The sequence below is a fragment of the Bradyrhizobium sp. RDM12 genome (assembly GCF_051917485.1).
GTDB lineage: Bacteria > Pseudomonadota > Alphaproteobacteria > Rhizobiales > Xanthobacteraceae > Bradyrhizobium.
The window spans coordinates 3,584,299-3,641,424 of the sequence record NZ_CM133064.1; the positions used below are offsets into that span (position 1 = coordinate 3,584,299).

Genomic DNA, 57,126 nt, shown 5'->3' on the forward strand with positions numbered 1-57,126 from the left:
TCATCGATATCATCGGCCGGCCGTTCACGCCGCTGTCGTTTGCCGGTGTCGCGCGGCGTTCAGCCTATCGCGGCGCTATGTATGCCGGAGCGGTCGGAGCAGCAGCGTATGCTGCGCCCTATGCGTATGCCTACGCTCGGCCGGTCTGCGGCTATTATCCGTATCCCCCTGTTATTGAGACGAGCAGGGGAAAGGGGAAGGCAAAGGTTTTTCTTGCGCGCCGGACAGCCCATAGTTGTCCGGTGCCGGGGGAATGGTGAGGCGGCGAACGGGACGGATGGAGAAGAAGAAATGTATAGATCCTTGATTCTGGCGACAATACTTTACGCGGCAATGGTCCCAACGGCTGATGCCCAGGTGGATCTCAGCACGTACGCCGACGCAAACGGCTTCATAAACGTCCAAAAGCTGACTTGCGCTCAACTTGCGGGGACGTGGCAAGGCGACGCCGACATGCTGACCACCTGGTACAGCGGTTGGTACAATGGGCTTGCTCGGAAACACTATCTCGACTTCAAAAAGGGAAAAGAAGCGGAGCACGAGGTGATCGTCTATTGCAAAGCCAATCCCGATCAACTGATCATTGAGGCGATCGCGGTCGTGTTCAAGGACATGCGGGCTCGCCTTGGGATTGAAATGAAGCCGTAAATGGATTTCTCCAGCTTGGTGCAGTCTGATGCACCACGCAGGATCAGGATTTCCCCTCTCGGGGGCTTCCCTGGCTAACGGTTGCTTATCATGCGGACCATAGCCGTCATCGATGACAACGCGAGCATGCTACAAGGTCTCAATCGACTCTTGTTAGCCCATGGCTTCCGTGTCCTGACGTTTGCATCCGCGGAGTCGTTTTTGGGCGCCTATCCGGACTGCGAAGCGGATTGTTTGCTCCTGGACATTCACCTTGGCGGTATCTCAGGCATAGACCTGCAGCGGCAATTAATCTCGTCAGGCAGAGAATTGCCGGTCATTATAATGACGGCGATCGATAGTGAAGTCATCCGGCAAGAAGCCTTCGACGCGGGCTGCGTTGCGTATTTGAAGAAGCCGTTTCTGTCAAAACTGCTCATCGATGCCATCGGCAGGATTCCTGATGAACGCAGCCCAATTTCTTGAAGATTGCGGGGACTTGTCGTGGAAGTTGATGTTCATAATTGCTTTCCCACGCCCTGACCAAATCGCATAGAATTGGGGTTCTGGGTCACATTGTGACATCCCGCGTCAATGGCTGCCCTCTCGCATGAAAACTCGAATACTTTTCGGTTCGATCATTCTGCTCCTCGCGATGACCGGTGCGGCTTTTTCCCAGCCAAAGCGGGTGCTGATCGTTCATTCCGTTGGCCGCGATTTTTCGCCCTGGGATGATTACGGCAGACAGATACGCGAAGAGTTGAGGGTCCAGTCGAAAGATCCGGTCGACATCTTTGAGGTGTCGCTGTCGACGGCCCGCTTCCCCGACGGAAATGAAGACGCTCTTGTCAGCTATTTGAACGCAGTGTTTTCGGAGCGCAAGCTCGACCTGATCATGACGATCGGCGGTCCCGCGGCACGCTTTTTTCAGCAGAACCGGCAGCGGATTTTTCCTTCGGTCCCAACCTTGTACGCTGCCCTCGCGCAGCAGATGTCTGCTAACGCACCAGCGACCGATGCAATGGTTTCGGTTGATGTCGATGTGCTAAGCACTCTCCACCAGATCTTGAACCTGGTTCCGGAGACGAACGAGGTCTTCGTCGTGATGGGAAATTCTCCCATCGAGAAGCTATGGTTGGAGGAAATGCGCAAGCTATTCCAGCCGTTGGCAGGCCGGGTCGAAATCACTTATTCCAACGAACTGTCGCTGGAGCAGATCCTCAGGCAAGTCGCTATCTTGCCACCCCGGACTTTTATCGTCTACGGGCAGATGTTGGTGGATGCGGCCGGCGTCGTGCACGAAGGCAAGCGAGCCATAGATCGGATTCACGCAGTTGCCAATGCGCCGATCTTTTCGGAACAAGACGCGTTCTTCGGCCGGGGTATCGTCGGCGGCCGGATGACGAACATATCCGACGTCAGCCGCCAGACCGCCGCAGTTGCCGTCCGCATTCTAGGAGGCGAGTCGCCGGGCAGCATCAAGGCGCCTCCAATTCCTGCTGCATCTCCTAGATTCGACTGGAGGGAGCTGAGGCGCTGGAGCATCAGCGAAAGCCAATTGCCGCCGGGCAGCGAAGTGTTCTTTCGCGTGCCCGGCCTCTGGGAGCAGTATCGACCGCAACTGACGGCGATTATGGCAGCCATCTTGCTGCAAGCGGGCATCATTGCATTGCTGCTCGTCGAGCGACGGCGACGCCTTGTCGCTCAGGCGGAGGCGACAAGTCGCCGGCATGAGGTCGTCCGTCTGAACAGGATCACGACCGCCAGCGTTCTCTCGTCCTCCATTGCCCATGAACTCTATCAACCTCTCGGTGCGATCTTGAGCAACACCGAAGCCGCGCAGATGCTGCTCAAGGCTGATCCACTAGATCTGGCTCAGCTTGGAGAAATCCTTTCCGATATTGTCCGTGACGAGCAACGGGCGAGCGAAATCATCAAGGGACTGCGGAATTTGCTCAATAACAGAACGGGAGCGGATCTGCAGCCTTTCGACTTGAACGCCACCGTCCGCGACGTTGTCAGGATCGTATCTCCTGAAGTCACAAGGCGGGGAGCGGTTTTGCGCACCATTCTTGCAACGGAGCCATTATGGGTGCGCTGCGATCCCATTCATCTGCAGCAGGTCATCATCAACCTCGTGATGAATGGCGTTGACGCGATGGAGGAGACCGCCAACCCACACGACCTGACGATACGTACCAATCTGGCAGGTACTGACAACATCGAGGCCCGAATATCCGATTCGGGCCCGGGTGTTTCCGAGGATCAGCTGACCAAGATCTTTGATGCGTTCGTTACGACGAAACCGCAAGGGACCGGGCTGGGGCTCCCCATCGCGCGAACCATTATCGAAAGCTATGGCGGTGAACTCTGGGCTGAGAACCGGACGCGCGGAGCCGTGTTTTCCTTTAGGCTGCCGCGGGCCAAAGAGGGTATGGGCTAGACATCCAGACATGATCGATCAGGCGCGCTGGAGAGGTCCATACCGTCCTGCAGGGTGATCGCACGCCCGCCGGGTTTTCGCCTTGAGATCGCTGCCATTGGGGCGGCTTGAGGCGTTACGATTTTGCCGCCGTCTGCCATGCGAGCAGCCGTTGCTCCAACGCCGACATGGCGAGCGTGGTGACATATCCGGTGGCGCCGAGCAGGATCACGCCGGCGAAGAGGTCGGCCGATCGGAACGCGCGGCCCGACAGCAACACCCAGTGGCCGAGCCCATCGAGACCGGCGAGGATTTCGCATACGACCGACAGGATCAGCGCGACCGTGAGGCTCAGCCGCATGCCTGCCAGGATGTCTGGAAGCGCGGAAGGCAGCGCGATCTTGCCAATGACCGAGCTGCGCGACATCTGCAGCGCACTCGCAACCTCATAGAGGCGAGGCTCGACCGCTGCGAAACCGTGGATCGTCGCAAGCATGATCGGCCAGATGGCGCCGAAGGCGATCACGAACAGCGCCATGCCCTGCGTGAGACCCAACAGCGCGATCGCGACCGGAATGATTGCCGAGACAGGCAGGGGACGCAGGAATTCCAGCGAAGGTGCCACGTAAGTGCGCATCGTCGTCAGGGACGATCCGATCAGCGCCCCGAGAGCGACGCCGGTGATCGAGGCCGCGAGCCAGCCATAGGCCATGTGTTCGACCGTGCCGACAAGCTTGCTCCCGAGGTCGCCGTTTGCAAAGCCGCGCACCAGGGCAGTCCACGCCCGGTCCGGCCCGGGCAGGAACACGGGGGTGACCAGTTTCAGGTCCGCGATGAGCTGCCAGAGCGCGACGAAGCCGGCAGCGACGGCAATGCTCGCGATGCGCCAAAGGATTGCGTCGCGGTTCATCACGATGCCCCGGCAAGCGCGGCGCGCCCGAACAGGCGCTGCTGGGCTGCAACGAGCGCGATGTTGAGCCCATAACCGATCCCGCCCATCCAGACGAGATAAGCGAGCATCAGATCTGGCCGCAGCGCCTGTTGCGCCAGCATGATGCCGGCACCAAGTCCGATCGGATTGATCGCGATCTCGACCGTGACGGCGACGATCACGGCGATGCCGGTGGCAAGGCGGAGCGCGACGAAGATCCGCGGCAACGCCGCGGGGACGATGATCTTGATGATCCGCTGCGATCGCGTCAGCCGCAGCGCGCGCGAGACCTCCATCAAGCGCGGCTCGATGCTGCGAACCGCGCTGCGCGTCAAGATCAGCATCGGCCAGACGCAGGCGAACGCCACGATCACGATCTCCATGCGGTAACCGAAGCCAAGCGCGATCAGCGCAATCGGCAGCAGCGCGATCGAGGGGATCGGGCGGATCGCCTCGACGGTCACGTCCATCAGCCGGTCGAGCCATCGTGCGACGCCGAAGGCGATGCCGAGGCTGAGTCCGATGGCGCCCCCGACTGCAAGCCCCGTGAAGGTTGCGAACAGCGTATCGCGCGTCGCGATCGGGATCGAAAGATCGGCAAGCCCGCCGGCCAGCGCGACGATAATCGCACTCGGCGGAGCGAGGCTGTCGCTCTGCAGATGGGTGAGGCGCGCCCATACTTCTAACGCCACCAGGGCAGCCAGCGGCAAGAGCAGGGGCTTGGCGCGTACGAAGGTCAATGTTCGCTCGCCTTGATGAAGTCGAACAATTGCCGGCGCAGCCGCAGAAACTCGGGATGCTCGCGGGTGGCAAGCTGGTGGCGCGGGCGGGGGAGGTTGACCTCGAGTTCGATCCCGATCCGGCCCGGATGCGGCAGCAGGCCGACGACGCGGTCGCCGAGATAGATTGCCTCGTCCAGATCATGGGTCACGAAGATCACGGTGGCGTTGCTCGCTTGCGTCAGGGAGAGCACCTCGTCCTGCAGGCTTTGCCGCGTCATTGCATCCAATGCGCCGAACGGCTCGTCCATCAGCAGCGCCGTCGGCTCCTGCGCGAGGCAACGGGCGATCTGCAGCCGCTGCTGCATGCCGCCTGACATCTCCGACGGATACTTGGCGCCCTGGCCGGGCAGGCCGACCTTGGCCAGCAGGGCATCGATGCGGGCGGTGCGCTCGCGGGGCGGCACGCGGCTGGCTTCCAGCGCCAGCAAGACGTTGCCGGCAGCCCTGCGCCACGGCAGCAGCGCCTTGCCGTAATCCTGGAACACGATCGCGATCTCGCGGCGCGGCTCCTCATCGGCTTGCCCTCGAACGTCACGGCGCCCTCGCTCGGACGATACAGGCCTGCGGCAAGGCGCAGCGCCGTCGTCTTGCCGCAGCCGGAGGCACCGACGATGCAGAGGAATTCGCCCGGCCGCACCTCGAGGTCGAGCTTCTCGATGATGGTCTTGCCGCCGAGCCGTAGCGTTGCGCCTTCGAACGTGATCAACGCTTTCTCAGGCCGTGATGCTCGCGCAGCGTCGAGCCTTGCAGCGATGCTCATGAATGTTTCTCGGTGCCCGGTGGATACACGAAGTTGATGGTCGAGCGCAGATGCGCCTCCAGCATCGCCTGCGCGCCAGCAGCATCGCGCGCGAGCACGCGGTCGGCGAGCGTCTGGTGACTGCGGATGAAATCCTCCCCGCTTGCGATCGCGCGCACCATCACCCGGCGGTAGCGATAGGCCTGGTCGTAGAGGTCGGAATGGGCGGCGAGCATCCGCCGCGAGCCGCAGGCCGCGAGCAGCGAGGTGTGGAAGCCTTTGTGCAGCCGGTCGAAATCTGCGGCGCCCTCGCGGAATTCGTTGCCGGTCCGCTCGATATGGCGGCGCATCTGGTGCAGGGCGCTCAGGATGCCGGCCTCCCAGGCGTCGTCGCCCTGCATGATGGCAAGCCGCACGGCCGCGACCTCGACCGCGGTGCGCATGCAGGTGATGTCGGCGAGATCGTCGCGGCTGACCTCGGCGACGCGAAATCCACGCTGGCCGACGCCGATGATCAATCCGCGCGAAGTGAGCCGCGACAGGCCTTCGCGCAGCGGCGTGGCGCCGATCTCGTAGCGTTGCGCGAGCCCGACGATGCCAAGACGCGACCCCGGCGCGAGATGCCCCGCGAGGATGTCCTGCTCGATGAGGCAGGCTGCGCGCTCGCTCAAGGTGCCGCCTTCAGCCGCAAGACGTTCGAGAGGGCGTTCGGGGTCCGGCATCGCAGCAGCCCTCAGTTCAGCACCAGTTTGGCGACGTCGAGCTTCGATTGGAGCATCTTTTGCGAAGACATGATCTCGATCCACCAGGCGAGATTGTCCGGCTTGAGGTTGGGTTCGGAGTGGTTGGGCGGCGTCGCCTTGACGAGATCGAGCGGCTGCTTGGTGAATCTGGCAATCGACGCGGAGGCCTTCTCGCGGTCGCTGTTGACCATTGCGGCGGCTTCGGCGATCGCTTCACGGAACTGCTTGACGGTGGCGGCATTCTTCTCCGCCCATTCGCGCGATGCCGCATAGAAGATGATCGGGTCGGTTCGGGCGAGATCGAGCGCGTAGCGGGCGCCGACCGAGCCGAGCCCGGCATTGAGCATGCGGGTGACGAACGGCTCGGCCGTGAGCACCGCGTCGACGCCGCCGGATTTGATGATGTCGGCCATGGTCGGAAAGGTGACCTCGACGAAGTTCACGCTCTTCGGATCGAAGCCTTTCTCCACCAGCCATTTCACAAACAGCACGTGCAAGAAGGCATTGAGGCCGGGGGCACCGACCTTCTTGCCGGCGAAATCCTTCGGCTCCCCAATGGTGATGCCGTTGCGGACGAAGGCGGTGATGGCCGCGTTCGAAGTCGGGCTCATCACCGATGCGCCGGCGATTGCGACGAGGTCGAGGCCGCCGTCGGCGGCCTGCAGGAATACGGTGGCGGTGGGGCCGCCGACCTGGATCGAGTTCGACAGGATGGCCGCCGGAATGTTCGAGTTGATTGCGATCGGCGTCATCTCGACGTTCAGCCCGTGCTTTTTGAAGATGCCCTCGTCAACCGCGACCATGGCGGATGCGCAGTCGGAAGTCGCCGTGCAGCCGATCTGGATCTTGGCCTGCGCCACAGCCGTCTCGGTGAACGCGCCGGAGGCACCGAGCGAGGTGCCCAAGCCAAGCGCGGCACCCATTAAAATCCGGCTCACTTGGCTCCGCCGCATCGCGCTCTCCCGGAGTTCAAATCTTTTAGCTTGTTTATCGATATCTTCTTTGATCATATATTTTTACGAATAACAAGAGGTGTCCCAAGGTGAAGCTCGCCACATTCCGATCAGCCGGCCTGGACAAGGTCGGTCTCGTCCACGCCGGCGACGGCCAGTTGTTCGATCTCGCCGCGGCCGCCCTGAGGGAGGGGCAGCGCGAGAATGCGTTCGCCTCGATGCTGGCGCTGATCGATGCGGGTCCGGGCGCGCTCGATCGCGCCACGATGCTGTTCGAGAAGCACGGCACCGATCCGGCGCTGTCGGCAGCAGTCGGGGCCGTCGATATTCTCGCTCCGGTGCCGGAGCCGCGACAGATGCGTGACGGCATGTCGTTTCCCCTGCACATCCTCCAGGCGCCACGCGGCCAGCGCATTCTTGCGGCTCGCGCCAGCGGCGACATTGCCGAGCTCGCCCGCATCGATGCCGAGCCGCTCGGCGAATTGCCCGAGGTCTATCGCAGGCAGCCGATCTTCTACATCACCAATCGCTTCAGCGTCCGTGGCACCAACACCACGGTAAAGTGGCCGCGCTACAGCAGGGTGATGGACTACGAACTCGAATTCGGAATCATCACCAAGAACAAGGGCGCGAATATCCCGGCGGGCAAGGCGAAGGATCACATTTTCGGCTATACCATCTTCAACGATTTCTCCGCGCGCGACGCCCAGCGCATCGAGATGGAGGGACGGCTCGGTCCGGCCAAGGGCAAGAGCTTCGATGGCGGCAACGTGATCGGACCGTGGATCGTGACGCCGGACGAGATCGGGGATCCCTATCGGCTCAAGATGGAAGCCCGCGTCAACGGCGAGACCCGCTCCACGGGCATGAGCGATGGCATGCTGTTCTCGTTCGAGGAGATCATCGCCCACGTCACGCAGGACGAGACGCTGATGCCCGGCGAGTTCATTGGCTCCGGCACCGTCGGCAATGGCTGCGGGCTCGAGCTCGGCTGGTACCTCGACCATGGCGACACGATCGAGCTCGAGGTCGAGAAGATCGGCATCCTGAACAACAGGGTGGAGCGGCAGGACATCTAACGCTGCTCAAACACGAGGAAACCCCATGGCGCGCAAACTGATCGACATCTCCGTTCCCCTGCAAAACGACGTTCCGGCCGATCCGCCCGGCAATCACCCGACCATCCAGTATATCGATCACCAGCAAGGCCTGCCCCGCATGCTGCAGTTCTTCGATGGGCTGAAGGCACATGACCTGCCGGACGGGCAGGGCTGGGCGGTCGAGCTGGTCAATCTCTCGACCCACAATGGCACGCATCTCGATGCGCCCTGGCACTTTCACCCGACGATGAACCGTGGCGAGCGAGCCTGGACTATCGACGAGGTCCCTTTGGACTGGTGTTTGCAGCCCGGCGTGAAGCTCGACTTCCGACACCTGCCGGACGGCTATGTCGCAACCGCGAAGGACGTCGAAGCCGAACTCGAGCGCATCGGACATCAGTTGAAGCCGCTTGAGATTGTCGTCGTCAACACCAGCGCCGGCGCAAAATTCGGCCGGCAGGACTACGTCACCTCCGGCTGCGGCATCGGCTACGAGGCCACCATGTATCTGCTCGAGCGCGGCGTGCGGCTGACGGGCACCGACGGCTGGAGCTGGGACGCACCCTTTGTGCATACCGCGAAGAAATATGCGGAGACCAAGAATGCCGCTCTCATCTGGGAAGGCCACAAGGCCGGTCGCCATATCGGCTATTGCCATCTCGAGAAGCTGCACAATCTGGAGCTGCTGCCGTCGACCGGCTTCATGGTCTCGTGCTTTCCGGTGAAGATCGAACGGGCCTCGGCGGGCTGGACGCGCGCAGTCGCGATTGTCGAGGGATAATCGTCCGGGCAAGGGCGAGAAGGGCAGTTGTCGTCGAGCGCGCAGCAGGGTTCCGGGTCGCGCCCCAGGTCTTTGCTTGCGCTAGGCGGCCATGCGCCTGCCGGATGCAAATCAGCCCCAGGATCCAAGATCGCGGTGGCTGATGCGTCGGCCCGCTCTGAGCGAGTGCGCTATCAGCTGTTATCAAGTCCACCGCCAATGTGCTGCCGGCTTCGACTCACACAGGGCGCGGAACATCGCCGACACCGTCAAGGTCAGGCGCGTGGCCGTATCCCATGCGTTTCATCTGCTCATGTACCTGCGCCATTTCGGCGTCGCTGAGGCGCGGCGGCTCGCCGATGGCCAACGCATGGACATACATCTTCGCCAGCGTCTCCACCTCCACGGCAAGCCAAAGCGCCTTTTCAAAGGTCTGGGCCGTCACGATCAAGCCATGGTGACCGAGCAGACAGGCATTGCGATCTTCGAGGGCCTTGAGGGCGTAGTCCGATAGCGCCTGCGTCCCGAAACAAGCATAGGGCGCACAGCGGACATCGTTGCCCCCAGCAACTGCGACCATATAGTGGAAGCAGGGAATGCCACGCTCGTGCACGGCGAGAATCGTGCTGAAGGTCGAATGCGTATGGAGCACGACGTTCGCGTCTCCGCGTGCTCGCAGAATATCGCGATGGAAGCGCCATTCGGATGAAGGCCGATGGTTGCCCTGGTAATTCGCGGCAAAATCCATCGCGACAATGTCCGCTGGCTGCATCTGATCATAGGGCAGACTGGTCGGCGTGATCAGCATGCCGTTTGGAATCCGGTGCGAAAGATTGCCGGATGTACCTTGATTAAGTCCGTTTCGATTCATCTCCCTGCAGGTATCGACAATGCCTTGGCGGAGATAGGCATGATTGTTGTCTGTCATGTGGCGCGCTCCGAGAAAGCAATCCAGGACTGGTAGGCGGCGGAGAGGTCGCTTGATTCGACCCCATCCCTGCTGAGCGGTGTAACGGCTTCAAGCGCCACGCTCGAAACCGGCTGCGTGCGCGAGAATCGCCGCCACAGCAGCGCGGCGCCAAGGGCCGTTCCGTCCCGCGATCGACTCACCCAAACGCTCTGCGAGGATCGCAGGGTTGCAAGGCAGCGGGCAAAGGGCAGATTTGCGGCAAAGCCACCATCGATGACTATGCGTTCGGAGCTCTCAAGCGCATCAAGGCAGCGGTTTGCGCTGAATGCCGCGTAGAGCACCGCCAATGCCTGCCGTTCGGCAGGCGTTTCGGGGGCGGTCCGATGATCCGGCCGCGGCGAGCGGCGCCCGGAAACAATCCATCATCGCCGACGAATGAGGGGAGCGCCAGGGTGCCCTTGGACAGCAGGACTGGCAATGCGGCAAGGACCGCTGGGTCAGAAGCGCAAGTTTCTCCGCGGATCAGGTCGTATTCGCGGCCGGTCGCGATCAATGTCGAGGGTACATTCTCGCCATCGACATCGATATTGAGGACCATCGCACGTGCGCAATCGAGTTTGTTCGGCGAGAGGCCGCGCTGAAAGCCGATCATCCAGGTGCCGGTCGATAGAATCGAGGCATCGGCCATGCCGGCGGCTTTGTAGCGAAACAGGTTGGCGTTGGAATCATGTACGCCACAGAGGACTTCGGTCGATTGCGCCAGGCCGGTGCGTTTGGCCACCGATTCCGAAACCGTCCCCAGCACCGCCCCGGCTGGTACGCGTTCGGGCAGCAGATGGCTCCAGCCACGCTTGCGCATAAGGGAAGAAGGCTGATGGTGGACGAGGTCCCAGACATGGCTCTGAGCCGCGAGCTGCGAGATTTCACTGGCCGCACGTCCGCCAAGCCGCAAGGCAAAAAACTGTGCGGTGGTCAGATAGGCTTTTGCGCGGGCGAATTCGACGGGATGTGCGCTTTCCTGCCACAGCAGCTGCTTTCCCAGCCGCATCGCACCTCCGATCCCGCAAAACACCTCATCGTAGCCGGGCGCGATCCGGGCATAGGCTTCATCGATTGCCGGCGGAGAGACGGCATCATAGTCCATCATCGGCAGCACTGGCATGTCACCGTCGACCAGAACCGCGCCGCATCCATGCGCCGTCACGATCAGGGCGGCAATGGGATGGCGTTGAGATACGACGGCAAGGGTATCGAGAAACCACTCCTCTAACCCGCCAAGATCATAGGCGAGATACGAGCCCCGAGTCATCGGCACGTTCGGAATCGCATGTGTTTCGAGCGGCCACCCATCCTCGCTCGCCACCAGCAGTTTGAGATTGGTCTTGCCAATGTCGAGAACAGCGATAGATGGCGAGACGATCGAGCGCATCATCGCTGGTTACCGCGGCGCCTTGCCGGCGAAATGAGGAACCGCCGCGACGGCAATCAAGATTCCACCCCAGATCGCCAGCGTGAGGAATTGGCTGAGGTTCAGAAGATTGAATGCCGAGGAGATCACCTGAAGGATGATCAGCGCAAGCAACAGCCCGCCGACTTTTCCGAAGCCGCCAAACGGATCGATGCCGCCGAGGACGGCGGCCAGAATGGTGACCAGCAGATAGCTCTCGCCGTATGCCGCGTTGGCCGAATTGAAACGGGCCAACATGACCACCGCTGCCACGCCCGCGAGCAGACTGGAAAGCACATAGAGCTTGAGGATGACGGCGCGGGCATTGACGCCGGAGTAGCGGGTCGCCTTCTCGTTCGATCCGATCATGTAAACCTTTGCCCCGAACGGTGTCGCGTTCAGCACGAGCGCGACGGGCAAGGCGCAGAAGGCCAGTACGATCAGAGCAAAGGGGACCCCGAAAACCGTTCCGTTGCCGATAAATACAATGGGCTCCGGAAATCCGGAGATGACGTTACCGCGCGACAGGCCGATCGCGATGCCCTTGCACAGCGTCATCGTTCCGAGCGTGGCCAGAATCGGCGAAACGCCGAGATAGGCGATGACAAAGCCGTTGAGGAGGCCCACCAATGCGGCCACCGCAAATCCTGCAGCAATCGCCAGCACCTGAATGCCGACCCAGGCAAGGCCCTGGGTCCCGGGGATGTAGTGCGTCAGCAGGAAGGCGATGGTCAGCCCGGACAGGTTGGCGGTCGCGATGATGGACAGGTTGAGTCCGCCGGATAGCAAGGCCAGCATCATCGCAAGCGAAAGGATGCCGAGTTCTGGCATCTGGAAAGCCATGGATTGCAGCGTGTTGACCGAGAAGAACCGGTCGCCGATCGTGATCGCGAACACGATCCAGAGCGCGAGCAACAGCAGGATGAGGGTGGCGACCGTGCCGCTGCCGGCGAGGCCGACCATACGGCGGCGGAGTGAGAGAGCAGGCGCATCGCTCATCGGCGCGCACTCCCTGTTCGCCGCTCTCGCTGCGACCAGGCAGTCGCCGAGACCGAAATGAGAATAACCAGGCCGACGAAGAACGGCGACCAGTAGGACGAAACGCCCAGCAAAACGATGCCATTCTGGAGCACCGCGAGCAGTGTCAGGCCCAAAAACGTACCGAGGACGGTGCCGACGCCGCCCATCAGGCTGGCGCCGCCGAGCACCACGGCGGCGACCACATCGAGTTCCTTGCCCACCAGCACTGTCGGGGCAACGGACTGCGCGAGTTGTGCCTGGATCAGGGAGGCGATTCCGGCCATGACGCCCATGTAGCAGTAGACCAGTATGTTAAGGCCGAAAATGTGGAAGCCGAGCCGCTGCGCGGCATCGGCATTGCCTCCCATGGCATAGATTTGCCGGCCAATATTGGTTCGGTTAAGCAGGATCCAGGTGACGAGAAACGCCAGCGCAAGCGCGAGGATCTGCAGGTTGACACCGTACGAGCTATCCTTGCCCCATTCGAATTCGAACCAGAATATTCCGGTCGCAAACCAGTCGGGCAGCGAATAGATGTATTTGCCGCCGGTGAAGAAGATCAGAAGCCCATAGAAAATGTTCAGCGTTGCGACCGAAACGATGATCGATGGTATTCGAAGTTTCTGGATGAAGACCGCGTTGAGGGCACCGAGCGCACCGCCAATCCCAATCGCGATGGCGAAGACGCTGATCCAGTTCGCGCCATAAGCGTTGGCAAGCGAGAGTGTGACATATTGCGCCACCGACGCGGTCGCGGTGAATGAAATGTCGATTCCGCCGGCGATCAGCACGACCAGTAGTCCGAGCGCCAGGATGCCGACGAATGCGTAGGAGGTCAGCAGGTCAAACAAGTTCTGCATGGTCAGGAACTGGGCATTCGCGAAGCCCAAAGCGGCGCAGAGCCCGAGGATTACCATCAGCAGCCAGAACTCATGGCTGCGACGAAACCTGCCGAATGATGCAATGTGCGAGTTAGGCATTGACGGCCTGCCGAAGCGCATCTTCGGAAGTGGCTGCGGCAGTCACTTCAGTTGCCAAACGACCTTCCCGCATCACCAGAACGCGATGACTATGATAGAGGACCTCGGGGATTTCGTCCGATATCATCAGCACCGCGACGCCGTCGCGGGCCAACCGCCGGATGATCTCATAAATTCCGTCCTTGGCGCTGATATCGACGCCCACCGTGGGACTATCGAGGATAAGCACCCGCGGGTTGGTCGCCATCCATTTGGCGAGCACGACCCGCTGCTGGTTGCCTCCGGAGAGCGTCTTCACCGCGTTGGCCGGGTTGGAGACCTTGATCCCGAGTTCAGCGACCCACCGAGCGACATGGGTCTGTCGCGCGCGTGCGGCAATCAGGCCGAACGCGCCAGCCAGACGTTCCAGCACCGTGAGCGTGACGTTTGCAATGACGGACTGATTCAGGATGAGACCAAGCGTAAGCCTATCCTCGGATACATAGGCGATCCCTCGATCGATCGCCTCTGCATTTGTGCGGAGCGCGATCGGATGCCCGTCGAGCATGATGGTGCCGCGATCGGGCGGCTTCATGCCGAACAGCGATAGCGCGAGTTCGGTTCGACCGGAGCCGAGCAGACCGGTGAGACCCACCACTTCCCCTGCGCGCAACTGCAGGCTTATATCCTCATACTCGCCGTCGCGGCCCAGGCCCTTGACTTCCAGGACGACCGGACCGGCGGCAAGCTCAGGCGCCTGGACCTGATACTCGAAGGACTTACCGGTCATCAGGTGGCTGAGTTTCCGCCCGTCGATTGTGTCTGCAGCAAAAGTACCGACTTTGGCGCCATCCCGCAGTACCGTTACGCGTTCGGCGATCTCAAGTACCTCGTCAAGACGGTGGCTGACGAAAACGACACAGATGCCGGCACGCTTCAGCTCGCTCACGAGTTCGATCAGGGCGTTCACCTCGTGCCGGGTCAACGATGCCGTCGGCTCATCCATGATCAGGAGTTTGGCGTCCGCAGCCAAGGCCCGGCAGATAGCGACCAGCTGGCGTCCGGCAATGCTGAGCTCCGAGACTTTTGCGTCCGGGTCGAACTCAACGCCGATCTTGGCCATCGTGGCCTTCGCGGTGGCGCGCATTGAGACCCAGTCGACCGAATGGAGGCCGCCAAGATGGTGCGCCATCGCGATATTCTCGGCGACGGTAAGGTTGGGGAATAGCGAAAGATCCTGATAGATGACCTGAATGCCGCAATGCGTGGAGTAGACCGGATTCAGTTTGGGATACTCCTTGCCGCAAATTGCGATGCGGCCGCCAGGCTCCGCTGCCTCGACGCCCGAAATGATCTTGATCAGGGTGGACTTGCCCGAGCCGTTTTCACCGACCAGGCAATGCACCTCGCCGACTTCCAGAGTCAGATCGACATCGCGGAGCGCGTGCACGCCGCCGAAGCGCTTCGATATGCCGGACATCTCCAGGAAAGTCGCCAAAGGTTCGCCTGCAATGGACTTCGATCGTGCGATCATCCGGGGGACCGCATTCCCGACCGGAAAGGCCGGGAATGCGGCGCGATGAGGCGGCTAAGCGGGTGTAGACCTAGAGCCCTCCGGCGATCAGCCCGTCGATGGTCTCCTTGTTGATCCGCATGATCTTGTCGACCTTGATCTGCTTTCCGGGGACGTCGACGGCAGCCTTGCCGAGGCCGGGTACATCGACGCCATCCGTGATTGGCTTGCCGTCGAGCACGAGTTTGGCAACTGCGACCATGGCATAACCGGCATCGGTGGGATTCCACAGGAAGCCTTCGCGGATCGTATCATCGGCGATCAGCGATTTCGCCTGGCTCGGCAGCACGGTGCCGACCACGGCGATCTTCTTGGCAAGGCGCTGCTGACGCACCGCATTGCCGGCCCCGATCGGTCCGTTCGAGCCGAAGCCGAGAATCCCACGCAGGTTCGGGTAGGCCTTGATCACGTCGAGGGTCGTGCGTTGGCTGGTGTCGATCTCGTCGGCACCCGGGAAGCGGTCGGCGACGAGCTTCATCTTGGGAAAATTCTTCTGCTGGTAGGCAATCGCGGCATCGGCCCACTTATTGTGAAGCGGCGTCGTGAGCGTCCCGACATAGACGACGTAGTCACCTTCGCCGCCCATGTCCTTGGCGAGACGTTCCATCTGCACCTCGCCGAAGCGAACGGAGTCGATCAATTCCACATTCCAGTCACGGCCTTCCTGTTCCGGACCTTCATGCGTGATGACCTTGATTCCGGCAGCCTGGGCGCGCTTCAGCACCGGTTCGCAGACTTTCACGTCAAGCGGCACCAAGCCGATGACGTCGACCTTCTTGGCAATCAGATCCTCAAGGAGCTTTACTTGTTGTGCCGGATCGACGTTCGCCGGGCCAACCATAGTGGCGTTAATGCTGAAATCCTTGGCACCCTTCTGGATTCCCTTTTCAAGTGCATTGAACCACGGAATTCCCGCAATCTTCACGACCGTGACCATTTCCTTTGCGCTTGCGCAAAGGCAAAGCCCGGAAAGCCGGCACCGGCCAATACGGCCGTACCACCGATCAGCTTGAGCGTTTGGCGTCTGTCCATTGTTCCCTCCCAGGAGACTATCTTTAGATTCCGCACCCCTGACCGGGCACTCGCCGGCCTGGAGTAGTCGAGCCTGTTCTTGCTTGGGGGCAGAAAGCTTTGCCTGTCCAGCCGCAGGACCTTGAACGAGATTAGAGACCAGCGCTCCAGAGCGTGTCAAGCAAGTGACGGGTTCGCCGGCGCCCATCGCAGTGCGATACCTGATCTTGCCCTTCGAGCTCGCGACGCGTGAAGTGGTCGGAAGTGACGAACCGCTCCTCGTGATTTGCGCAGCGGGCTCATTCTTCGCGTTGACACGTGGCGGCAAATACATACGCTGCGCATCACTACTCATGAGACTTGCGCGTCATTGAGGCCGCGGAGAAGGGCAGCAATCCATCATGGTTTCGCAATCGGCATTGCCGCGTCGCACCCTTGGCCGGACCGGGCTCGAAGCATCCATCCTCGGATTCGGCACCGCGCCGCTCGGCGATCTCTTTCTCGAGCTCGACGACCAGACTGCGATTGCTGCCGCAAGCCGCGCCTTCGAGCTCGGCATCAATCTGCTTGACACATCGCCGCACTATGGCAATGGCCTGTCGGAGCATCGCTGCGGAACGGCGCTCCGGCGCGTGCCACGCAAGGACGTGGTGCTTTGCACCAAGATCGGTCGCTGGATGGATCCGTTTCACCAGCCGGAAACTCGGTCCGGATTTGTCGGCGGACAGCCGCACCGGGCCGTCGTCGACTATTCCTATGACGGCACCATGCGTTCGGTCGAGCAGTCGCTGTTGCGGCTTGGCACCGACCATATCGACCTGCTGCTCATCCATGATGTCGATGTGTGGACCCACGGCAAGGACGCGATCGAGGACCGGTTTCGCGAAGCGATGTCCGGGGCCTATGTCGCGCTCGACAAGCTTCGTTCCGAAGGCGTGGTCGCCGGCATCGGAATCGGTGTCAATGAAGCCGAGATGTGCGTGCGCTTTGCGCAGGCCGGGTCCTTCGAGGTGATGCTGCTCGCCGGGCGCTATTCGCTGCTGGAGCAGCCGGCACTTGCGGAGTTCATGCCGCTGGCGCTGAAGCAGGGCATCGCGGTGCTGCTCGGCGGCGTGTTCAATTCGGGGATTCTGGCGACGGGCGCCACCAAGGGCGCCAAGTACAATTATCAGGATGCGCCGCCGCATATCCTTTCGAAGGTCGCCGAAATCGAGCGTATCTGCGCAGCTCATGCAGTACCGCTGCCGACGGCCGCTCTCCATTTCGCGCTTGGTCATCCCGCCGTCGCGAGCGTGGTGCTCGGGGCGCATGATGCGCGGGAGGTCGAGCGCAACGTGGCAGCGCTGACCGCGGCGGTGCCAGCCGCGCTCTGGAGCGATCTCAAGGCAGCGCGCCTGCTGGACGCGGAAGCGCCTGTTCCGGGCTAGAGCGGGCGAATATGCTTGAAGGGTAGAAGCCGACAAATCGGATCATCTCGCTCCGCGCGGGGAGATGCAACGACCGACCGTAGTTGATCTCAATCAAGTGGCTCGCCGCCACTTCGGCATCGCCCGTCAAGCGCAGACATTTCGTTTGCTGAGATAATTGCGCTCGGCGGTCAGGTGCTGCTGGAGCGTCCAGGAAGAAGGAAGGGCGAGATGAAGATGATCAAGGGACCGGCGATATTCCTCGCTCAGTTCACGGCCGATGCGGCGCCATTCAACTCCTTGAACGCGATCTGCGAATGGGCTGCCTCGCTCGGTTACGAGGGGATTCAGATCCCGAGCTGGGACGGGCGGCTCTTCGACCTCAAGAAGGCGTCGGAGTCCCAGGACTATGCCGATGAGGTGAAGGCGATAACGGCCGAACACGGCCTTTCCATCACCGAACTCTCGACCCATCTTCAGGGTCAGCTCGTCGCCGTGCATCCGGCTTATGACGCAGCATTCGATGGCTTCGCCGTGCCGGAGGTGCGCGGCAATCCCGGGGCACGCACCGAGTGGGCTGTCGACCAGGTCAAGCGCGCAATTCGCGCGTCGGGACGCCTGGGGCTCACGGTCCAGGCGACCTTCTCCGGCGCGCTGGCCTGGCCCTATGTCTATCCCTGGCCGCAGCGTCCGGCCGGCCTCATCGAGGCTGCCTTCGACGAGCTCGCAAAGCGCTGGCTGCCGATCCTCGACTATGCGGACGAGCACGGTGTTGATCTCGCCTATGAGATCCATCCCGGCGAGGACCTTCACGACGGTGTCTCCTACGAGATGTTTCTCGACCGGGTGAAGGGCCACAAGCGCGCCAACTTGCTCTATGACCCCTCGCACTTCGTGCTGCAGCAGCTCGACTATCTCGACTACATCGACATCTACCACGAACGCATCAAAGCCTTCCATGTCAAGGACGCCGAGTTCAACCCGACGGGCCGCCAAGGCGTCTATGGCGGATTCCAGAGCTGGGTCGATCGTGCCGGCCGCTTTCGCTCGCCGGGCGATGGACAGATCGATTTCGGCGCGATCTTCTCCAAGCTCACACAGTACGGCTACGACAGCTGGGCGGTGCTGGAATGGGAATGCGCGCTGAAGCATCCTGAGCAGGGTGCGCGCGAGGGCGCCGAATTCATCAAAAGGCATCTCATTCGGATGACCGAGAAGCCGTTCGACGATTTCGCAGGCTCCGGCGCCGACGACGAGATGAACCGCAAGATGCTCGGCATCTCCTGAGCGAGGAACAGCAAATGGCTATTGAGGCAAGGGGCGGGGGCGACGGTCATGCTCGTATCCGGCTCGGCATGGTCGGCGGTGGTCAAGGGGCGTTTATCGGCGCCGTGCATCGTACTGCCGCGCGTATCGACGACCAGTTTGTCTTGACGGCCGGTGCGTTGGCGTCGGATGCGGCGCGCGCAAAAGCTTCGGCGCGGGAGCTCGGTATTGCCGACGACCGCGCCTATACCTCGTTCGAAGAGATGGCGAAGGCGGAGGCCGCGCGCCCGGACGGCATCGAGGCGGTCTCGATCGTGACACCTAACCACCTGCACGCCCCGGTCGCCAAGGCGTTCCTTGAAGCCGGCATCCACGTCATCTGCGACAAACCGCTCACGACGAGTGTCGCCGAGGCAGAGGAACTCGTTGAGCTGGTCAGGAAGACGGGCAAGGTCTTCGTCGTGACGCACAACTACACGGGCTATCCGATGATCCGACAGGCCCGCGCCATGGTGGCGAACGGCGATCTCGGCGAGACGCGGCTCGTTCAAGCCGAATATCTGCAGGATTGGCTAACGGAGCCACTGGAAGCAAGCGGCCACAAGCAGGCCGCGTGGCGCACGGACCCGGCCCGTTCTGGCGCCGGTGGTTGCATTGGCGATATCGGTACTCACGCCTACAATCTCGCCTGCTTCGTCACTGGCCTCGAGCTTGAGCAATTGCTCGCCCAACTTTCAACCTTCGTCGGCGGACGGCGTCTCGACGACGATGTCCAGATCCTCCTCAAGTGGAAGGGCGGTGCCAACGGGATGCTCTGGGCCAGCCAGGTCGCGGTCGGCAATGAGAACGGCCTGACGCTGCGCGTCTATGGGACCAAGGGCGGGCTCGAATGGGCACAGGAGAATCCGAACTATCTCTGGTTCACGCGTTACGGGCAGCCGAAGCAGCTCCTGACCCGCGGCGGTGCGGGGGCCTTGGTCGAGGCGGGTCGCGTCACCCGCGTGCCATCGGGGCACCCCGAAGGGTATCTCGAGGGGTTTGCAACGATCTATGCTGAGGCAGCGCGCGCCATTCGTGCGGCGCAGGCCGGCAAAGCCCCGGATCCGGCGGTGATTTTCCCGACGGTCGAGGATGGCCTCGCCGGCGTGAAGTTCATCGATGCTGCGGTGAATTCGTCTGCAAGCAATGGCGCCTGGGTTCGAATGACGTAGGTGCCGGCAGTTCTGTTGAGCTGGCTTAGCCGGGGACAGGCAATCGCTTCATGACGGAACCATCCGCTTTCGCTCTGCACACGTGGCGGCCGTCAACGGGAAACAACGACGCATCATGGTCCCATCGGCAACTTTGGTGCTCCTTGAGATCGTCTGGTCTGACGCCAGCACGACCTGATAGCGAGTGCGCCACGCGTGTCAAAAAAGTACCATGATTGGCCAGCAAATGTGGTGGCAAGCGTCCAAATCGTCACCTACCGTTACGCTCAAGCAAGAGCCGAGAGAAAAATGGCCGGCTGGAACGAGGTCGTTGCGGGTGCGTGCATACGACTGGGAGGAAGGACATGGAGCCGGATCTTGAGTTGGTCCAGATAAGGCCAGGCGAGTCCTTCGCCGCCTGGTCCCATGGTTATCCTTTCCGCACCGTACGATGGCATTTTCACCCGGAGTATGAGCTGCACATGGTGGCGGCGACGACCGGCCGCTATTTCGTCGGCGATTTCATCGGCGATTTCGCGCCCGGGAACCTGGTGTTGACCGGGCCCAACCTGCCGCACAATTGGGTCAGCGACATTCCGCCGGGGACCAGCATTCCGCTGCGCTGCCGCATTGTTCAGTTCAGCGAGGAGTTCATCGACGGCGCCATCAAGGCCCTGCCGGAACTTGCAGCGCTGCAGCCGGTGCTGGAATCGTCCCGGCGAGGTGTGCTGTTCAGTAGCGAGACCAGCCGGCGGGTGTCGCCACTGCTCGAAGAGACGATGCATGCCAATGGCATCCGCCGCATCGAGTTGTTCATGCTCATCGCGGGCGTTTTGAGCCGGGCACGGGGATCGCGCATGCTGGCCAGCGCCAGCTATCTGCCCGATCCCTCCGGCTATATGTCCGCAGGCATCAACAAGGCGCTCGCTTATCTCCGCAAGCATCTGACCAGGCCGTTCAGCGAAATGGATCTCGCCGAGATCGCAGGCCAGAGCGCGAGCGCCTTCTCGCGCGCCTTCCGCCAGCACACGGGCATGTCGCTGATGCAATATGTAAAGCGGCTGCGCATCAATCTTGCCTGCCAGATTCTGATGAGCGATGAGCAAGCCTCGATCGCGAGCATCTGTTACGAGGTCGGCTACAACAACATGTCGAATTTCAATCGACAATTTCTCGCCGAGAAGGGAATGACGCCATCACAATTCCGGCGATTGCTGCTCGACAACGTCAACGCACCCAAAGCTGCATGACGAGGCTCCACGGCATGGTCGCGTAGCTGCAAGCACGGGAGAGATCGCAATATCGACAAATCACGGCCGACCGGCTTCCACCGGTTGCGCCAACGAAGACTGTTGTGTTCAGCGATAGACAAAAAGAAGCGGGATTGTCCGGGATCGCCGGCGCCAACCCTACGCATTCAAAAGGCAACCGGAAAGGTTGCTCTTACACCAGGGAGAAGACCATATGACACAATCATCATTGAACGCTGTCGGGATGGCGGCGCTAGCCTTGGGCGTCCTGACCGGCGGCTCCGCTTTCGGTCAGAATGCCAAGGTGTCAGGAGCGACCGTCGCCTTTCTGATGCCGGACCAGGCATCGACCCGTTACGAAGAACACGATCACCCCGGTTTCGTGGCTGAGATGAGCAAGCAGTGTCCGACCTGCAAGGTGCTCTACCAGAATGCCGATGCCAATGCGTCGCGCCAGCAGCAGCAGTTCAATTCCGTCATTTCGCAGGGCGCCAAGGTGATCGTGATCGATCCCGTCGATTCCACCGCCGCGGCGTCGCTGGTGAAGCAGGCCCAAGGCCAGGGCGTGAAGGTCATCGCCTATGACCGGCCGATCCCGTCCACGCCGGCGGACTTTTACGTGTCTTTCGACAACAAGGCGATCGGCAAGGCGATCTCCAAATCGCTGGTCGAGCATCTGAAAGCGACCAACGTGCCGACCAACGATGTCGGCGTGCTGGAGATCAACGGCTCACCTACCGATGCGGCGGCCGGGCTGATCAGGGACGGCATCCACGAGGGTCTGGCTGACAGCGGGTACAAGACGCTCGCCGAGTACGACACGCCGGATTGGGCGCCGCCGAAGGCGCAGCAGTGGGCCAGCGGCCAGATCACCCGTTTCGGAAAGAAGATCGTCGGCGTCGTTGCCGCAAATGACGGCACGGCCGGTGGCGCGATCGCCGCGTTCAAGGCGGCCGGTGTCAATCCGGTGCCGCCGGTCACCGGCAACGACGCCACGATCGCCGGCCTTCAACTCATCATCGCGGGCGACCAATACAACACCATCAATAAGCCGAGCGAGATCGTCGCCGCCGCGGCGGCCAATGTGGCCGTCCAATTGCTCGCAGGGGAGAAGCCAAAATCGGAAACGACGCTGTTCAACACGCCCTCGCAGCTGTTCACGCCGACGCTTGTCACGGCCGGCAATCTCAAGGCGGAGATCGTCGACAAGCGGATCAACGGTAAGCCGATCCAGACTGCCGAAGTCCTCTGTGCAGGCCGCTATGCCGAGGGCTGCAAGAAGCTAGACATTACCAAATAGAGTCTCGTTGAGTTATCATTTGGCTCGGTGATGCGGCTCGGTTCGCCGCATCGCCGGCCCGATCATGGAGCGCCCGGCATGACCGACCAGGTATCCCAATCCAATTCGCAGAACGACCTGGTGCTCAGCCTGCGCGGCATCTCGAAAAATTTCGGCGCCGTCTCCGCCTTGACCAATATCGATCTGGATGTGCATGCCGGCGAGGTCGTCGCCCTGGTCGGCGACAATGGCGCCGGCAAGTCGACGCTGGTGAAGATCCTTGCCGGCGTTCATCCGCCGGACTCGGGAACGATCACGTTCTGCGGCGACACTGTCATCCTCGACGATCCGGCCACGGCGCTGCGGCTCGGTATCGCCACGGTATTCCAGGACCTTGCTCTCTGCGAGAATCTCGACGTCGTCGCCAACATTTTCCTCGGCCGGGAACTCGATCCATGGCGCCTCGATGAGGTGGCGATGGAAAATCGGGCCTGGACGCTGTTGAACGAGTTGTCGGCGCGCATACCCAGCGTTCGCGAGCCGGTGGCGTCGCTTTCGGGCGGCCAGCGTCAGACCGTTGCGATCGCGCGTTCGCTGCTGCTCGAACCGAAACTGATCCTGCTCGACGAGCCTACGGCTGCGCTTGGCGTGGCGCAGACTGCCGAGGTGCTCGATCTGATCGAGCGCGTTCGTGATCGTGGTCTCGCGGTCGTCATGATCAGCCACAACATGGAAGACGTTCGCGCGGTCGCGGACCGGATCGTCGTGCTGCGGCTCGGACGCAACAACGGCAATTTTCATCCAGATGCATCCAACCAGGAACTCGTGAGCGCCATCACCGGAGCCTCGAACAACGCCGTGTCCCGCCGCGCAGAGCGGCGACAGGCCTCGCGTGAGCATCCAGAGGAGCCGCGGCCGTGAACGGGGACAGGGACCCTCGGGCGACGTCCGCGCCACTCGATCGCAGCGACGAACGGCTTCGCCACGATGCGGGTCTTGCCGGTGCGCTGCGCGCGTTCCTGGACCGGGTCCGTGCCGGCGATCTCGGCGCGCTTCCAGTCGTCATCGGGCTCGCGATCATCTGCGCGGCGTTCCAGAGCCTCAATCCAGTTTTCCTGTCGAGCAACAATCTCGTCAACCTGTTGTTCGATTGTTCGACGGTGGGGGTGATCGCGCTTGGGATCGTCTGCATCCTGATGGTCGGCGAAATCGATCTGTCAGTGGGATCGGTCAGCGGCTTCGCTTCGGCGATGGTTGGCGTGCTCTGGGTCAACATGGAATGGCCGGCCTGGCTCGCGATTATCGCAGCGCTCGTTGTCGGCGGAGCCGTCGGCGCGCTCTACGCGGCGTTGTTCAACCGCTTCGGGATGCCGAGCTTCGTCTCGACACTGGCTGGCCTGCTCGCGGTTCTGGGCCTGCAGCTCTATCTTCTGGGCTCGACTGGATCGATCAACCTGCCATACGGCTCGCCGCTGGTGAATTTCGGCCAGACGCTTGTCATGCCGCCTGCGGTCGCTTACGCGCTGGCTGCGGTGACCGGCGTCGTGATGTTCGCAACGGCCTTTCGAACCGCCACCCGCCGCAAGCACGCCGGTCTCTCCGCGCGATCGCCGGGCAGCCTGTTGCTCCGCGCCCTCGTGATCACAATTGTTCTCGAGATCGTTGTCTACTATCTCAACCAGGACCGCGGCGTGCCCTGGATGTTCGGTCTGTTCGTCGCGCTGGTCGTCGCGATGAACTATGCGTTGACGCGGACCAAGTGGGGGCGCTCGATGAATGCCGTCGGGGGCAACCGGGAGGCGGCGCGCCGTGCCGGCATCAACGTGCGTCGGACCTACATGACGGCCTTCGTGCTGTGCTCAACGTTCGCGGCGGCGGGCGGCATCCTTTCGGCGGCGCGTCTGGCGTCCGCGAGCCAGCAGGCCGGCACTGGTGACGTTAATCTCAACGCCATCGCAGCGGCCGTTATCGGCGGAACCAGCCTGTTCGGCGGTCGTGCCAGCGCTTATTCCGCGCTGCTTGGCATCATCGTGATCCAGTCGATCGCCAGCGGTCTGACGCTGCTCGATCTCTCATCTTCGCTCCGGTACATGATCACCGGCGCCGTGCTGGCCGTCGCTGTCATCGTCGATTCGCTGGCCCGCCGCTCGCGCATGTCCCATGGCCGGGCCTGAAATCCTCCCAAGCAACAGGAACGCCATGACTCTCACGCTGTCCGGAAAAGTCGCCGCCGTTACGGGAGCGGCTTCGGGGATCGGTCTGGAATGCTCCAGGATTTTGTTGCGCGAGGGCGCGCGCGTCGTCCTGGTCGATCGTGACGAGGATGCCCTGAAGTCGGCGTGCGCAATCCTCGGCCCGGGGGCAATCCCGTTGACGATCGACCTCACCAAGCCTGAAAGCGTCAGCCGCATGATGCCGGCGATACTGGACCTCGCGGGCCAACTCGATATCTTTCACGCCAACGCCGGAACCTACGTCGGCGGCGATATTGTGGACGGGGACCCCGATATCTGGGACCGCGTGCTGAACCTCAACGTGAATGCTACCTTCCGTTCGGTCCATGCCGTCCTGCCGCACATGGTCGCGCGTCGGACCGGCGACATCATCGTGACAAGCTCGGTTGCCGGTCTGGTGCCGGTGGTTTGGGAGCCGATCTACACCGCTTCCAAGCACGCGGTTCAGGCCTTCGTGCATACGGTCAGGCGGCAGGTTGCCAAGCACGGGCTGCGCGTCGGCGCCGTCGCTCCAGGTCCCGTGGTCACGGCCCTGATCAAGGATTGGCCCAAGGACAAGCTCGACGACGAATTGGCGGCCGGAGGCTTGATGCAGCCAGCCGAAGTGGCGGAGGCCGTGCTGTTCATGCTCACGCGGCCGAGGAACGTCACTATTCGCGATCTCGTCATTTTGCCGCAGAGCAACGACTTGTAGACGCGCTATCGCGCGAGGCAGCCCTTGGGCTGCGCGCAGCAGGAATTCGGCCGGAGCGATCGTCAGGTGGCCTTGATGGCGACAGGGCGACCAGTGCGGGCCGATTCTGTGGCCGCGTCGGCGAGCATCTGGGCGCGCAGCCCGTCGAGACCGGTCGGGGAGGGCGCAGCCTTGCCGACACACGCATCGATGAAGGCAGCGAGTTCGGCGCGATAAGCGGCGGCATAGCGCTCGAGGAAGAAGTTCTGCACCGGATCGGCACGGAAGCCCTGGCCGGTCGCGATCTCGACGGTCGTCTCGTGGATGTTGCCGGCCCTTAGCATTCCATTCGAGCCATGCACCTCGATGCGCTGGTCGTAGCCATAAGTGGCACGGCGCGAATTTGAAATCTGTGCGATGCGCCCGCTCGCCGTCTTCATCAGCACGGCGGCGGTATCGACGTCGCCGGCTTCGCCGATGGCCTTGTCCACCAGCGCCGAGCCGAGCGCGAAGACCTCGACCGGTTCCTCCGCCAGCAGGAAGCGCGCCATGTCGAAATCATGGATCATCATGTCGCGGAAGAGACCGCCCGAGCGTTTCACATAGTCGACCGGCGGTGGTCCGGGATCGCGCGAGATGACGCTGATGATCTCGATCTCGCCGGCCTCGCCGCTGCGCAGCCGCTTTTCGAGCGCCGCGAAGTTCGGATCGAAGCGGCGGTTGAAGCCGATCATCAGGGGCTTGCCCGCTTTCTCGACCGTGGCCAGGCAGCGGCGAATGCGGCCCGAATCGAGATCGAGCGGCTTCTCGCAGAACACCGCCTTGCCGGCCGAGACGGCGGCCTCGATCAGGTCGGCATGGGTATCGGTCGGCGTGCAGATCAGGATGGCATCGATTCCGGAATCGCTCATGATCGCATCCGGGTCGGCCACTTTCGCGCCTGCGACTTGGGCTAGCGAGGACGCGGCCTCGCTCGAGGCGTCGGCCACCGCGACGAGCCGTGCATCGCCGCGCGCCGCGACATTGAGACCGTGAATGCGCCCGATCCTGCCGGCGCCAAGAAGTCCAAACCGCGTTGTCATCTCATGTCCGTCTAAGACATCCCGGTACACATCAGTGATGGGCTCCGCGGAGGTGTGTGCCGCCGGTGGCGATGGCGATCGTGCCATCGGGATCGTGATTGTAGGCGAGCCAGTTCGAGGCACTCCTGGATGGCATATTTTCTTCGTCTTGCTTGACTATTGGAATAAGCATTCCATTCTCTGCGCCGCCTAGTCAAGGTCGGAGCGATGATGAAACCTTTCGGCCGGCTGATCCAGGCCGGGCGGCGCGGTTGAGCGGGAGCGAGTGATGGCGACGATCAGGCTCACCATGGCGCAGGCGCTCGTGGCCGCGATGGCCGCGCAGAGGACGGTCATCGGCGGAGAGGAGCAGCCGCTCTTCGCCGGTGTCTGGGCAATCTTCGGGCATGGCAATGTCGCAGGTCTCGGCGAAGCGCTGTATGCCGCTCGCCATCGTCTGCCAACCTTGCGCGCGCATAATGAGCAGGCGATGGCACATGCCGCAATCGCCTTCGCCAAGGCCTCGCGCCGCAGGCGCATGATGGCGGTGACGAGCTCGATCGGCCCCGGTGCGACCAATATGGTGACGGCCGCTGCGGTCGCTCACGTCAATCGCCTGCCGGTGCTGCTGTTGCCTGGTGATGTCTTCGCCGGACGCCGCCCGGATCCGGTGCTGCAGCAGATCGAGGATTTCGGCGACGGTACTGTCTCGGCCAATGACTGCTTCCGGCCTGTCTCGCGCTATTTCGACCGCATTACCCGGCCCGAGCAGATCATGCCCGCCTTCGAGCGTGCGATGCAGGTTCTGACGGATGCGGCCGAATGCGGACCCGTGACGCTCGCGCTCTGCCAGGATGTGCAGACGGAAGCCTTCGGATATCCAGACTGGTTCTTCGCCGAGCGCATCTGGCACCCGCGCCGGCCGCGGGCCGACGAGACGCAGCTGGCTCAGGCTGTCGCACTGCTCAAGGGGGCCAAGCGTCCGGTCGTCGTCGCCGGCGGTGGCGTCCTCTATAGCGAGGCAGAACGTGATCTCGCAATGTTTTGCACGGCGCATGGAATGCCGGTGGCCGAAACGCAAGCCGGCAAGAGCGCGCTGCCTCACGACCATCCGCTGAATCTCGGTGCGATCGGCGTCACCGGCACGGGCGCGGCCAACGATGCGGCGCGGCAGGCCGATCTCGTTCTTGCGATCGGCACCCGGCTGCAGGATTTCACCACTGGCTCGCGCTCGCTCTTCGTCGATCCCGCTTGCAGGATCGTCGGGCTCAATACGCAGAGCTTCGATGCCGGCAAGCACCGTGCGCAGCCGCTCGTGGGCGATGCCAAGGTCGTTCTGGCGGAACTCGGCGCCTCACTTCGGGGCTGGGCGGCACCTGCCGCCTGGACCGAGCAGGCAAGGACTGGCCGCACCGCCTGGCTGGAAACGGCTGCGCGCTACACCGCGGCCGGCAACGAAACCTTGCCGAGCGATGCTCAGGTCATCGGCGCCGTTCAGCGCCGCAGCCTAGCGAGCGATGTCGTGCTTTGCGCGGCCGGCGGCTTGCCCGGCGAGCTGCACAAGCTCTGGCAACCGGGGGCGCCCGGCGGCTACCACATGGAATACGGCTATTCATGCATGGGCTACGAGATCGCCGGCGGGCTGGGCGTCAAGCTCGCCGATCCCGCGCGCGAAGTCGTCGTGATGGTCGGCGACGGGTCCTATTTGATGATGAATTCCGAGATCGCAACGTCGGTGATGCTCGGTGCCAAGCTCATCATCGTCGTGCTCGACAATCGCGGTTTCGGCTGCATCAACCGGCTCCAGAACGCGACCGGCGGCGCCTCCTTCAACAACCTCCTGCGCGACGCCCGTCACGAGATGCTGCCCGAGGTCGACTTTGCAGCCCACGCCGCCGCGATGGGAGCGATCGCACGCAAGGTCGCTGATATCACTGAGCTGGAAGCCGCACTCGACGAGGCGCGACGCCACGATCGGACGAGCGTCGTCGTGATCGACACCGATCCGCTCCGCTCTACCGATATCGGCGGCCATTGGTGGGATGTGGCGGTGCCGGAGGTCTCGGGGCGTGCCGAGGTCGAGGCCGCAAGGCGCAGTTATGTCGAGGCGCTCGTGCGCCGCAATTACTGATCGAGCGAGGACGACATGCCCATCCGTATCGGCGCCAACCCCATCGGCTGGTCGAACGACGATCTCCAGGAGATTGGCGGCGAGACACCGCTCGAGACCTGCCTGGCCGAGGCGCGCGAGGTGGGCTTCGAAGGCATGGAGCTGGGCCACAAATTTCCGCGCGAGCCGCAGGCGCTGAAGGCTGCGCTCGCACCGTTCGGTATGGCCTGCATCTCCGGCTGGTATTCGGCGGAGCTTCTGCGGCGCGATGCCGATGAGGAGATGCGGCATCTGCGCCCGCATCTTGATCTCTTGAAGGCGATGGGATCGACCGTGCTGGTGTTCGCCGAGACCTCGAATGCGATCCATGGCGATCGCAGCAAGCCGCTATCGCAGCGGCCGGTCATGAGGGCCGGCGACTGGGCGGAGTTCGGCCGCCGCATCACAGAGGTCGCGGAGCGTACGCTCGCCGAGGGCGTGAGGCTGGTCTACCATCATCACATCGGCACCATCGTGGAAAGCGCGGCGGATATCGACGCCTTCATGGCGGCGAGCGGCGAGGCTGCTCATCTCCTGCTCGATACCGGCCACGCTACGTGGGGCGGCGCCGATCCTGCTGCGCTGGCCCGACATTATCGCTCCCGCATCAGCCATGTCCACGCCAAGGACGTGCGTCCGGCGGTGATGGAGCAGGCGCGCCGTGAGGATTGGAGCTTCCTCGATGCGGTGTTGGGGCAGGGCAGCGAGCTCGGTGTCTACACCGTGCCCGGCGACGGCATGGTCGATTATCCGGATGTCTTCCGCGAGCTTCCGGGCTATTCCGGCTGGATTGTGGTCGAGGCGGAGCAGGACCCGCACAAGGCGCACCCGCTGACCTATGCGAAGAAGGGTATGGCCCATCTGAAGCAGAGCCTGAAGGAGGCTCGGCTTGGCTAGCGCTTGCGCCGCTCGATGGTTCCGGACAGCCGAGAGCTGGTGCACCGAGCATATTCAAGCATCACACCCAGCCACCATCGACGATGTAGTGCTGGGAGGTGCAGGCAGAGGCCTCGTCGGAGGCGAGGAAGACGGTGAATTTCGCGACCTCGTCCGGTACCAGCCTGCGCTTCAGGCATTGCCGCTGCTGAAGTTCGATCTCGCCCGCCGGCGTCATCCATTTCTCGAGCTGGCGCTCGGTCATGATCCAGCCCGGCGCGATCGCGTTCACGCGGATATTGTAGGGGCCGTAGTCGCGCGCCAGCGAGCGCGTCAGACCGATCACCCCTGATTTGCTGGCAGTGTAGGCGGCCATGCCGCCTTGTCCGGCGATCCATGACACCGAGCCGAAATTGATGATGGCCCCGGCATTCGCAGCCTTCATGTCCGGCAGCACGGCTTGCGACGCAAAGAACTGGTGCTTGAGATTCACAGCAATGCGGTCGTCCCAATATTCCGGCGTCATCTCCTCCGTCTTGTGCCGTTCGTCATGCGCAGCGTTGTTGATCAGGATGTTGATCGCGCCGTGTGCCTTGCGTGCCTCTTCCACGCCGGTGCGCAGTGCGGGGATGTCGGTCAGATCGACGCGCTGGAAATGCGCAGCCAGTCCCTGATCGGATAGCTCGCGCGCCAGGCGTTGACCCTCCTCGACCTTGATGTCGAAGAACACGACTTTGGATTTCTGCTCCGCGAAGCGCCGCACGATCGCAGCGCCAATTCCCGCTGCACCTCCGGTGACGAGCACGACCTTGTCGCCGAGGTCGGAATAGATGGCAGCCATGGGCACCTCTCAGTTTGTTGGGGGCGACCCGACGGCCGCCTCGACTGTTTTCCAGACCTTAGCCATGACTTCTGTGAGGTGCATAGGTCAGAATTCTAGTTGCGCACCTCAAAAACTGAAGGCAGGATTGCCGCCAAAGAATAAAAGCCGGTTGGGAGGATGTGATGAGACTGCTCGGGAAGCTGGGACTCGCCGCGGCCGCATGCCTGCTTGGCGCCAACATCGCTCGGCCACCGCGCCTACGAGTTCGACGTGCCTGAGATTCGGACGCTGATGACCCGCGGCATGCTGTGGGCAGCGCGCGAATGACAGCTGGCGCGACGCAGCCGGCGGTTCGCGCCACGCTGGAGGACGTCGCGCGTGCGGCGGGCGTTTCGCTTGCCACCGTCGATCGCGTCGTCAACCGGCGCGAGGGCGTGCGGGCCAAGACCGTCGCGCGTGTCGAGGCTGCCATCGCCAAGCTCGGCTATCGCGCGGACGTGGCGGCCGCACGGCTCGCACGGGGGCAGAGTTTTCGCTTCGCCTTCGTGCTGCCGTCCGGCAGCAACAGCTTCATGACCAGCCTGACCGAGCAGGTCCAGCGCACCGCGGACTGGCTCGCCGGCCAGCGCGGCTTCATCGATATCCTCCATGTCGACGTGTTCAATCCGGATGTGCTGGCCGGGGCGCTGGAGAATCTGTCGCCGGCCTATCAAGGCGTCGCCGTCATCGCGCTCGATCATCCCAAGGTGCGCGCCGCGATCGACGAGCTCACCGCGCGCGGGGGCGCCGTGGTGACCCTTGTGTCGGACGCGCCGAGTTCGCGGCGCCTGCATTATGTCGGCATCGATAACCCGGCCGCGGGGCGGACCGCATCGACGCTGATGGGACGTTTTCTGGCGGGGCGCGAGGGGACGGTCGCCGTGATCGCGGGATCGTTGTCGCTGCGCGATCACACCGAGCGGCAGTTCGGCTTCCACCAGATCCTGTCCAGCGAGTATCCGAACCTGCGCGCGCTACCGGTCATCGAGGGTCGCGACGACAGCGAGCGCACACGGGAGTTCACCGCCGCGCTGCTCGCGCGCCATCCCGATCTCCGCGGCATCTATTGCTGCGGCGCTGGAAACCGTGGCATCGCCGATGCGCTCGAGGCCTCCGGCCGCGCCCGCGAGGTGGTCTGGATCACCCATGAGCTGACGCAATACACGCGGCGTTTCCTGGTCCGCGGCACACTCGATGCCATCATCAATCAGGACCCGGGCCATGAGGCGCGATCTGCGGCGCGCGTCCTGCTTGCGCATTGTTCCGGCGAGCCGATCAGCCCCGACCAGGAGCGCATCCGCATCGACATTTTTCTGCGGGATAATCTGCCGTAACTTCGGGCGTCGTAGCGGCAGCCTTCGTCTTACCCTCAGCGCCCCGTATAAGTTCGCCGCCTTGTTTCGCGCTTTCCTCGGCGAGGCGACTGCCGGTCGGCGCCGTTGGCGGCTCAATCAAACTCAATCCGCAGAAACAGTACAGCAACGTGAAAGCCACACCGTGGCCACAGCTTTCCCGTTTCAGAGCAGGTCAGGTGCTCTTGAGGTGTTGAATGTCGTTTTTGCGGGCCTGGCTTGTCGCGGCGGTCGTGGGTGGCGTGTCGATTGCAACCTCACTTCCGCTGGTGCTGTTGCCGCAGCCAGCCGCGGCAGCGCAGGCCACGGACGCGATCGTGGTCGAAGGCAATCGCCGCGTCGAGGCCGAGACGGTTCGCTCCTACTTCAAGGCCGGCCCCAACGGGCAGTTCGACCAGGCCGCGCTCGACGATGGCCTCAAGGCGTTGATCGAGACCGGCCTGTTTCAGGATGTGAAGGTCAACCGGGCCGGCGGCCATGTCGTCGTGTCGGTGGTGGAGAACGCCGTGATCGGCCGCGTTGCGTTTGAGGGCAACAAGAAGATCAAGGACGAGCAGCTTTCGGCCGAGATCCAGTCCAAGCCGCGTGGCACCTTCTCACGCGCGATGGTGCAGTCGGACACGCTGCGGATCGCCGAGATCTATCGCCGCTCGGGCCGCTACGACGTCTGTGTCACCCCTGAAATCATTGAGCAGCCGAACAACCGCGTCGATCTCGTCTTCACGGTCGAGGAGGGCGTCAAGACCTCAGTCAAATCGATCGAGTTCATCGGTAATACCGCGTTCTCGTCCTACCGCCTCAGGGACGTGATCAAGACGCATGAATCGAATCTGCTGAGCTTCCTCAGCAGCGGTGACGTCTACGATCCGGACCGGGTCGAAGCCGACCGTGACCTGATCCGCCGCTTCTATCTCAAGAACGGTTTTGCAGACGCGCAGGTCGTGGCGGCGATGACCGAATATGATCCGGACAAGAAGGGCTTCCTGGTCAGCTTCAAGATCGAGGAGGGCCAGCAATATCGCGTCGGCACGGTCGACTTCCGCTCCAGCATCGCCAATTTCGACGCGAGCTCGCTGCGTGGCTTTTCGCGCGTCAATGTCGGCTCGCTGTACAACGTCGAATCGGTCGAGAAGTCGGTCGAGGAGATGCAGATCGAGGCCTCGCGCCGCGGCTATGCGTTCGCCGTGGTGCGGCCGAGCGGTGACCGCAATTTTGAATCACGCACCGTCTCGGTGGTGTTCAACATCGACGAAGGGCCGCGCACCTATATCGAGCGCATCAATTTGCGGGGCAATACCCGCACGCGCGACTACGTGATCCGGCGCGAATTCGACCTCTCCGAGGGCGATGCCTACAACCGCGCCCTGGTCGACCGCGCCGAGCGCCGGTTGAAGAACCTCGATTATTTCAAGAGCGTCAAAATTACCACGGAGCCCGGCTCGTCCAGCGACCGTGTGGTCCTGATCGTCGAGATGGAGGAGAAGTCGACCGGCGATTTCTCGGTGTCGGGCGGCTACTCCACAACCGACGGCGCGCTTGCCGAAGTCTCGGTTTCCGAGCGCAACCTGTTCGGCAAGGGGCTCTTTGGCAAGGCGTCGGTGACCTACGGTCAATATGCCCGCGGGGTATCGCTGTCCTTTGTCGAGCCGTATTTGCTCGACTACCGGATCGCGCTCGGATTCGACACCTACTGGCGTCAGCAATTGTCGAACAGCTATACGAGCTATGGAGTGACGACGCTGGGCTTCTCGCCGCGTCTGGGCTTCGCGTTGCGCGAGGACCTGTCGCTCCAGCTCCGCTACTCGCTCTATCAGCAGAGCATCACGCTCGCCAGCGCCTATAACGATTGCAACAACAACGCAGCCAACACGTCGCTGGCCTTCAACCCGACGCCGGCCTACATCCAGAATGTCCTGGGCGGGGTTGATCCGACCAATTCCACGAGCTCGGGCCTCTACGGCTACGGTTGCTATGGCGACGGCGAATCCAGCCTGCCGGTCCGAAAAGAGCTTGCGAACGGCCCGACCTGGACCTCGGCGCTGGGCTACACGCTGACCTACAACACGCTGGACAACACCAAGAGCCCGACCGACGGCCTGCTCGTCGACTTCAAGCAGGATTTTGCCGGCGTCGGCGGCGACGTCACCTATCTCAAGACGGCGCTGGACACCAAATACTACACGCCGCTGGTCTCGGAGATCGTCAGTGTAATCCATCTCCAGGGGGCGTCCTCGGCAAGATCGGCAACAACGATCTGCGCATGCTGGATCACTTCCAGATGGGCCCGAACCTCGTGCGCGGCTTCGCCTCCAATGGTATCGGTCCACGCGACATTACCTATGCCAGCTACGGCGCTACGGGCGATGCGCTTGGCGGCACGAAGTACTGGGGCGCGTCCATGGAGTTGCAGATGCCGTTCTGGTTCCTGCCCAAGGAGGTCGGCCTGAAGGGCGCGGTCTATGCCGATGCCGGCTCGCTCTGGGGTTACCAGGGGCCGACCTCGTGGGCGGCCACGGGCGAGGTCAATACCAAGACCTGTCCGACCTGCGGACTGCAATATGACGACAGCAGCGTGGTGCGCTCGTCGGTCGGCGTCGGCCTGATCTGGGCCTCGCCGTTTGGACCGCTGCGCTTCGACTATGCCGTGCCGCTCACGAAGGGCAAATACGACGTGGTGCAGGAGTTCAGGTTCGGCGGCGGCACGTCGTTCTAACCCGCCAGTATCCGCCGGCAGGCGTCGACGAACACCTGCGCGCCCGTGACGATGTCCGCATCGGCGGTGTTCTCGGTCCAGTGATGGCTGATGCCGCCGATCGAGGGCACGAACAGTATGCCGGCCGGCATGATGGTCGCGAGCATCTGCGCGTCGTGGCCGGCGCCGCTCGGCATGCGCAGCGATCGTCCGTCCGCCACGGCCTTGCTCGCCGCCTCGATCGCATCCTGGAATCGGGAGTCCATCATGGCGGGTGCGCCCACGCGGATCCGCTCCAGGGTCACCGCGCAGGGGCCTTTGGCATTGGCCTCGTCCGCCATCGTGCGCAGCAATTCTTCCAGCCGCGCGATTATGGCCGGGTTGTCGTCGCGGATCTGGAACAGCATCTCGGCGCCGCCGGGAATGATACTCGGCGCGCCCGGATCGAGCGTGATGCGGCCGGTGGTCCAGACCGTACGTGGTCCGCATGCAGCCGGGAAACGCTGGTCGACCTCCACGCAGAATTTGGCCAGCGCGAGGCCTGCGTCCTTGCGTACGGCCATGCGCGTGGTGCCGGCGTGGTTCTGCTCACCGGCGAAATTGATGCGGTACTGCCAGATCCCGACGATGGAGGTCACGACGCCGATCGCGAGCCTGCCGCTCTCGAGCGTGTCGCCCTGCTCGATATGCGCCTCGAGATAACCGACGTGCCGTCCCGGCTCGGCGGCGATGCGCGCGCGTCCGGCGAGCCCCATGTTGGTCAGCGCGTCTCGCATGGGGCGGCCATTGGTGCGGTCGCGTGCGGCGTCGATCTCCGCCTCGGTCACCTGTCCGACATAGGAGCGCGAGCCGAGGAAGCTGCCGAAATGACCTTCCTCGTCACACCACGCGACGACTTCGACCGCCCCTTTAACGGCGGGATCCGTGTTGAGCACGCGCGCCGCCTCGAGCGCATAGACGACGCCGAGCGGGCCATCGAGCCAGCCGGCATAGTTCTGGCTTTCCAGATGCGAGCCCGCCAGCAGTTTCGGTCCAGGCTTCGCGCTGGTACCGAGGACATTGCCGATGCCGTCGATCGCACCAGTGAGGCCGGCCTCGGGCAGCTTCTGCATCAGCCAGTCCAGCGATTGCTTGTGCGGCTCGGAGAAGGTCGGCTTGTGCACGCCGGTTTTGTAGGCGCCCAGGGCACGCAGCGCATTGAGATCGGCGAGGACGCGCTCGCCGTTGGCGAGGGGCTTGGTGTCAGGCATGTTCGGCAACCTTCAGCGCCTCGGTGCGGATCTCCTCGACCAGCCGTTCCTTGAGCTGGACGAATTCCGGCGTGGTCTTGATCTTGTAGGAGCGCGGATGCGGCAGGTCCACATTGATCTCGGCCTTGATCCGGCCGGGACGCGCACTCATGACGACGACACGGCTGCCGAGGAAGATCGCCTCCTCGATGTCGTGGGTGACGAACAGAACGGTCTTCTGGTCGCGCTCCCAGATGCCGAGCAGCATTTCCTGCATCAAGGCGCGGGTCTGGTTGTCCAGCGCACCGAATGGTTCGTCGAGCAGCAGGATTTTTGGGTCATTGGCTAGCGCGCGTGCGATCGCCGTGCGCTGCTGCATGCCGCCCGAGAGCTGCTTCGGCCAATGGTTCTCGAAGCCGGATAGTCCGACCTGGCGGATGAAGGCGTCGGCGATCTTGTTGCGCTCCGCCTCGGATACGCCCCGCTCGCGCAGGCCGAAGGCGATGTTCTCGCGCACGGTGAGCCAGGGAAACAGCGTGTAGGACTGGAACACCATGCCGCGATCGGCGCCGGGGCCGGTGACCTCGCGCCCGTCGAGCGTGACGCGCCCGCTGGTCGGGCGGTCGAGGCCGGCGACGATGCGCAGCAGCGTGGACTTGCCGCAACCGGAGGGCCCGAGAATCGTGACGAAGTCGTTATTGCCGATGATGAGGTCGGTCGGCTCCAGCGCTCTGGTCGGCGCGTTGCCGTGGCGCGCGGGGAAGGTGCGCGAGACCTGCTCGATCTTCAGCGTGGTCATGCGAGCCTCCATGGAAACAGCCAGGCGTTGAACGCCTTGAACATGAAGTCCGAGAGGAGACCGATCAGCCCGATGACGATGATGCCGAAGATGATCTGGCCGGTGTTGAGCAGCGCCTGGCTGTCGGTGATCATGTGGCCGATGCCGGAGGACGAACCGATCAGTTCGGCGACGATAACGTAGGTCCAGGCCCAACCCAGCACCAGCCGCAGGATCTCGGCGATCTCCGGTGCGGAGGAGGGGAGCAGCACGCGGCGGATGATGCCGCGGTCGCTGGCGCCCAGCGTATAGGCGGCTTCGACGAGATCGCGTCGTGTCGCGCCGACGGTCACCGCGACCATCAGGATGACCTGGAATACCGAGCCGATGAAGATGACCAGCAGCTTCTGCAATTCGCCGATGCCGGCCCACAGGATCAGCAGCGGAATGAAAGCCGAGGCGGGCAGATAGCGTGCAAACGATACGAACGGCTCGAGGAACGCTTCGACAGGCTTGTACGCGCCCATCAACACGCCGAGCGGCACCGCGATGATCGCGGCCAGCGCAAAGCCGCCGACAACGCGCCAGATCGTCATGCCGATGTCGAACAGGAAGGCCTGCTTGGTCAGCAGGTCATAACCTTCCTGCATCATGGTCAGCGGGTTGGCGAGGAAGGTTTTTGACACATGGCCGCCGAAGGTTGCCCAGGACCAGAGGGCGACGAACAGCACGAAGAACGCGAGGCCGTAAGCCACGCGTTGCCTCGATGTCACGGAATCCAGGGGACGCATCAACTATCTATCCGAATGGTCGATCTACCCTTGGTCCCGCCTGGCGGCGGGACCAAGGGTTATCGGGCTTACTTGATGAAGCTCGCGTCGTAGAGGTCCTCGACCTTCGGCGCGGTCTTGATGATGCCGATCTCGAGCAGGAGTTCGGCGGCATCCTTGTTGAAGGCGAGGAAGTCGCCCGCGAAGAACTTCTGGTTCGCAGCCTTATCCTGCCAGCGCAGATATTTGGCCGAATTGCCGAACGCCTCGCCGGTCTGCTTCACGTCGGCGCTCATGATCTCATAGGCCTTGGCCTGGTCCTTGGCGATCATGTCGAGCGACTCGAAATAGCTGTCTGCCAGCGCCTGCGCCGCCTTCGGGTTCTCGCTGAGGAATTTCGGCGTGCAGCCGAACGTGTCCATCACGATCGGGTAGTCGAGCGTGGTCGCGATGATCTTGCCCTTGTCGGGCGCGGCGCGCACGGTCGACAGATACGGCTCGTAGGTCATCGCGGCATCGTTCTGGCCGGAGACGAAGGCCTGCGCGGCCGCGGCCGGCTCGAGGTTCACGACGGTGACGTCCTTCACCGTGAGACCGTTCTTCTTCAGCATCCAGGCCAGCGCGAAATAGGGCGAGGTGCCGGGCGCGGAAGCCGCAACCGTCTTGCCCTTCAGCTCCTTGATCGACGTGACGTCGTTGCGCACGGCCATGCCGTCGGCGCCAAAGCTCTTGTCGAGCTGGAAGATCTGCTTGGTCGCGACGCCGTTGGCGTTCCAGGAGATCCAGGTCTCGACCGTGGTCGCCGCGCACTGGACATCGCCGGAGGCGATAGCGAGGTGGCGGTCCTTCTGCGGGATCTTCTTGATGGTGACCTCGAGGCCGTTCTTCTTGAAGATGCCGGCTTCCTTCGCCAGTGTCAGCGGCGCGAATCCTGTCCATCCGGAGATGCCGATGCCGACCTTGACGTCGTCGGCAAGCACGGGCGTGGCGGCTGCGAGAGCAATGATTGTCGCAAAAACTGTCGAACTACGCATGATTGTCGTCCTCCTGCCGATCGATGGTTTAACGTTCTGTTGATCTCTGTCGGTCTGTGGGGGCTGTTGCCCGAAGCGTTGCACAATTTGTGCCGATATCGTTCTCTCAGCCTCCCTTGAATCGGGCGACAAGGCGGTGAGAGTCACCGGGATAGAGCAGCCGCACCGCGGTGATCGTGCGCGCGCTACGCCAGGTGTAGCGGTCGATCACGAGGCAGGGCGCGCCGACGGAAATGTCGAGCGCTTTCGCCGTGCGATCATCCGCGATAATGGCGCTGATCGTATGCTCGGCCTCTGTCCATGGGACATGATGAAGCAGCCATGAGCCCGGCGGCTCGCGCGAGAAATCCGCCGTCGCAGCATTTGGCACGGACGCGAGATCGATCAGCCGGTCCTCGATCGCAAAGGGCACATTGTCGGCGCTGTGACGGCAGGCGATCGCGACCACCTTGCCGGCCTTCTTGACGCCAAGACGCTCGCGGTCGGCAGCGGTCGCGGCGCGCAGCTTGCGGCTGATCAACTCGTAGCCGTAGCCGCGGCCAAGGGCGGTGATCTCGGCGCGCATGTCGGCAATCTTGAGCACCGCAGACTGGTGCTGCGGCCGCCGCACGAAAGAGCCGGCACGGCGCCGCCGCTCGATCAGGTCGGCCTGCGCGAGCTCCGACAGCGCCTTGTTCACCGTCATGCGCGAGCAGCCGTAACGTGCGACCAGTTCGTGCTCGAATGGAATGCGATGGCCCGGCGGCCATTCGCCGGTCAGGATCCGCTTTTCGATGTCGGCGCGGATCCGCTTGTAGAGCGTCGGCTGGTCGGCGGCATCAGTCGCGAGGCTCATGCGACGAGCCTCCGCACCGATGCGTTGAAGCGTTCGCGCGCGGACCGGCGCAATCGATGCTGCCCGCCTTCAACGACCTTGTTGCCGCCGGCCCAGACGCAATCAATCGCGCCGTGGCCTGCTGCAAAGATCCAGCCGTCGATCACCGAGTCGCGCGCACGGCCCGCCAGCGACGGATGCGCGGCGTCTAGCGTGACGATGTCGGCACGCGCGCCCGGCGTGAGGCCCGCAATCGGCTGCGCCAGCGCCCGAGCGCCGCCCGCAAGGGCATCGTCGAATAGTGTGCGCCCCGTCGAGCGGCCGGCGCCGCCGGACAGCACGTTGCGCGCGCGATGCTTGAGCCGTTGGCCATATTCAAGCTGACGCAGCTCGTCGGTGACGCCGACCAGCACGTTGGAATCGGTGCCGACACCAAACGCGCCACCGGCATCGAGGAACTCGCGCGCCGGAAAGATGCCGTCGCCGAGGCTCGCTTCGGTGACAGGGCAGAGACCCGCGACCGCGCCGGTCTTCGCGAATGCACTGACTTCCTCGTCCGTCATGTGGGTCGCGTGAATGAGGCACCAACGTTGATCGACCGGCGCATATTCAAGAAGCCATTGCACCGGGCGCCGGCCCGACCACGCCAGGCAATCCTCGACTTCCTTCACCTGCTCAGCGGCATGAATGTGCACCGGCCCGCCTACGGCGAGCGGAATGATTGCCGCGAGCTCGTCCGGCGCCACCGCGCGCAGACTGTGCGGCGCGATGCCGATATTGGCGCCCGGCAATGCCGCGATGGTCTTGCGCGAGGCAGCCATCAGCGTGGCGAACTGATCGACCGAGCAGATGAAGCGGCGCTGGCCTTCATGCGGCGCGATGCCGCCGAAGGAGCCGTGCGCATAAAAACTCGGCAGCAGCGTCAGGCCGATGCTAGAGGCTTCAGCAGCTTGCGCGATGCGTGCGGCCATCTCGGCCGGATCGGCGTAGGGCGAGCCGTCACGATCGTGATGCAGATAATGGAATTCGCCGACGCGGGTAAAACCCTGCTCAAGCATCTCGACATAAAGCAGCGTCGCAACAGCCGTGACATCGTCCGGCGTCATCGCCAGGGCGAAGCGATACATCGCCTCGCGCCAGGTCCAGAATGTATCGGTCGAGTTGCCGCGCAGTTCGGCAAGTCCCGCCATGCCGCGCTGGAAAGCGTGGCAGTGCAGGCTCGCAAGTCCCGGAAGCGCGATGACGTGGCGCTCGTCGCCCGCGGCCGGCGCTACGCCCGGCGTCACCTCCGCGATCGCGCCGGCGGTGATGACCACCTGCACGTCATTGGCCCAGCCCGAGGGCAGGAGCGCGGAGGCGAAATGCAGTCGGGACATGATGACACGCCGGCTGGACAGAACCGCCTTACGATTATATGGGCAGACATATAAGTCAAGCATCCCGGGGCGCAGGCACCTCGCGAAGGACACTGGCATGGCAGAGCGCTTCGACCGGATCTGGCACAACGCCCGGCTCGCCACGATGCGGGCCAACCGTCCCGATCTCGGCGAGATCGAGCATGGCGTGATCGCCGAACGCGGCGGCCATATCGTCTATGCCGGTACAGCTGCGGATTTCCCGGCGGATGCGGACGCTATCCAGCGGATCGACTGCGAAGACCGCTGGATCACGCCGGGCCTCGTCGACTGCCACACCCATCTCGTCTATGGCGGCAACCGCGCGCACGAATTCGAGCTGCGCCTGAAAGGCGCGAGCTATGAGGAGATCGCGCGCGCCGGCGGCGGTATCGTCTCCACGGTGGCCGCGACGCGCAAAGCGAGCGAAGCCGGGCTGGTCGCGAACGCATTGCCACGGCTCGACGCGCTGATCGGCGAAGGCGCCACCACGATCGAGATCAAGTCCGGCTATGGCCTCGACGCCGAAACCGAGATGCGCCAGCTGGCGGCCGCGCGCGGTCTCGGCCGCCAGCGGAAAATTGCGGTCCGCACGTCATTCCTCGGTGCGCACGCGCTGCCGATTGAGGCCGACGGCGACAAGGATCGCTATATCGATCTCGTCTGCAACGAGATGCTGTCGGCCGTCGCAAAAGCGGGCCTTGCTGATGCCGTTGATGCCTTTATGGAAGGCATCGCGTTCTCGGCCGAGCAGACGGCGCGGGTGTTCGAGGCGGCGAGGGCGCTTGGGCTGCCGGTCAAGCTCCATGCCGATCAGCTCTCGAACCTCGGCGGCGCGGCACTCGCGGCAAAATTCTCCGCGCTCTCCGCCGATCATTTAGAGCATACCGACGAAGCCGGCGCTGCCGCGATGGCGCAGGCCGGAACGGTGGCTGTGCTGCTGCCCGGCGCGTTCTACTTCATCCGTGAGACGCAGAAGCCCCGGTCGAGGCCTTTCGCAGGCACGGCGTCGCCATGGCGCTCGCGACGGACTGCAATCCCGGCAGCTCGCCGCTGACCTCGCTGCTGCTCGCCGTGAACATGGGTGCGACGCTATTCCGGATGACTGTCGCCGAATGCCTGGCTGGCATCACCCGTGAAGGCGCGCGGGCGCTCGGCGTGCTCGATGAGACCGGCACGCTCGAAGCCGGCAAGTGGTGCGATCTCGCGATCTGGGACATCGAGCGTCCCGCCGAACTCGTCTACCGCATCGGCTTTAACCCGCTGTATCGCCGGGTGTGGAGGGGCGAATGACCGGGCAGGGCGCAGCGATCGTCGTCAAGCCGGGAGCGGCCAGCCTCGACGACCTCGCGCGCGTGCTGGCAGGTGCGCCCGTGATACTCGATGCCGGGTTCTGGCCGCGCGTCGAGGCGGCCGCGGAGATCGTTGCGGAGGCCGCGCAGGCCGCAGCGCCCGTCTATGGCATCAACACCGGCTTCGGGAAGCTGGCGTCGAAGCGAATTCCGCCGGACCAGACCGCGGTGCTCCAGCGCAACCTCATCGTGTCGCATTGCTGCGGTGTCGGTCCGGCCACGCCGGAGCCGATCGTGCGCCTGATGATGGCGCTGAAGATCGTCTCGCTTGGCCGCGGCGCCTCCGGCGTACGCCGCGAGGTGATCGAGCAGCTTCAGGACATGCTGGCACGGGTGTGTATCCGCTGGTGCCCCAGCAGGGCTCGGTCGGCGCCTCCGGCGATCTCGCGCCGCTTGCGCATATGACGGCGGTGATGATCGGCGATGGGCAGGCAATCGTCGACGGCAAGACTGTGTCGGGCAGTGAGGCCCTCGCTGCGGCCGGTCTCGCGCCGCTGACGCTCGGCCCCAAGGAGGGCCTCGCGCTGATTAACGGCACGCAGTTCTCGACGGCCTATGCCATTGCCGGTGTGCTGCGCGCATTTGGCCTGCTGCGCGCAGCCCTTGTCACCGGCGCCTTGTCGGTCGATGCGGCGATGGCCTCGACGGCGCCGTTCCGCCCCGAGATCCAGGCGCTCCGCGGTCATCCCGGGCAGATCGCCGCGGCTGCGGCTCTGACTGCGCTGCTCGACGGCAGCGACATCCGCCTGTCCCATCTCGAGGGCGACGAGCGCGTGCAGGATCCTTATTGCCTGCGCTGCCAGCCGCAAGTCGCGGGCGCCGCGCTCGACCTGATCACGCAGGCCGCGCGCACGCTGATCACCGAGGCCAACGCTGTCACCGACAATCCGCTGGTGCTGGTCGACACCGGCGAGATCGTCTCCGGCGGCAATTTCCACGCCGAGCCGGTCGCCTTTGCCGCCGATACGATCGCGCTGGCGCTGTCGGAAATCGGAGCGATCAGCGAGCGGCGCATCGCGACGCTGGTTGATCCCGCGCTCAATTTTGGCCTGCCGCCGTTCCTCACCCCCGATCCCGGTATCAATTCCGGCTTCATGATTGCCGAGGTGACGGCCGCCGCACTCTACGCCGAGAACAAGCAGCGTGCGGCGGCCTGCTCGATCGATTCGACGCCGACCAGCGCCAACCAGGAAGACCACGTCTCGATGGCCGCGCATGCCGCGCGGCGGCTCTCTGATATGGCCGACAATCTCGCCGCCATCCTGGGCATCGAGCTTCTGGTCGCCGCGCAAGGCATCACGCTGCGCGCACCGCATGCGACCAGCGCGCCGCTCGTCGCTGTCATCGCGGCGCTGCGTGAGCAGGTGCCCGCGCTCGCCGCCGACCGCTACATGGCCGGCGATCTCGCCAAGGCCGCCGCGCTGATCGAAGCCGATGCGCTGCCGGCCGCGGCGCTCACGGCACTTCCAACCGATCCGTTTCCGAGACTTGACTAAGGGGTGTTCCGCATGAACCGCCGACTGGACAATGACCGCACCATCCGTGCCCCCTCGCGGCAGCGACATCAGCGCCAAGAGCTGGCTGACGGAAGCACCGCTGCGCATGCTGATGAACAATCTCGATCCTGATGTCGCGGAGCGCCCGAGCGAGCTCGTCGTCTATGGCGGCATCGGCCGCGCCGCGCGCGACTGGGAGAGCTTTGACCGGATCATAGCCGCGTTGCGCAAGCTTGAGAATGACCAAACGCTGCTGGTTCAGTCCGGCAAGCCGGTCGGCGTATTCCGTACCCATGCCGATGCCCCGCGCGTGCTGATCGCGAACTCCAACATCGTGCCGCATTGGGCGACGCTTGATCATTTCAACGAGCTCGATCGCCTGGGCCTGATGATGTACGGCCAGATGACCGCGGGTTCCTGGATCTATATCGGCAGCCAGGGCATCGTGCAGGGCACCTACGAGACCTTCGTCGAGGTCGGCCGCCGCCACTATGGCGGCAGTCTTGCCGGCAAATGGATCCTCACCGCTGGCCTCGGCGGCATGGGCGGCGCGCAACCGCTGGCCGCGACCATGGCCGGCGCCTCGATGCTCGCGGTCGAATGCCAGCCGAGCCGCATCGAGATGCGGCTGCGCACCGGCTATCTCGATCGTCAGGCCGCAACGCTCGATGAAGCGCTGGCGATCATGGCGGAGGCGGAGAAAACGAAGAAGGCGGTCTCGGTCGGCTTGCTCGGAAATGCCGCGGAGATTTTTCCGGAGCTGGTGCGCCGCGGCGTCAAGCCCGACATCGTCACCGACCAGACCAGCGCGCATGATCCGATCAACGGCTACTTGCCGAAGGACTGGACACTGGCCGATTGGGAAGCCAAGCGGGCGTCCGATCCGAAGGCGGTGGAGCGTGCGTCGAAGACATCGATGGTCGAGCACGTTCAGGCCATGCTGGATTTCCACGCGCTGGGAATCCCGACGCTCGACTATGGCAACAACATCCGCCAGATGGCGCAGGACATGGGCCTGAAGAACGCCTTCGATTTCCCCGGCTTCGTGCCCGCCTATATCCGTCCCCTGTTCTGCCGCGGTGTCGGGCCGTTCCGCTGGGCCGCGCTGTCAGGCGATCCCGAGGACATCTTCAGGACCGACGCCAAGGTCAAGGAGCTGATGCCTGACGACAAGCATCTGCACAATTGGCTCGACATGGCACGGGAGCGCATCAAGTTCCAGGGCCTGCCGGCGCGGATATGCTGGGTCGGTCTTGGTGATCGTCATCGCCTTGGCCTTGCTTTCAACGAGATGGTCGCGCGCGGCGAGTTGAAGGCGCCGATCGTGATCGGCCGCGATCATCTCGACAGCGGCTCGGTGGCAAGCCCGAACCGCGAGACCGAGGCGATGAAGGACGGATCGGATGCGGTGTCCGACTGGCCCTTGCTCAACGCGCTGCTCAACTGCGCCAGCGGTGCGACCTGGGTCTCGCTGCATCACGGCGGCGGCGTCGGCATCGGCTATTCGCAGCACGCCGGCATGGTGATCGTCGCCGACGGCACGCCGGAGGCCGCCAGGCGCATCGAGCGCGTGCTCTGGAACGATCCGGCCAGCGGCGTCATGCGCCATGCCGATGCGGGGTACGACATCGCGATCGACTGCGCCCGTGCCAAGGGGTTGGAGCTGCCGAGCCTGCCGAAGTAGCGGCAGCCGTCACTTCGCCGGTTGAAGCGCGGCTGTCTGCTTGGCGAGCTGCTTGTCGAAATCCTCCGACAGGCCTGTGGCGTAGGTCACGAGTTCACCGGGCTTCACGAAGGGATTCGGCGTCTCGCTCTTGATCTGCTGCGCGCGCTTGTCCTGCATGCCGTAGACCTCGGGATGCGGCCCGAGCAGTACGTCGACCTTCATCGCCTTGGCCTTGGCGAAGGTCGCGCGGTAGTCGTCGACGATGCCGGGATAGGTCGGCTGGCCGACCAGCCGGTTCAACGCCACGGTGCCGCTGCAGAAGAACAGCACCTGGCGGTCCTGGCCGCCGTCCTTGACCGTCATCTCCCAGCTGGTGCAGCCCGGCGAATGGCCGGGTGTCTCATGCGCCGTCAGCGTGGTGTCGCCGAGCGTAACCTTGTCGCCTTCTTTCACCGTGCGATCGACCTTCACCGGGGCAAAGCCGAGGTCCGCGTTCTTCTCGTCCCCCGGATAGTAGCCACCTTCGAGCAGCGGCTTGTCGCGCTCGCCCGCGACAAGCTGCGCGCCGCTGTCCTTCTTGATCTCGGCAAAGCCGCCGGTGTGATCGAGATGGGCGTGGCTGTTGAGGATGTATTTGATGTCGGCGACCTTGAAGCCGAGCTTGGCGATGTGGTCCTTGATCATGCCGGTCGACTGCGGCATCGCAGTGTCCATCAGGATCAGGCCCTGCGACGTCTTGATGACATAGACGGCGATGCCGTCGGTGCCGACATAATAGATGTTGTCGATGAGCTGGAATGGCTCGAACGGCGCCGTCCACTTCACCATCACTGCCGCCAGGAAGTCTTTGATGGTCTGGGCCTGCGCGGCAGGTGCGAAGAATGCCAGGGCGCACAGCGCGGCCGTGAGCTTTCTCATGGATTGTCCTCCCGATTTTTGTTGTCGTTGCGACCGCAGGTGACACCCGCGGATCGACCAGCCGCACGCTAAATGCTGCGCGACGGAGCAGCAACGGTCTGATGCTCGAAAAATTGCGCGTCATGCCCGGAATAACGGTCGATGTCCGATTTGAGCATGGCGGCGATCGCTGCACTGTGCCCATCGGGTTTGACCGCGTGCGAGCTGGTCGCCATACTTTGCGTCAAGACGACCAGCAAGGACTCGTCAGCACCGGGAGCTGAAATGACCAAATCATTGTCCGTCCTCACGGGGACGCTGATGTCCCTTGTCTCCTTGACTTCGACAGCCTTCGCGCAACCGGCCTGCGTCACCCAGAACATGGCCGTGCCGCCGGGCGCCAACACCACCGACAAGGCGGCGCCGTTCTTCATCGACACCACCGGCCTCGACTTCAAGACGGCGCCGCCGACGCGCGATCCCTCCAATCCCAACTATCCCCGCGCGACCGAGCTGCCTGATGGCACGCTGCCGCCGCCAGGCGCCGAGGGCAATTTCATCATCGGCCCCACCCATAATCCGGCGCCCGAGACCATCGCAAAAGAGAGCGTGCCGCGCGGCACGACAAAATCCTTCACGCTCTCGTCGAAGGACAGCACGATCTACAATCCCGGCCTGATCCGCGACGACGTCGCCGGCTGCACCAATTCCTCGATCATGACGACCGTGACCGCGCCGGACGACAAGTCGCACATGATCGTCACCACCAGTCATCCCGGCATCTGGTCGCGCACGATCGACGTCTATGTGCCGGCGCAATACGTCCCCGGTACCGAGGCGCCTTTCATCGTGATCGGCGACGGCGGCTCTGCCGCGTACAAGGATCTCCCGACCACGCTCGACAATCTGATTGCGCAGCGCCGTGTGCCGCCGATGGTCGCGATCCAGATCGGCAATGGCGGGCAGGACGCGCAGGGCAGCCAGCGCGGCCGCGAATATGACGCGGTGTCGGGCGCCTATGCGCAGTTCGTCGAGCGCGAGGTGCTGCCGCTTGTCGAGCAGAACGCCGGCGTCAAGCTCACCAGGAACCCCGAAGGACGCGCGACCATGGGGCTAAGCTCGAGCGGTGTGGCAGCCTTCACCATGGCCTGGTTCTATCCCGATCTCTATCACCGCGTGCTGGCGTTCTCGCCGACCATGGTCAACCAGCAATGGCCACACGATCCATCACTGCGTGGCGGCGCGTGGGAATATCACAGCGCCTGGACGGGGCCGACGGGTCCGAACCTGATCTCGAAGGCGGGCGTGCTGACGCCGGCCGAGCCGCCCGGTGTGCCGCTGATCGTCGCCGCGCCGACCAAGCCGATCCGCTTCTGGTATTTTGGCGGCGATCAGGACCTGTTCTATCCCAACCCCACCATTCCCGACGGCATGCATGACTGGACGTTGTCGAATGCACTGATGGCGAAGGTGCTGGCGGCGAAGGGCTATCATTACCAGTTTCTGTTCGTGCGCAACGCCAAGCACGTCGATCGTCCCACGATCGCGCAAACGCTGCCTTCGGCGCTGGAATGGGTCTGGAAGGGCTATCCGATCCCTTGAGTGGTCGCAGAAAGATCAGGCGAGGGCGGCCTGACGTTGTCGCACCGGCTCGCGGGCGCGATCGGCCCCACGCGGCTCGGCGAGCCGGGTGAAGCTGCGCTGGCTCGCATGCACGGGTGCCTCGACGATCACGCCTTCGCAGACGATCTGGCCGCCGAGCATCCTGAATTCGAGCTTGTCGTAGCGCGGCATCGTCTCGCCGGGCTCGGGCGGCAGCAGTCCGATGCGCCCCTGGATATTCAGCGCGGCATCGCCGGTGCCGTGAAGCCGCGGATTCCACATCCTGATCCCGGTCTCGGCCCAGCGTTGCCGGATCAGTGCGGCGCGATCGGCGGGCTCCACGACCTTTGCACGGGGCTTCGGCGCGTCGGCGATCGTCTCTTCTGCGACAACGGCTGCGACGGACGGAAGATCGTTGGCGACGACCGGCTCGATCTCTGCGGCGACGCTGGGAGCGGTCTCGCTATCGATGCTGGTCTCGGCGACGACAGGCGCGGGGACCTCGGCGTCGGCTACGACAACGCGCGTCTCATCGACGGCAACCGGTTCGATCTCCACGGAAGCGACGAATGCGGGTTCGTCAGTGACGAACTCGGAGGGCTCGACCGAAACCGTCTTCGCGGCAGGCGCAATGAAGACCAGCTCATCAAGGACTGGCTCGACATCGGCCGGAAGTTCCGGAGATGAATCGCTGATGCTTGGGGGCTCAGGCGCCGCGACGGCTTCGAGGGTCGAGATCGGGGCCTCTTCGACGACGTCGGGTTCAACATCGGTCGGGAGTTCCGCAGGCGGATCACCGCTGATGACTTCGGGCGCGTCGACCGTCTCGCTCGCAACACCAACCGAAGAGGTCGAAACTTCTTCCTCGATGACCGGCTCTTCATCCGCGGGGATCGGCGCCACGTCGAGACTACCGCTGTGCGGCAGGGGCCGAAGCCGGTTGAACGCCCATTTCACCGCGGGAATGCGGCTCAGCAACGATATCAGTCTCGAAAGCACTGGGAGTTGTCCAAGAGGTACTCAGGCCGTAGGCAACCGCTGATTCGTCAGCAATGTGAAAAACTGCCCCGGCCGTCACACCGCTGTCAATCTTGACGGGACCAATTGCAGAACATCTGCGCATCGTCGCGTGCCACAGCCTTCATTCGAAATGCATCGATGCGAGTGGATCTTCGATGCGATCGGGCTGGTGCGTTGGTGCAAGCGGGATGGCTGCGCGGTCGGTCTTGCGGATGTGCGGACGCGCGAGGGCGTGCTTTTGGACCAGCGCCATGGTGAGCGCTTCGCATTCCGCCTGCTCGCCGCCCCACGTGCAGTGGATGCTTGACGACTGCCCGGGCCAGGCCTGCGCCGGGCCGGCGATCGCAAGCGACAAAATGATCCGCAAGGCCGCGACGATGCTTGTCTTTGTCATGGGACGCTCCAAACCGTTCTATCGAATGGATCGGGCGAAGCGGGCGATATTCCGCGCCGCTCCATGATCGTGCGGCAACTCACGCGAGGTTCAACGGCCGTGAGGCAGGCGTGAGGACGCTCCCTTCGAACCCAGGCCCCTGATCCTGCGCCGAACGTCGAGCTTTCCTGCGTCATCCTTCCCGACTAACTTGCAACGTCTAGGGGCGTAAGGACGACGCAATGAAAAAGCTTGCCGCCATCGCAGCGATTCTGGTCTGGTCGACAAGTGCACTGGCGCAAGACCGCAGCATTACCGTGGCCTCGACGACATCGACGGAACAGTCGGGCCTGTTCGGCTATCTGCTGCCGCTGTTCTCGAAGGCCGAAGGCATCGAGGTGAAGGTCGTGGCCGTCGGCACCGGCCAGGCGCTGGACATCGGACGGCGCGGCGATGCCGATGTGGTGTTCGTCCATGATAGGGCCGCCGAAGACAAGTTCATGTCCGAGGGGCGGGGCGTAAAGCGTTTTGATGTCATGTACAACGATTTCATCATCGTCGGCCCGAAGAGCGATCCCGCAAAAATCGCCGGCGACAAGGACGTCGCTGACGCCCTGCGCAGAATCGCGGCGTCAAAGGCGCCGTTCATTTCGCGCGGCGACAAGTCCGGCACGCATGCGGCCGAGCTGAGATTGTGGAAGGAGGCCGGCGTCGATGTCGCGATCGGCAAGGACAGCTGGTACCGCGAGATCGGCCAGGGCATGGGCCCGGCACTCAACATGGCGTCGTCGTCGAACGCCTACCTTCTGTCAGACCGCGGCACCTGGCTGGCATTCAAGAACCGCGGCGAGCTCGCGATCCTGACTGAGGGCGACAAGCGGCTGTTCAATCAGTACGGCGTCATGCTGGTCAATCCGGACAAGCATCCGAACGTGAAGGCGAAGGACGGGCAAGCCTTCATCGACTGGCTGATTTCGCCCAGGGGGCAGGACGCGATCGCCGGCTACAAGGTCGGTGGCGAGCAGCTATTTTTCCCCAACGCGTCCCACTAGCAGGAAGGCGAGGGTCGAGACCGCCACGCTGAGCGCGAGCAGGATCAGCCCGAGCCCGAGCGCCAGCGGCAGGTCGCCCTTGCTGGTCTCCAGCGCGATCGCGGTGGTCATCGTGCGGGTAAAGCCACGAATGTTGCCGCCGACAATGATGATGGCGCCGACTTCGGCGATGGCGCGCCCGAACGCCGCGAGAAAGGCCGTCAGCAGCGAGGTCCGGCCGAGTGCGAACAGCAGGCCGATGCTGCGCAGCGTCGATAGTCCGTCGATCCGCGCGAGGTCGCCATATTCCGCCCACAGCAGGCTCGCCGGCCGGTGCACCAGCGCGACCACGATCGGCGTCGCCAGCAGCGTCTGTGCGATCACCATCGCCGTCGGCGTGAACAGCAGCCCGGCGGCGCCGAACGGACCGGACCGCGACAGCAGAAGATAGAGCGCCAGTCCGACCACGACCGGCGGCAGGCCAAGCAGCGCATTGGTCAGCACGATGACGACCTGTCGTCCCCGGAAGCGGATGATCGCAAGCAAGGCTCCGAACGGCGCGCCGATCAGCAGTGCGACGACGCCGGCCGTCAGGCTGACACGCACCGACAGGGCGACAATGCCGAGCAGCTCGGGATCGGCTTCGCCAATCAGCGTAAAGGCAGCCACGATGGATCGTGCGAAGTCGTTCATCCGGCTTGACGCCCCGGTGCAGGGTCGAATGTCCTGGAATGATCGATGTCGTGGCTGCGAAGTTGTTTCACACTGGTTCCCGCCGTTCGTGCGAAGCACTCTAGTTATCGCGAGCTCCCGATTGTCAAGCCGTCATCATCAAAATATTCCACTTTACCGAAATTCGGAATCGGCGTATGTGTTGTTTCATCTTACCCGGCACGAGGGACGGATCGCGAGTCGTCCGGTACGTGGGTGAGTTGCGGCGAACGCGGGCGCGTCGGCACGCAAAGGGCCAACCGGCTCCTCGTCGCCATCTTTTCGCAAGGCGACGGAGGCCAAAGGAATTCGGCTCCGGGGAGGGCACGGCGTAGTCAAACCACTCGCGCGGGGAAGGTCGGGATCGCACAGCGGACCGCGGGTGCCAGCCGGCGCCCGGCCTTCCCTTCGCCCTCGGCAATCCCGGGGGCGAAACGAGCCGCAAAACTCGGGCCAAAACGGTCGCGAGACCGCGAAATCATGCCCTTTGCCAGCGGAATGGCGACTTTATTCTCGCCACGGATGCTTTAAGGAAGAGCCTGGATGCGGCGCAGCGCTCTGGCGTCCGCGGATCGAAATTCAGTTCAAACCGGGCACGCTGCCGCAGAGGCCGGGCTCGCCCAGCGAGAAGGACGTCAGGCTATGATCAATACCGTTGGCATCATCGGAGCAGGCACCATGGGCAACGGCATCGCCCAGATCTGCGCCGCGGCCGGGCTTTCGGTCGTGATGGTCGACATCTCCGATGCGGCGGTGAATCGCGGCATTTCGACCGTCGGCGGCAGCCTCGAGCGTCTGGTCAAGAAGGAGAAGATGTCGGCGGCCGATCGCGAGGCGACCCTCAAGCGCATCACCGGCACCACCGACCGCGCCAAACTTTCCGATTGCGATCTCGTCATCGAGGCCGCGACCGAGAACGAGGAGCTCAAGGTCAAGATCCTGAAGGACCTCTGCGCCACGCTGTCGCCGCGCACGCTGGTTGCGACCAACACCTCGTCGATCTCGATCACCAAGCTTGCCGCCGCGACCGATCGCCCCGATCGCTTCATCGGCATGCACTTCTTCAATCCGGTTCCGGTGATGGCGCTGCTAGAACTGATCCGCGGCCTGCAGACTTCGGACGACACCCACGCCCAAGCGCTCGATTTCGCACAGCGCGTTGGCAAGGTGGCGATCACGGCCAAGAACAGCCCTGGCTTCGCCGTCAACCGTATCCTGTGCCCGATGATCAACGAGGCAATTTTCGCGCTCCAGGAGGGCATTGCGACCGCGGAGGAAATCGACGCCGGCATGAAGCTCGGCTGCAACCATCCGATCGGGCCGCTCGCGCTGGCCGATCTCGTCGGTCTCGACACCATGTTGTCGGTGATGGAGGTCTTTTATAAGGGCTTTAATGACCCTAAATACCGTCCGGCCCCCTTGCTCAAGGAAATGGTCGATGCCGGCCATCTCGGCCGCAAGACCGGGCAGGGCTTTTACACTTACGGCGCCTGATCTGGCGCGGGCGGCGGGCTTGAGCGCCCGCTGCCCAATCCCGCAATTTGCGCTGCGACAAAGCCGTCGCGTGCAATTGGTCCGACAGTGTCGAACGGGCGGCTCGCGGGAACAACGAAACGGAAAGCAAAGGACATGTCGGATCGACTCAAGGCCGAGCGGGAAGCTGCGGCCGAACGGCGGAACCTGCTGACCCGGGACGCGATCGAGCGCACCGGGATCACCGAGGAGATGATTGGGGAACTCGTCACCCGTTTCTATGGGCGCGTCCGTGAGGACGCGCTGCTCGGACCGGTGTTCGCGATCGTGCAGAACTGGGACGAGCATCTCGAGAAGCTCAAGGGGTTCTGGTCGTCGGTGGTGCTGATGAGCGGCCGTTATCATGGCTCGCCGATGCGGGCGCATATGCCGTTGAGCCTGGTCGGTGATCATTTCGACCGCTGGCTCGATTTGTTCGAGCAGACCGCGCGCGAAGTTTGCCCGCCGTCGGCGGCAGCCCTCTTCATCGACAGGGCGCGACGCATCGCCGACAGTTTCGAGATGGCGTCGGCCACCGTCGCTGGCCGCATCGCGGCGCCGCGTCACGTGCTGAGGTCATGACAACCGCCGAGCGGCCTGCAAAGCATGCAGCTGAATTGCTTCCAGCTTGCGCGGCAATAAAGGGCATTGCACCATTCCAACATCATTGGTCTGATCTGCAAAATCATCATGCCGATCGCGCGACGTGACGTTGAAATGTCAAAACCCATTTGAATGCGCTCAATCGTGCTCAATCAAAGCGGGCAAAGCCATATTGATGCACTGCGGCGCCAATTCTTCGCCTTCATTTCGGCAGAGTTCCAGCGCCTGCTACTGGAATGTCGCGCGTAGCATTCAGTGTCACTTCATCATCCCTCGACAGCACCGCGGAACCTGAAGCCGATGCAGGCACAGAGCAAACGCGGCGAACGCTGCTGCTCGGTGCGCTCGTCACCACCGCTTGTCTCGGCTGTTCCGCGCCCGTGCGGGCGGGCGAAGATCCGCCCGGGTCCGACGAGCGGCCGCAGAAGGGGGACGTGCTCGTGTTCTCTGAGGGAGACAGTGAAGGAAAGCTCATCAAAGCGGCTGATCTGAGGAGGGCGGCCCGCCGGTGCATGCCTGGCCGCAGGATCCCAAGACGTCTGTGGTGCGCAATGCCTCGCGGCTCAACGAGCTTCTGATCATCCGGCTCGATCCGGCCGAGCTCGACGAGCAGACGCGCGCGCGTGCCGTCGACGGCATCCTCGCCTATTCGGCGATCTGCGCTCATGCCGGCTGTCCCGTCACCGCCTGGGTCAAGAGCGATGTCGGCGACAAGGAGGTGTTCAAGTGCATGTGCCACAACTCCGAATACGATCCCCGCGCGGGCGCACAGGTGGTGTTCGGACCGGCGCCGCGGCGGCTCGCTGCGCTGCCGCTGGCGCTCGCCGACGGTTCGCTCAGCGTTGCGGGTAGCTTCATCGGAAAGGTAGGTGGCGCGCAGCCGGGATGACGGACGTGCGGGTCGTGCCCGCGTCACGAGAGGCCGCATCCGCCGAGGGGCGGACGTCGGGACGAACGACAAGAATTCAGAACAAGAATTCAAACGGATGAAAAAGGGGAACGTCCATGAAAACGTCCATGACCAGGAAGCAACTACTGCTGTCCAGCTTCGTCGCCTTCACGTGCTTTGTCTCGAGCGCTGCAATCGCCGGACCGATCGAGAGCTACGCGCCGGTTACCCAGCAGCGCCTGGAGAATCCGGAACCAGGCAACTGGATGCTCTATCGGCGCACCTATGACGGGCAGGGCTATAGTCCGCTCGACCAGATCAACACCTCCAATGTCAAGGATCTCACGCCGGTCTGGACGTTTGCCACCGGCGTGGTCGAAGGCCATGAGGCGCCACCGATCGTCAACAATGGCGTGATGTTCGTGGCAACGCCGATGGGGCAGGTGATCGCACTGAACGCGAAAACCGGCGATGAATATTGGCGCTACAAGCGGCAGCTCCCCGACGATCTGTTCCAGTTGCATCCGACCAGCCGCGGCGTCGGCCTGTGGGAGGACAAGCTCTATCTCGCCACGACCGACGACCATGTCGTCGCGCTTGACGCCAAGACCGGCAAGGTGGTGTGGGACACCAAGGTGCAGGATTACAAGAAGGGTCAATACATGACCCTGATGCCGCTGATCGTCGATGGCAAGGTCATCGTCGGCGGCTCCGGCGGCGAGTTCGGCGTGCGCGGCTATGTCGCCGCATTCGACGCCAAGGACGGCAAGGAGCTGTGGCGGACCTTCACCATTCCCGGCGAAGGCGAGCCCGGTCACGACACCTGGCAGGGCGACGACTGGAAGAACGGCGGCGGCTCGGCCTGGATGACCGGGACCTACGATAAGGAGACCAAGACGGTCTATTGGGGCGTCGGCAACGCTGCGCCATGGCCCGGCGAGATGCATCCCGGCGACAATCTCTATACGTCATCGGTGCTTGCGCTCGATCCCGGCAACGGGAAGATCAAGACCTATCATCAGTACCACCAGAACGATTCCTGGGACTGGGACGAGGTCGATGCGCCAATGCTGATCGACCTGCAGCGTGACGGCCGCAATATTAAGAGCCTGGTCCATCCGGGCCGCGACGCAATCTTCTGGGTGCTCGAACGCACACCGACCAAGATCAACTACATCGCCGGCTGGCCGTTCGTCTCGACCGATGTCTGGAAGGGAATCGACGAGAACGGCAAGCCGATCCTCGATCCCGCGCACAAGCCGGTGGTCGGAAAGCGGGTCGAGTTCTGTCCGTCACTGTGGGGCGGCAAGGACTGGCCGTCGGCGGCCTATAGCCAGAGGACCGGCCTCGTCTATGTTCCCGCCAACGAGAATTTCTGCGGTGGCTTCACCGGCGAGAAGATCGCGCTCAAGCCCGGCGAGCTCTGGCTCGGTACCAAGCCGGAGGATATCGGCCTGAAGACCAAGCCCGGCGCCGATCACTTCGGCGAGATCCAGGCTTGGGATCCCACGACCGGCAAGAAGGTGTGGCAGCACAACTTCCCCAAATCGCAGATGTTCGGCTCGGTCACGGCGACCGCGGGCGATCTCGTCTTTGCCGGCGGTACCAACGACCGCAACTTCCGCGCCTTCAACGCCAAGACCGGCGAGCTGTTGTGGGAGCAGAAGACCAACTCCGGAATCATGGGCATGCCGATGTCCTATGAGATCGACGGCACGCAATATATCGCGATCCAGTCGGGCTGGGGCGTGGACGCGCAGCGCATCCAGGACGCGCTCGCGACCAACAATATCGGCATCGAGTCCAACGTGCCGCAAGGCGGCGTGATCTGGGTGTTCGCGCTGAAGAAATAAGCTCCGCAGGCGGATCGAAGACGGCGGAGCGCGTGGGGGCAAATGCGGCGGACGGCAACGTCCGCCGCATTTTGCGTGGGCGCAGCGTAGCTACTTCCCTCGCGCTCGACCTTGTCCTTCTCCTTCTGGTTCATCTCCCGAACCTTCGGATCCGGATTGTGCTGCCCCGTGGTCTGGGTGGTCGAGGCGGGCGGGGCGGTGGCGTTCGGAAGCGAATTCTGGTCCGGCGCTGTGGGGCGCGTGGCCGTGGTCGGTGGCGTCGTGTTGCTCTGGGCGAACACGCTGCCGGTCGTCAAAGAAAGGCGCTCGACAGCAGAGACTGCGAGCGCCTTTGAGGTGTTGGTCATCGATCTGCTCCTGTCAGATCGATGGAAACGGCGCGAGGCCGCGTCTGTTCCGTCAAGCCTCCAATTGCTTGCCGATGGGCAGCGCGCGGATGCGCTTGCCGGTCGCGGCGAAGATCGCGTTCATCAGCGCCGGCGCGAAGGGCGGAACGCCGGGCTCGCCTACGCCGCTCGGCGGCGTGTCAGGTCCGGGCGGCACGATGTAGACATTGGTCACAACGGGAGATTCGTCGATCCTGATGACCTGGAAGTCGTCAAAGTTCTTCTGCTCCACCTTGCCGTCCTTGAATGTGACCGCGCCGTATTTGGCGAGGCTCAGGCCCATGATTGCCGCGCCTTCGATCTGCGAGGCGATGCGCTCGGGATTGACATAGGTGCCGCAATCGATGGCGGTGTCGACCCGTGGCACTGTCAGCTTGCCCTTGTCGTCGACGGCCACCTCGACGATGGTCGCGATGTAGCTGACGAAGCTGCGGTGCACGGCGATGCCGAGGCCGTGGCCCTTCGGGACCTGACGGCCCCATTCACCCTTCTCGGCGACCAGCTCGACCACCTTGCGCAGGCGCGCGGTGTCGATCGGGTAGCTGTCATAGGGCTCGCCGTAGTTCCACAAGTCCTTGACGGCGGGCTTGACGATCCGCGGCGTGCCGATCAACGCGAGCAGCGTCTCCTTCTGATCGCGCCCGGTCGCATTCGCGATCTCGCCGACCATCGATTGCACCGCGAACGCGCGCGGGATATTCGAGACCGAACGGAACCAGCCGATGCGGGTGAATGCCGCGGCTTCCGGATTCTCGCAACTGATATTGGCGATCTCGAACGGCATGTCGACGAGACCCATGCCGAGTTCGAAGGGCGCCGCATGCTTGGCACCGGCTGCGAAGGTCGAGGCGATGGTCGGCGCCACGCTGCGATGGCGCCACGCGATCACCTTGCCGTCCTTGTCCAGACCCGCCTCGATCCGCTCCACCGAGACGGTGTGCAGGAAATCGTGGTGGAGGTCGTCCTCGCGCGTCCATTGCACCTTGACCGGCGTGCCGAGCTCCTTCGACAACAGCGCGGCCTCAAGCGCGAAATCGCATTTCGACTTGCGACCGAAACCGCCGCCGAGCAGCGTGACGTTGACCGTGACATTGTCCTCGGGAATGCCGAGCGTCTTGGCGACGTCCTCGCGGGTGCCGCCGGGGCTCTGCACCGGCGCCCAGATCTCCGCTTTGTCGCCCTTAACGTCGGCAACTGCGACCGGCGGCTCCATGCTGACATGGGCGAGATGGGGCAGATAATATTCGCCGACCACGACCTTGTCCGCCGCCTTCAGCGCGGCGTCCGCGTCACCCTCCTGGCGCACGACGAGGCCCGGCTTGCGCGAGGCGTCCTCGAGCTCCTTGCGATAGGCAACGGAGTCGTATTTGCCGTTGGCGCCGTCGTCCCAGACCAGTTTCAGCGCGTCGCGGCCCTTGATCGCTGCGCCGGTGTTGCGCGCGATCACTG

General features: G+C 63.5%; 47 protein-coding genes and 7 pseudogenes (2 of these 54 cut by a window edge). 28 read left to right on the top strand and 26 right to left on the bottom strand.

The annotated features are described in order from the left end of the window. The 4 genes from ACTGJ9_RS17275 to ACTGJ9_RS17290 form a co-directional block, all read left to right on the top strand. Positions 1-260, top strand: the final stretch of a protein-coding gene (locus tag ACTGJ9_RS17275) for a hypothetical protein (RefSeq protein ID WP_456678017.1). Its footprint begins 385 nt before the window's first position; the window shows 260 of its 645 coding nt (coding positions 386-645); its start codon lies beyond the left edge, outside the window; the stop codon is at positions 258-260. Positions 261-291: 31 nt separating this feature from the next. Further along, a complete protein-coding gene (locus ACTGJ9_RS17280) occupies positions 292-648 on the top strand; it encodes an HdeA/HdeB family chaperone (protein WP_456678018.1) in 357 nt (118 codons plus the stop codon). A gap of 90 nt (positions 649-738) precedes the next feature. Continuing rightward, on the top strand, positions 739-1,113 hold the full coding sequence (locus ACTGJ9_RS17285; protein ID WP_456678019.1) for a response regulator transcription factor: 375 nt from the start codon (positions 739-741) through the stop codon (positions 1,111-1,113). A 124-nt stretch (positions 1,114-1,237) separates the two neighbouring features. After that, complete coding sequence (locus ACTGJ9_RS17290; RefSeq protein WP_456678020.1) at positions 1,238-3,070, top strand: sensor histidine kinase; 1,833 nt, start codon at positions 1,238-1,240, stop codon at positions 3,068-3,070. 115 nt (positions 3,071-3,185) lie between these two features. On the opposite strand, the gene ACTGJ9_RS17295 is transcribed toward ACTGJ9_RS17290, so the two are convergent. The 5 genes and pseudogenes from ACTGJ9_RS17295 to ACTGJ9_RS17315 form a co-directional block, all read right to left on the bottom strand. Further along, positions 3,186-3,959, bottom strand: a complete 774-nt coding sequence (locus ACTGJ9_RS17295) for an ABC transporter permease (RefSeq protein ID WP_456678021.1) — start codon at positions 3,957-3,959, stop codon at positions 3,186-3,188. After that, positions 3,959-4,720: an ABC transporter permease gene (locus tag ACTGJ9_RS17300; protein WP_456678022.1), complete on the bottom strand. Its 762-nt coding sequence runs from the start codon at positions 4,718-4,720 to the stop codon at positions 3,959-3,961. The genes ACTGJ9_RS17295 and ACTGJ9_RS17300 overlap by 1 nt, the downstream gene beginning before the upstream one ends. Next, positions 4,717-5,522, bottom strand: a pseudogene (locus ACTGJ9_RS17305) (ABC transporter ATP-binding protein). The gene ACTGJ9_RS17300 and the pseudogene ACTGJ9_RS17305 overlap by 4 nt, the downstream one beginning before the upstream one ends. Continuing rightward, complete coding sequence (locus ACTGJ9_RS17310; protein ID WP_456678023.1) at positions 5,519-6,223, bottom strand: FCD domain-containing protein; 705 nt, start codon at positions 6,221-6,223, stop codon at positions 5,519-5,521. The pseudogene ACTGJ9_RS17305 and the gene ACTGJ9_RS17310 overlap by 4 nt, the downstream one beginning before the upstream one ends. An 11-nt stretch (positions 6,224-6,234) precedes the next feature. Further along, on the bottom strand, positions 6,235-7,197 hold the full coding sequence (locus ACTGJ9_RS17315; RefSeq protein WP_456678024.1) for an ABC transporter substrate-binding protein: 963 nt from the start codon (positions 7,195-7,197) through the stop codon (positions 6,235-6,237). 89 nt (positions 7,198-7,286) lie between these two features. Here ACTGJ9_RS17315 and ACTGJ9_RS17320 point away from each other — a divergent pair, with 89 nt between their 5' ends. Continuing rightward, positions 7,287-8,276, top strand: a complete 990-nt coding sequence (locus tag ACTGJ9_RS17320) for a fumarylacetoacetate hydrolase family protein (RefSeq protein WP_456678025.1) — start codon at positions 7,287-7,289, stop codon at positions 8,274-8,276. Between the two features lie 25 nt (positions 8,277-8,301). Beyond that, on the top strand, positions 8,302-9,078 hold the full coding sequence (locus ACTGJ9_RS17325) for a cyclase family protein (RefSeq protein ID WP_456678026.1): 777 nt from the start codon (positions 8,302-8,304) through the stop codon (positions 9,076-9,078). Positions 9,079-9,295: 217 nt separating this feature from the next. Here the strand turns inward: ACTGJ9_RS17325 and ACTGJ9_RS17330 are convergent, their stop codons facing one another. From ACTGJ9_RS17330 to ACTGJ9_RS17360, 7 genes are all read right to left on the bottom strand, one after another. After that, on the bottom strand, positions 9,296-9,985 hold the full coding sequence (locus ACTGJ9_RS17330; RefSeq protein ID WP_456678027.1) for a class II aldolase/adducin family protein: 690 nt from the start codon (positions 9,983-9,985) through the stop codon (positions 9,296-9,298). Beyond that, entirely contained in the window at positions 9,982-10,308 is a 327-nt protein-coding gene (locus ACTGJ9_RS17335) for a hypothetical protein (protein ID WP_456678559.1), read from the bottom strand. Before ACTGJ9_RS17335 ends, ACTGJ9_RS17330 begins: the two co-directional genes overlap by 4 nt. Continuing rightward, positions 10,245-11,399, bottom strand: coding sequence for a carbohydrate kinase (locus tag ACTGJ9_RS17340; protein ID WP_456678028.1), 1,155 nt, complete (start codon positions 11,397-11,399; stop codon positions 10,245-10,247). Before ACTGJ9_RS17340 ends, ACTGJ9_RS17335 begins: the two co-directional genes overlap by 64 nt. Positions 11,400-11,405: 6 nt before the next feature. Next, positions 11,406-12,413, bottom strand: a complete 1,008-nt coding sequence (locus ACTGJ9_RS17345; RefSeq protein WP_456678029.1) for an ABC transporter permease — start codon at positions 12,411-12,413, stop codon at positions 11,406-11,408. Continuing rightward, positions 12,410-13,414, bottom strand: a complete 1,005-nt coding sequence (locus ACTGJ9_RS17350) for an ABC transporter permease (RefSeq protein WP_456678030.1) — start codon at positions 13,412-13,414, stop codon at positions 12,410-12,412. Before ACTGJ9_RS17350 ends, ACTGJ9_RS17345 begins: the two co-directional genes overlap by 4 nt. Continuing rightward, on the bottom strand, positions 13,407-14,927 hold the full coding sequence (locus ACTGJ9_RS17355) for a sugar ABC transporter ATP-binding protein (RefSeq protein ID WP_456678031.1): 1,521 nt from the start codon (positions 14,925-14,927) through the stop codon (positions 13,407-13,409). Before ACTGJ9_RS17355 ends, ACTGJ9_RS17350 begins: the two co-directional genes overlap by 8 nt. 70 nt (positions 14,928-14,997) lie before the next feature. After that, positions 14,998-16,332, bottom strand: coding sequence for a substrate-binding domain-containing protein (locus tag ACTGJ9_RS17360; RefSeq protein ID WP_456678032.1), 1,335 nt, complete (start codon positions 16,330-16,332; stop codon positions 14,998-15,000). 46 nt (positions 16,333-16,378) lie between these two features. Between ACTGJ9_RS17360 and ACTGJ9_RS17365 the strand changes: the two genes are divergently transcribed. The 8 genes from ACTGJ9_RS17365 to ACTGJ9_RS17400 all read left to right on the top strand — a co-directional run bounded on the left by ACTGJ9_RS17365 (position 16,379) and on the right by ACTGJ9_RS17400 (position 25,296). Continuing rightward, the gene (locus ACTGJ9_RS17365; protein WP_456678033.1) at positions 16,379-17,404 is read left to right on the top strand and encodes an aldo/keto reductase; all 1,026 of its coding nucleotides are present in this window, start codon (positions 16,379-16,381) and stop codon (positions 17,402-17,404) included. Between the two features lie 210 nt (positions 17,405-17,614). Further along, the gene (locus ACTGJ9_RS17370) at positions 17,615-18,670 is read left to right on the top strand and encodes a sugar phosphate isomerase/epimerase family protein (RefSeq protein WP_456678034.1); all 1,056 of its coding nucleotides are present in this window, start codon (positions 17,615-17,617) and stop codon (positions 18,668-18,670) included. Between the two features lie 14 nt (positions 18,671-18,684). After that, positions 18,685-19,860 (top strand): Gfo/Idh/MocA family protein, encoded by a 1,176-nt coding sequence (locus tag ACTGJ9_RS17375; protein ID WP_456678035.1) that lies wholly within the window; start codon positions 18,685-18,687, stop codon positions 19,858-19,860. 344 nt (positions 19,861-20,204) lie between these two features. After that, entirely contained in the window at positions 20,205-21,089 is an 885-nt protein-coding gene (locus ACTGJ9_RS17380) for a helix-turn-helix domain-containing protein (protein WP_456678036.1), read from the top strand. Between the two features lie 214 nt (positions 21,090-21,303). After that, the gene (locus ACTGJ9_RS17385; protein ID WP_456678037.1) at positions 21,304-22,389 is read left to right on the top strand and encodes an ABC transporter substrate-binding protein; all 1,086 of its coding nucleotides are present in this window, start codon (positions 21,304-21,306) and stop codon (positions 22,387-22,389) included. Between the two features lie 78 nt (positions 22,390-22,467). Next, on the top strand, positions 22,468-23,289 hold the full coding sequence (locus tag ACTGJ9_RS17390) for an ATP-binding cassette domain-containing protein (protein ID WP_456678038.1): 822 nt from the start codon (positions 22,468-22,470) through the stop codon (positions 23,287-23,289). Next, the gene (locus tag ACTGJ9_RS17395; RefSeq protein WP_456678039.1) at positions 23,286-24,542 is read left to right on the top strand and encodes a sugar ABC transporter permease; all 1,257 of its coding nucleotides are present in this window, start codon (positions 23,286-23,288) and stop codon (positions 24,540-24,542) included. Before ACTGJ9_RS17390 ends, ACTGJ9_RS17395 begins: the two co-directional genes overlap by 4 nt. Before the next feature lie 25 nt (positions 24,543-24,567). Further along, positions 24,568-25,296, top strand: a complete 729-nt coding sequence (locus ACTGJ9_RS17400) for an SDR family oxidoreductase (protein ID WP_456678040.1) — start codon at positions 24,568-24,570, stop codon at positions 25,294-25,296. Positions 25,297-25,358: 62 nt separating this feature from the next. Here ACTGJ9_RS17400 and iolG read toward each other — a convergent pair whose 3' ends face one another. After that, entirely contained in the window at positions 25,359-26,357 is a 999-nt protein-coding gene (iolG, locus tag ACTGJ9_RS17405) for an inositol 2-dehydrogenase (RefSeq protein ID WP_456678041.1), read from the bottom strand. Positions 26,358-26,625: 268 nt separating this feature from the next. Here iolG and iolD point away from each other — a divergent pair, with 268 nt between their 5' ends. Next, on the top strand, positions 26,626-28,467 hold the full coding sequence (gene iolD, locus ACTGJ9_RS17410; RefSeq protein WP_456678042.1) for a 3D-(3,5/4)-trihydroxycyclohexane-1,2-dione acylhydrolase (decyclizing): 1,842 nt from the start codon (positions 26,626-26,628) through the stop codon (positions 28,465-28,467). A gap of 15 nt (positions 28,468-28,482) precedes the next feature. After that, positions 28,483-29,382: a myo-inosose-2 dehydratase gene (gene iolE, locus ACTGJ9_RS17415; RefSeq protein ID WP_456678043.1), complete on the top strand. Its 900-nt coding sequence runs from the start codon at positions 28,483-28,485 to the stop codon at positions 29,380-29,382. Positions 29,383-29,443: 61 nt separating this feature from the next. On the opposite strand, the gene ACTGJ9_RS17420 is transcribed toward iolE, so the two are convergent. Next, a complete protein-coding gene (locus ACTGJ9_RS17420; protein WP_456678044.1) occupies positions 29,444-30,202 on the bottom strand; it encodes an SDR family NAD(P)-dependent oxidoreductase in 759 nt (252 codons plus the stop codon). A gap of 219 nt (positions 30,203-30,421) precedes the next feature. On the opposite strand from ACTGJ9_RS17420, the pseudogene ACTGJ9_RS17425 reads away from it, so the two are divergent. From ACTGJ9_RS17425 to bamA, 3 genes and pseudogenes are all read left to right on the top strand, one after another. Then, positions 30,422-30,511, top strand: a pseudogene (locus ACTGJ9_RS17425) (ThuA domain-containing protein); the annotation flags it as partial. After that, positions 30,508-31,557, top strand: coding sequence for a LacI family DNA-binding transcriptional regulator (locus ACTGJ9_RS17430; RefSeq protein ID WP_456678045.1), 1,050 nt, complete (start codon positions 30,508-30,510; stop codon positions 31,555-31,557). The pseudogene ACTGJ9_RS17425 and the gene ACTGJ9_RS17430, both read left to right, overlap by 4 nt. A gap of 215 nt (positions 31,558-31,772) precedes the next feature. After that, positions 31,773-34,288, top strand: a pseudogene (gene bamA / locus ACTGJ9_RS17435) (outer membrane protein assembly factor BamA). Here the strand turns inward: bamA and ACTGJ9_RS17440 are convergent. The 6 genes from ACTGJ9_RS17440 to ACTGJ9_RS17465 all read right to left on the bottom strand — a co-directional run bounded on the left by ACTGJ9_RS17440 (position 34,285) and on the right by ACTGJ9_RS17465 (position 40,268). Beyond that, on the bottom strand, positions 34,285-35,517 hold the full coding sequence (locus ACTGJ9_RS17440) for a hydantoinase/carbamoylase family amidase (protein ID WP_456678046.1): 1,233 nt from the start codon (positions 35,515-35,517) through the stop codon (positions 34,285-34,287). The pseudogene bamA and the gene ACTGJ9_RS17440 sit on opposite strands and share 4 nt — an antisense overlap. Next, positions 35,510-36,295 (bottom strand): ABC transporter ATP-binding protein, encoded by a 786-nt coding sequence (locus ACTGJ9_RS17445; RefSeq protein WP_456678047.1) that lies wholly within the window; start codon positions 36,293-36,295, stop codon positions 35,510-35,512. The genes ACTGJ9_RS17440 and ACTGJ9_RS17445 overlap by 8 nt, the downstream gene beginning before the upstream one ends. After that, the gene (locus ACTGJ9_RS17450; RefSeq protein WP_456678560.1) at positions 36,292-37,065 is read right to left on the bottom strand and encodes an ABC transporter permease; all 774 of its coding nucleotides are present in this window, start codon (positions 37,063-37,065) and stop codon (positions 36,292-36,294) included. The genes ACTGJ9_RS17445 and ACTGJ9_RS17450 overlap by 4 nt, the downstream gene beginning before the upstream one ends. 68 nt (positions 37,066-37,133) lie before the next feature. Then, on the bottom strand, positions 37,134-38,078 hold the full coding sequence (locus tag ACTGJ9_RS17455) for an ABC transporter substrate-binding protein (RefSeq protein WP_456678048.1): 945 nt from the start codon (positions 38,076-38,078) through the stop codon (positions 37,134-37,136). Positions 38,079-38,184: 106 nt separating this feature from the next. Further along, positions 38,185-38,913 carry a histidine utilization repressor gene (gene hutC, locus ACTGJ9_RS17460; protein ID WP_456678049.1) on the bottom strand — a complete coding sequence of 243 codons (729 nt, stop codon included), beginning with the start codon at positions 38,911-38,913 and terminating at the stop codon, positions 38,185-38,187. Then, positions 38,910-40,268 carry a formimidoylglutamate deiminase gene (locus ACTGJ9_RS17465; RefSeq protein ID WP_456678050.1) on the bottom strand — a complete coding sequence of 453 codons (1,359 nt, stop codon included), beginning with the start codon at positions 40,266-40,268 and terminating at the stop codon, positions 38,910-38,912. The genes hutC and ACTGJ9_RS17465 overlap by 4 nt, the downstream gene beginning before the upstream one ends. A 97-nt stretch (positions 40,269-40,365) precedes the next feature. On the opposite strand from ACTGJ9_RS17465, the pseudogene hutI reads away from it, so the two are divergent. From hutI to hutU, 3 pseudogenes are all read left to right on the top strand, one after another. Further along, positions 40,366-41,579, top strand: a pseudogene (gene hutI / locus ACTGJ9_RS17470) (imidazolonepropionase). Next, a pseudogene (gene hutH, locus ACTGJ9_RS17475) lies at positions 41,576-43,134 on the top strand (histidine ammonia-lyase). The pseudogenes hutI and hutH overlap by 4 nt, the downstream one beginning before the upstream one ends. A 12-nt stretch (positions 43,135-43,146) precedes the next feature. Next, positions 43,147-44,818: pseudogene (hutU, locus tag ACTGJ9_RS17480) on the top strand (urocanate hydratase). A gap of 9 nt (positions 44,819-44,827) precedes the next feature. On the opposite strand, the gene blaBJP reads toward hutU, so the two are convergent. Then, positions 44,828-45,718 (bottom strand): BJP family subclass B3 metallo-beta-lactamase, encoded by an 891-nt coding sequence (gene blaBJP / locus ACTGJ9_RS17485; RefSeq protein WP_456678051.1) that lies wholly within the window; start codon positions 45,716-45,718, stop codon positions 44,828-44,830. Positions 45,719-45,786: 68 nt separating this feature from the next. Beyond that, entirely contained in the window at positions 45,787-45,990 is a 204-nt protein-coding gene (locus ACTGJ9_RS17490) for a hypothetical protein (protein ID WP_456678052.1), read from the bottom strand. Between ACTGJ9_RS17490 and ACTGJ9_RS17495 the strand changes: the two genes are divergently transcribed. After that, on the top strand, positions 45,983-47,299 hold the full coding sequence (locus ACTGJ9_RS17495; protein WP_456678053.1) for an alpha/beta hydrolase: 1,317 nt from the start codon (positions 45,983-45,985) through the stop codon (positions 47,297-47,299). The genes ACTGJ9_RS17490 and ACTGJ9_RS17495 overlap by 8 nt on opposite strands. A 15-nt stretch (positions 47,300-47,314) precedes the next feature. Here the strand turns inward: ACTGJ9_RS17495 and ACTGJ9_RS17500 are convergent, their stop codons facing one another. Both ACTGJ9_RS17500 and ACTGJ9_RS17505 read right to left on the bottom strand, forming a co-directional pair. Next, positions 47,315-48,277 (bottom strand): hypothetical protein, encoded by a 963-nt coding sequence (locus tag ACTGJ9_RS17500; protein WP_456678054.1) that lies wholly within the window; start codon positions 48,275-48,277, stop codon positions 47,315-47,317. A 163-nt stretch (positions 48,278-48,440) separates the two neighbouring features. Next, positions 48,441-48,713 carry a hypothetical protein gene (locus ACTGJ9_RS17505; protein WP_456678055.1) on the bottom strand — a complete coding sequence of 91 codons (273 nt, stop codon included), beginning with the start codon at positions 48,711-48,713 and terminating at the stop codon, positions 48,441-48,443. A gap of 221 nt (positions 48,714-48,934) precedes the next feature. On the opposite strand from ACTGJ9_RS17505, the gene ACTGJ9_RS17510 reads away from it, so the two are divergent. Then, entirely contained in the window at positions 48,935-49,744 is an 810-nt protein-coding gene (locus ACTGJ9_RS17510; RefSeq protein WP_456678056.1) for a substrate-binding domain-containing protein, read from the top strand. Here the strand turns inward: ACTGJ9_RS17510 and ACTGJ9_RS17515 are convergent. Continuing rightward, on the bottom strand, positions 49,718-50,416 hold the full coding sequence (locus ACTGJ9_RS17515) for an ABC transporter permease (RefSeq protein WP_456678057.1): 699 nt from the start codon (positions 50,414-50,416) through the stop codon (positions 49,718-49,720). The two genes, ACTGJ9_RS17510 and ACTGJ9_RS17515, sit on opposite strands and share 27 nt — an antisense overlap. Positions 50,417-51,076: 660 nt before the next feature. Here ACTGJ9_RS17515 and ACTGJ9_RS17520 point away from each other — a divergent pair. The 4 genes and pseudogenes from ACTGJ9_RS17520 (at position 51,077) to ACTGJ9_RS17535 (ending at position 55,291) form a co-directional block, all read left to right on the top strand. Next, entirely contained in the window at positions 51,077-51,928 is an 852-nt protein-coding gene (locus ACTGJ9_RS17520; RefSeq protein ID WP_456678058.1) for a 3-hydroxybutyryl-CoA dehydrogenase, read from the top strand. 135 nt (positions 51,929-52,063) lie between these two features. Then, the gene (locus ACTGJ9_RS17525) at positions 52,064-52,528 is read left to right on the top strand and encodes a group III truncated hemoglobin (protein ID WP_456678059.1); all 465 of its coding nucleotides are present in this window, start codon (positions 52,064-52,066) and stop codon (positions 52,526-52,528) included. Positions 52,529-52,785: 257 nt separating this feature from the next. Then, positions 52,786-53,438: pseudogene (locus tag ACTGJ9_RS17530) on the top strand (QcrA and Rieske domain-containing protein). Positions 53,439-53,566: 128 nt separating this feature from the next. Next, positions 53,567-55,291, top strand: a complete 1,725-nt coding sequence (locus ACTGJ9_RS17535) for a methanol/ethanol family PQQ-dependent dehydrogenase (protein ID WP_456678561.1) — start codon at positions 53,567-53,569, stop codon at positions 55,289-55,291. A 399-nt stretch (positions 55,292-55,690) separates the two neighbouring features. Here the strand turns inward: ACTGJ9_RS17535 and ACTGJ9_RS17540 are convergent, their stop codons facing one another. Then, positions 55,691-57,126: the 3' portion of a molybdopterin cofactor-binding domain-containing protein gene (locus ACTGJ9_RS17540; RefSeq protein ID WP_456678060.1), read on the bottom strand. It continues 877 nt past the right edge of the window; only the last 1,436 of its 2,313 coding nucleotides appear in the window; its start codon lies beyond the right edge, outside the window; it ends in the stop codon at positions 55,691-55,693.

Excerpts from the sequence above, each read along its gene's own strand:
- ACTGJ9_RS17290 (WP_456678020.1), top strand. The coding sequence starts at position 1,238 with ATGAAAACTCGAATACTTTTCGGTTCGATCATTCTGCTCCTCGCGATG.
- ACTGJ9_RS17330 (WP_456678027.1), bottom strand. The coding sequence starts at position 9,985 with ATGACAGACAACAATCATGCCTATCTCCGCCAAGGCATTGTCGATACC.
- ACTGJ9_RS17535 (WP_456678561.1), top strand. The coding sequence starts at position 53,567 with ATGACCAGGAAGCAACTACTGCTGTCCAGCTTCGTCGCCTTCACGTGC.
- ACTGJ9_RS17520 (WP_456678058.1), top strand. The coding sequence starts at position 51,077 with ATGATCAATACCGTTGGCATCATCGGAGCAGGCACCATGGGCAACGGC.
- iolG (WP_456678041.1), bottom strand. The coding sequence starts at position 26,357 with ATGACAACGCGGTTTGGACTTCTTGGCGCCGGCAGGATCGGGCGCATT.
- iolE (WP_456678043.1), top strand. The coding sequence starts at position 28,483 with ATGCCCATCCGTATCGGCGCCAACCCCATCGGCTGGTCGAACGACGAT.
- ACTGJ9_RS17455 (WP_456678048.1), bottom strand. The coding sequence starts at position 38,078 with ATGCGTAGTTCGACAGTTTTTGCGACAATCATTGCTCTCGCAGCCGCC.
- ACTGJ9_RS17370 (WP_456678034.1), top strand. The coding sequence starts at position 17,615 with ATGAAGATGATCAAGGGACCGGCGATATTCCTCGCTCAGTTCACGGCC.
- ACTGJ9_RS17420 (WP_456678044.1), bottom strand. The coding sequence starts at position 30,202 with ATGGCTGCCATCTATTCCGACCTCGGCGACAAGGTCGTGCTCGTCACC.
- ACTGJ9_RS17385 (WP_456678037.1), top strand. The coding sequence starts at position 21,304 with ATGACACAATCATCATTGAACGCTGTCGGGATGGCGGCGCTAGCCTTG.
- hutC (WP_456678049.1), bottom strand. The coding sequence starts at position 38,913 with ATGAGCCTCGCGACTGATGCCGCCGACCAGCCGACGCTCTACAAGCGG.
- ACTGJ9_RS17450 (WP_456678560.1), bottom strand. The coding sequence starts at position 37,065 with ATGCGTCCCCTGGATTCCGTGACATCGAGGCAACGCGTGGCTTACGGC.
- ACTGJ9_RS17515 (WP_456678057.1), bottom strand. The coding sequence starts at position 50,416 with ATGAACGACTTCGCACGATCCATCGTGGCTGCCTTTACGCTGATTGGC.
- ACTGJ9_RS17310 (WP_456678023.1), bottom strand. The coding sequence starts at position 6,223 with ATGCCGGACCCCGAACGCCCTCTCGAACGTCTTGCGGCTGAAGGCGGC.
- ACTGJ9_RS17295 (WP_456678021.1), bottom strand. The coding sequence starts at position 3,959 with ATGAACCGCGACGCAATCCTTTGGCGCATCGCGAGCATTGCCGTCGCT.
- ACTGJ9_RS17315 (WP_456678024.1), bottom strand. The coding sequence starts at position 7,197 with ATGCGGCGGAGCCAAGTGAGCCGGATTTTAATGGGTGCCGCGCTTGGC.
- ACTGJ9_RS17355 (WP_456678031.1), bottom strand. The coding sequence starts at position 14,927 with ATGATCGCACGATCGAAGTCCATTGCAGGCGAACCTTTGGCGACTTTC.
- ACTGJ9_RS17350 (WP_456678030.1), bottom strand. The coding sequence starts at position 13,414 with ATGCCTAACTCGCACATTGCATCATTCGGCAGGTTTCGTCGCAGCCAT.
- ACTGJ9_RS17440 (WP_456678046.1), bottom strand. The coding sequence starts at position 35,517 with ATGCCTGACACCAAGCCCCTCGCCAACGGCGAGCGCGTCCTCGCCGAT.
- ACTGJ9_RS17445 (WP_456678047.1), bottom strand. The coding sequence starts at position 36,295 with ATGACCACGCTGAAGATCGAGCAGGTCTCGCGCACCTTCCCCGCGCGC.
- ACTGJ9_RS17365 (WP_456678033.1), top strand. The coding sequence starts at position 16,379 with ATGGTTTCGCAATCGGCATTGCCGCGTCGCACCCTTGGCCGGACCGGG.
- iolD (WP_456678042.1), top strand. The coding sequence starts at position 26,626 with ATGGCGACGATCAGGCTCACCATGGCGCAGGCGCTCGTGGCCGCGATG.
- ACTGJ9_RS17325 (WP_456678026.1), top strand. The coding sequence starts at position 8,302 with ATGGCGCGCAAACTGATCGACATCTCCGTTCCCCTGCAAAACGACGTT.
- ACTGJ9_RS17285 (WP_456678019.1), top strand. The coding sequence starts at position 739 with ATGCGGACCATAGCCGTCATCGATGACAACGCGAGCATGCTACAAGGT.
- ACTGJ9_RS17465 (WP_456678050.1), bottom strand. The coding sequence starts at position 40,268 with ATGTCCCGACTGCATTTCGCCTCCGCGCTCCTGCCCTCGGGCTGGGCC.
- ACTGJ9_RS17340 (WP_456678028.1), bottom strand. The coding sequence starts at position 11,399 with ATGATGCGCTCGATCGTCTCGCCATCTATCGCTGTTCTCGACATTGGC.
- ACTGJ9_RS17390 (WP_456678038.1), top strand. The coding sequence starts at position 22,468 with ATGACCGACCAGGTATCCCAATCCAATTCGCAGAACGACCTGGTGCTC.
- ACTGJ9_RS17280 (WP_456678018.1), top strand. The coding sequence starts at position 292 with ATGTATAGATCCTTGATTCTGGCGACAATACTTTACGCGGCAATGGTC.
- ACTGJ9_RS17400 (WP_456678040.1), top strand. The coding sequence starts at position 24,568 with ATGACTCTCACGCTGTCCGGAAAAGTCGCCGCCGTTACGGGAGCGGCT.
- ACTGJ9_RS17430 (WP_456678045.1), top strand. The coding sequence starts at position 30,508 with ATGACAGCTGGCGCGACGCAGCCGGCGGTTCGCGCCACGCTGGAGGAC.
- ACTGJ9_RS17375 (WP_456678035.1), top strand. The coding sequence starts at position 18,685 with ATGGCTATTGAGGCAAGGGGCGGGGGCGACGGTCATGCTCGTATCCGG.
- ACTGJ9_RS17505 (WP_456678055.1), bottom strand. The coding sequence starts at position 48,713 with ATGACAAAGACAAGCATCGTCGCGGCCTTGCGGATCATTTTGTCGCTT.
- blaBJP (WP_456678051.1), bottom strand. The coding sequence starts at position 45,718 with ATGAGAAAGCTCACGGCCGCGCTGTGCGCCCTGGCATTCTTCGCACCT.
- ACTGJ9_RS17525 (WP_456678059.1), top strand. The coding sequence starts at position 52,064 with ATGTCGGATCGACTCAAGGCCGAGCGGGAAGCTGCGGCCGAACGGCGG.
- ACTGJ9_RS17510 (WP_456678056.1), top strand. The coding sequence starts at position 48,935 with ATGAAAAAGCTTGCCGCCATCGCAGCGATTCTGGTCTGGTCGACAAGT.
- ACTGJ9_RS17380 (WP_456678036.1), top strand. The coding sequence starts at position 20,205 with ATGGAGCCGGATCTTGAGTTGGTCCAGATAAGGCCAGGCGAGTCCTTC.
- ACTGJ9_RS17345 (WP_456678029.1), bottom strand. The coding sequence starts at position 12,413 with ATGAGCGATGCGCCTGCTCTCTCACTCCGCCGCCGTATGGTCGGCCTC.
- ACTGJ9_RS17360 (WP_456678032.1), bottom strand. The coding sequence starts at position 16,332 with ATGAGTAGTGATGCGCAGCGTATGTATTTGCCGCCACGTGTCAACGCG.
- ACTGJ9_RS17495 (WP_456678053.1), top strand. The coding sequence starts at position 45,983 with ATGACCAAATCATTGTCCGTCCTCACGGGGACGCTGATGTCCCTTGTC.